The organism is Raoultibacter phocaeensis, from assembly GCF_901411515.1.
Lineage (GTDB): Bacteria > Actinomycetota > Coriobacteriia > Coriobacteriales > Eggerthellaceae > Raoultibacter > Raoultibacter phocaeensis.
The window spans coordinates 1,557,131-1,614,801 of sequence record NZ_CABDUX010000001.1 but is presented as its reverse complement, the minus strand read 5'-3'; the positions used below and the strand labels follow the sequence as shown (position 1 = coordinate 1,614,801).

Below are 57,671 nucleotides of genomic sequence, written 5' to 3'. Positions count from 1 at the left end.
GATGTAGGCGCGGTTGCGGCCTTTGGCCAGCAGCAGGAGCACTTCGCCTTCGCGGGCCGTGAGGCCGTACTGACGGCACACGAGTTCGCAGCCCATCTCGAAATCGCCTGCCGGCTCTTCGGCATCGCCCGGGCGCACCATGCCCCACCCCGTGCGCAGATTCTTGCGGTCGGAAAGAACGAGTGCAAGAGAAAGAATCGCAAACACCATGACGATGGAGAGCACATGCGCACCTTGCCCGCTGAGCGAGAACTGCGCGATCGTAGCCGCACCTACAAGCGAGCCGGTAAGCTGCCCGAGCAGTAAAAAACAGGTGGTAATCGCGAATACCCAGTTCGTCGGCAACCCCCGCTGCTTGATCAGATACACGCACAGCGCCCACATCATGATATCGACGAATCGGTACCCCGTCAGATGCACAAGAAGCGCCGCGATGAAACTAGGCGCGACAAGCGACATCAAAAGGTAGCCGAGCGCCATAACGAGAAAGCCCACTTGATAGATGAGCTGGTTGAAGTCCATGCGGAAGAAAAGCGCGCAGACGAACAGGCCCAATGCCGAAATGGCGAAACTCGATCCCGCGAGCAGCTCGACGGGAACCTCGTAGTTGCCCGTAAGCAGAATGGTCTGGACGATTCCGAACGAAAGGCCCTGCGTGAATGAGGTGGCGAGAAAACGCCGCGGCACGTTAAGACGCACATCTTCGATTTTAGGGTACAGCCCTGGTATCGATGTCGACTCGTCGACGAGAAGCCGCATGCCGAGAATCGGGATGAAGAACGCTATGATCCACAGAAACGTTGCCGAGAACGAGGTGATGAGCACGAGGATGGCGGCGGCGAGCACCGTGCCGACGATCCCGTGCAGGATGGTTTTTCTCGGGCCGAGCGCACCGAGCACACGCCCCCATTCCACATGGAAACACGAGGTTGCCGCACCCATGAGCAACGCGCCGAAACAGATGACGACGGCATTGACGAACGGATCCTGCAAGGGAGAGAACGTAAGCACTCCGCAGATAAGCACGCCGAGCGACATGACTGCGGGAATCAAGCGCAGGTACGCATTTCCCTTTGGGACAATGCCTTTGAACTTGAGCAGACCGCCGAGCACGAGAAACGTTACTGCGTACGCCGCAAGCGGAACGATCCAGCCGGGAAGCAGCAGATCGGCCTCGACAAGAAACGACGGACTGAAAAACGTCGTCTGAAACACAAGCCACACCCATGTCCAAAACAGCCCGAAACCGATCGATAACCGCGGATGGTCGATGATCTCGCTCTTGAAATCAGACAGGATGGCGCGGCGCTCCCGCCATCCGGTCACCGCCGTATCGTCCTGTGTCCGCTGAGCATCCCGGCCCTTCGATCCCTCGCCTGCTTTCACGCAGCCCTCCTTGGCATGCCGAGCACCATATGCCGAGGATACTACCATATACCGCTCGAAAATCCCATCTACCCCCGCAGGGGTAGAAGCGTGCCCCTGGAAAGTTACCCGTACTCGGGGGATGCGTTTCCCCTCGTCAGAGGCTAGGGTGGTCGTACGGAATGCGCTTCGCACCGAAAGGTCAGCCACCGGCGAGCCGAGTCGGGACCAAACGCGAACCGCTGAGCTCGGCATCACGCAGATAAAATCTCAGAGGAAGGGAACGGCATGAAAAAGAACGCAACGGGAGTATCGCGCAGGCAGTTTCTCATCGGAGCAGGACTCGCAGGCATAGGGGCGGCAGGCGCCGGCCTCGTCGGCTGCTCGCCCAACGGCAGCTCCCCCGACAAGGCGGACGCTGCGGCGGGAAGCGGTGCCGTGGGGGACGCGTCGGCGCTCACCGGCAACCCGCTCGGAGCAAACGCGGCCGTCGAATGGTCGTTCATGACGCCGCCGGCAGACATTCCCGCCGATCAGATCAAAGCGACCGAAGACGTCGACGTACTCGTGGTGGGCTGCGGGTTCGCGGGTGCCATCGCCTCGACGACGGCTGCCGAATACGGCGCGAAGACGCTCTGCATCGACAAAGCGTCCACTTGGTCGGGACGCGGCGGGCACATCACCGCCTACGGATCGCGCATGGTGAAGCAGTACGTCGACGAAGGCTGGTTCGAAGAAGCCGACTACGCGCACATCGTCCGCCGCCTCACCGAATGGGCGACTGGTCGCGTCAAGGAACCGCTTTTGTGGGAGTTCGCCAAGAAATCAGGGGCGTGCATGGACTGGCTCGAGGATCTCGTAGCAGATTCGGGCCTCCAGCCGACGCTCTGGGCGGGCTACTACAAAGGCCCCGATTACACCGAAGAGCCGATCACGCACTTCTTCTACGATGATACGACCGACTTCGTGTACCTCGACGGCGTGTCCACCGGCCTCGGCATGGCCGTGCTCATACCCGCCGTCATCGAGAAGGGCGAAGCGCTCGGCGTCGAGTACCGCTACGACACGCCCTGCGTGCGCTTGCTGCGCGACGGCGACGGTCCGGTGACCGGCGCGATCGTTGGCGAGGAGGGCAACTACACCCAAATCAACGCCAAAGCTGTTATCGTCGCTTCGGGCGACTACCTCGACGACGACGAGATGCGCACGCGCTACCAGCCGTTTACCTGGAATGCCGACAGCCGCCTGTACATCCCCTTCGGCATCTCCACGGGCGACCTGCACAAGCAGGCGATGTGGATCGGCGGTGCCATGCAAGAATCCGAGCCTCACTGCTCGACGATCCATCTCGAATCGGGCGCGCAAAGTTACAACTTCCTCCATGTGAACGCCGAGGGCAACCGCTTCATGAACGAGGACGTGAACACGCAGTCGAAATCGTGCGTGAAATCGTTCCAGCCCGAAGGCAAAGCGTTTACCATCTACGATGCGAACTCCCTCGAATCGTTCGCGGAATCGTGCAACGACGGACGCTCGGGCGGCATCTCGTCCGATCAGCAGTACCGCCGTTTCGGCGTCCCGTTCGACATGGAAGTCGAACTGAAGCTGCGCGAGGCGAAAATCGAACAGGGCCTTTTGTTCCAGGCCGACACGCTTGAAGACCTTGCGTCCCAGATCGGCGTACCGGCCGACAACCTCAAGGCCACGGTGGATCGGTACAACGAACTCGTCGCCAAGGGCAACGACGACGATTTCGGAAAGCGCCCCGAGATCATGTGGCCCATCGACACCCCGCCGTACTTCGCCGGCCAGCTCGTATCCACGCTGCTTGCCGCGTCGGGCGGTCTGCGTCAGGATACCGCATGCCACATCCTCGACGAGAACAACCAGCCGATCGAAAACCTCTATGTGGCCGGTGCCGCAGGCGGACAGTACTTCTCCAACGACTACCCCACCATCTGCCCTGGCACCAACCACGGCCGCTGTCTCACGTTCGGCCGTATCGCCGGCATCAACGCAGCGGGCGGCGATGCCGACAAGGAGATTGCCGATCTCGAGATAATCGCTGCGCCCATGCCCGAAGCCGACCGCGTGAACACGGTTACGCCCTCCAGGTAACCAATATCCGCGCAAGGCATCTGTGCGATGCCAGCCGAAGCGAACTGCATGCCAGCCCCTACCGGAAAGCCGCCCTTGGCGGCTTTCCGTGCTGCAACGATACCGTCACCGAATGGAACCTCCCGCGCCTTTCGCTTATCGTACAATTTATGTAATGCCTAATATTGTTGGAAGCTGTCGGCATCCGCCGCCAGCACGGACACACGATTACACGTTTGAGGAGACAGATGATACACGATCGCTACCCTATGACCCCCAGACGAGAGCTTCTGAGAAAGCTCGCGAGCTTCAGCAACAGGATGAAGCGTCTCAAACGCATGAGAAGCGGTGAACTATCAGGTAACCAAATGCTGCTCTTGCCGGTCATCGATTCGTTCGAAGAACCGCCCACCCTTGGCGAGCTCGCCGACGCGAACGAGAGCTCGTACCAAAACACTCGGCAGATCCTCGACAAGCTCGCAAGTACAGGCTACGTCGCTATCAGCGCCGATCCGAACGACAGCCGCGCGATCCGCGCACTGCTCACCGACAAAGGAACGGAAGCGGTTGCATGGTATTACAAAACCATGTACGAACCTGTGCTCGCCCTGTTCGAGGGACTTGACGATACGGAAGTAGAAGCCGCCCTCAAGGTAGTATCTGTATTGTACGACCGCATCGACACCCTGCACCGCCCCGAGGAATGGCCGCAGTAAGTGCCTGTTCGACATTCATGCTGCACACCGCAGCATTCGGTGTCGTTACAGCTCCCAAAGTTCGCTCTACGCAAAGGAACCCACCAGACGGCGGGTTCCTTTCGCATTCGATATAGGTATCGGTTTAGCGCTTGCTGAACTGCGGGCGCTTGCGGGCCTTCTTGAGGCCGTACTTCTTACGTTCGACCATACGGGAGTCGCGCGTGAGGTATCCGGCGCGCTTGAGCTCACCGCGGTAATCGCCTGCCTCGAGCAGGGCACGGGCGATGCCGTGACGCAGAGCGCCAGCCTGACCCGAGATGCCGCCGCCGTTGAGCGTTGCGATCACGTCGAAGTGCTCCAGCGTGTCGGTGACCTTGAACGGTGCTTTCGCGTAGTTCACGAGCGCCTCGCGACCGAAGTAGTCGAGGCCCTCACGGCCGTTAACCGTAACCTTACCGGTACCGGGAACGAGGCGAACGCGAGCGATGGCGTTCTTCCTGCGGCCGGTGCCGTAATACAAAGCTTCGCCTGCCATTAGTTATCCTCCATCTTGATCTCGCGGGGCTTTTGAGCCATGTGCGGATGCTCCGCACCGGCGTAGACCTTGAGCTTCTTGCCCATTGCACGGCCGAGCGTGTTCTTCGGAAGCATACCCTTGACGGCATGCTCCACAACGCGCTCAGGATGCTTGGCCATAGCCTCTTCGTAGGTCTCGACTTTCAGCCCACCCGGATAACCGCTGTGACGGTAGTACTCTTTGGCGCTTGCCTTGTTGCCCGTCAGGCGAATCTTGTCAGCGTTGATGACGATGACGAAATCACCCGTATCGACGTGCGGGGTGTATTGCGGCTTGTGCTTGCCCTTCAAGATATGAGCGGCTTTGGTAGCGACGCGGCCGAGAACCTGATCAGCAGCATCGATCACGACCCATTCGCGCTCAACTTCGTTGGGCTTTGCGTAATACGTCTTCACAACATTCCTCCAAATTGCTTGCTTCCGCAGCCTGAGAAGCTTGCACCGGCTTGCGGGTTTGTTTGTTTTCAAAAGTTGCAGACGCATACGGATGCCGGGTTCCTACGCCGACGCGCCGGGCATGGTCTGGACTCCAGCCGATAGCGCTTCCGCATCGATTCTGCCACACGGGGCTTTTGAAAGCGAACCTTTGCATTGTAAGATGAGGAAATGGGCACGTCAATACGAATGAGGGGCTTTTCGGGCACCTCGGGCGGAATTCTCCACAAGTAGGTAAGTCGCGATCTTCAGCGATCCTTCCCGCCGAAGAGGCCGCCGAGCTTGCCAAGCAGATCGCCGCCGTTGTCGCCGAGAAAGTCGCCGACGGTTTCCATGACGGAGTTCATGTCGAGTTCCTTACCCTCGATGAGCGGTCCCACGATGCCGACAACATCGCCGACCTCCTCGTCGGTCAGCTCGAGGCCCGTTGCCCCCTTGATGGCCTCAGCCGGATCGACGCCGAATTGCTCGAGGCATTGCGGGTCTTTCGAAACCGATTCGAGCACGCTTGCGACAATCTGTTGTATGTCCATGGTTCTCCTTCAACAATAAGTTGCATCATCAGGGGTTTTCCGTTTCTCCCTTCCTGCCGAATTATAATTTGCTCGCTCGGATATCGAGAAGAAACCTCCGTGCCACCACCATTGGTTGAACCTAGGAGCGCAGCAATCCATGACTACGAAGAAGAAAACCGAAGCCAAGTCCGCGGATACGGTAGGCAAAGGCAAAGTGTCCGCAGTCGAAAAAGGCGAAGAGGGCGCGAAAGCGATAGCCGAAGAGCAGGCCGCATCCAAAGAAGCAGCGACCGAAGAGCAATCCGAAACGAGCGATTCTTCCGCACCCAAAAAGAAAGAACCTAAAGAGCGCACGTTCGTCGACGCGAAGACAGGCAAGAAGATCGCTCATCCCCATCAGGGGGGATCGGGCGCCGCAGCCACCGAGGCCGTGCGCGAACAGATGCACGAAGAGCGCAAGGGAAACGCTCTGCCTTTCCGCATCGGAGCGATCGTGCTTTGGGTGCTCGGTATCGCGTGCGAGGTCATGGCCATCCTCGTGGCGAACGGAACGTTGTTTTTGCCGGGCCTCTCGCAGATGGCTTGGATCATCGTCTGGATCGTAGCCGATCTCGTTTTCGTAGTTGTAGGTTCCCAGCTGTGGAAGCGCGCGAACCACCTCTCCCCCGCATCGAAGGAAAACAAGCTCGCATACTGGATGCAGACCGACCTCGGCGTCATCATAGCCGCTGTGGCGTTTGCCCCCATCGTTATCGTACTGCTCTCGAACAAGAACCTCGATAAGAAGACCAAGCAGCTCGGCTCGATCGTCGCCGTTATCGCGCTCATTGCCGCGCTCGCAAGCGGTGTCGACTATCATCCCGTCACCCAAGAAGACCTCGATCAGGCCGAAGCGGGTGCCGCAGTGCTCTCCGACGACGGGCTTGCCTATTGGACGCCGTTCGGCGAGGTGTACCACTTCAATCCTGACTGCCAATACATCAAGAACTCTTCCACCATCTATTCGGGATCTGTACAAGATGCGCTCGACGCGCACCGCTCGCGCGGATGCTCGGGCTGTACCGTCGAGGACGGCACCGACGTGCTGTCGAAGTCCGATCCCGCAGCGATAGCCGAAGCGGCGGCGAGGGCCATTGGAATCGGCGAAGGCGGGCAGGAAGGCTCGTCGTCTGACGATGCGGCCGGACAGGCGACCGGCGACACGGACGAGAACCTGGAAGAAGATTTGCCCCAAGCCGCATAACTCCTGCATCTGCGGGCACGCGCCCCTCAGGAGTTTGTTATTATATACGGCTAACAAGACATCGGCGCCCGGCACCTGTCGGGCGCTTTTTGACGCAGGGGAGCCATGGATCCGTTTTTGTTCATCACCATCGTCACGCTGCTAGCAGGCATGGGAGGCACAGGGCTCGGCGGCATCGTCGGGGCGCTGTTCCGCACCGATTCGAGCCGTACGGTCAGCCTGCTTTTGAGCTTCGCGGGCGGCGTGATGCTTTCCATCGTGTGCTTCGACCTCTTGAGCGAATCGATTGAATCGGCGCAGCTCGTGTCAGATCATGCGGTGTTCATCGTGTGCGGCGCCGTTATCGCCGGCGTCGCGGTCGTATATCTGCTGAACCTCTTGATCGACCGCAAAACGAACCCCGAAGTTCCGCACGTTTCCCGCAGAGACCACCCGAAAACCCACGACGATCTCGATGAGCTCATCCATGCAGACCATTTCGCAGAGCACCGCAAGCACAACGATTCTAAATCGTCGCTGTTCGTTGCAGGCATCGTGATGGCATGCGCGATCGCGCTTCACAACGTGCCCGAGGGAATGACCATCGGCGCGGGCTTCGCTACGCAAAACGAGCTCGCCGCAGGGGCGGGCATCGTGCTCGCTGTGCTCATCGGCCTGCACAACATCCCCGAAGGCATGGCTGTGGCGGTGCCGCTCATCAACGGCGGTATGGGACGCGTGCGAGCCGTGCTCGTAACAGCAGCAAGCGGCATCCCCACGGTCGTCGGCGCTTGGTTCGGTTTCTGGGTCGGAGACATCGGGCCCATGGGCCTTACCTTGAGCCTCGGGTTCGCAAGCGGGGCGATGCTCTACGTGGTGTTCGGCGAGATCATCCCCCAAGCCATCCTCATGTACCGCTCGAAGCTGCCCGCATTCTTCGTCATCATCGGCATACTGCTGGGATTGCTGATCATTTTCGGGTAGACGGCTCGCGCTGCCGAAACAGGCGATTCTCGCATCGCTTTAGTACGAAATCACGTTTGCGAATGATCTTTCTAAAGAATATTAGGCATAGTCTATTTTATGATTAGGCAAGTTCTGTATCTTCCCTTATTGAACAAGCCTCGCTGTGCTTAAAAAACCGTTCGCAAACGTGATTTTGTACTAAAACTGAAGACGATTTCCGCTTTTTCTTATGGCCTATTACGCAGAATAGAAGCCCAGAGCGCTTTTACACCGTCCCGAACAGCAGATCAATAAGCGCAACGGAATCAGCGCCGCCGCGCTGGAGGCCGCCGTCACACGCGAAACAATAGCTGACCACGCGCGGGGTCGTTATCTTCGAAACCTGTTCCTGCATAAGACGCATCTGCTCTTCCAAAGGACGCGGCTCGAACAGACCGGGTTCAAGCGAACCGTAATGATTCGGGGCAAGCTCCGCCATCTGGGCAGGCAGCTTGTTGAGCAGCGTCAAGCCGCAAAAACGGCTCTTGTCGCGATTCTCTTCGAGCTCGACGGGCTCCATGTTCATCTTCCGCAGAAGCGCGCGCACCGCATCGTGGATATCGTGGTGGCCTTTCGCCCGCCAGCAGTCCTGTACGGTAACAGCCTCGCCGCCGTAATCGGGGAACGGAAACGTCGGGTCGTTCAGGATGATATCGAATACGGAAGTGACCGTTGCCACCGGCTCGTGCTCCTCGACGATGGCCTGGCAAGTATGGCACAGCACGATCGCATCGGTATCCGGCTCGAGATCATGATGTTGGGGACCTCCCGGCTTGCAGCATCCCGCATACTCATCGATGTATCCGCCGTCGGTGAGGTAGTCCTTCAGCTTTGCGCTCGCTTCCGGATAGAATGCCTTGTTCTTGCAGCTCGACATGAATACCCGTGCCATAGGTGCACCCCTTTGCTCTCGGCAGCTCCGCGTATCTTGGCGCCGTGCAGTGCCAACGGTATGGAAAAAGGATACTCCCTGAAGCCCGTGGAGCATCATTGCCATTTTCTATGCCGCCATAAAGGAGTGAGCCCTACGCGAAGCGGGATCGAAAGCCAACGAGGCGCAACGATCGATGCGGTCTCGGTAACTCGAGCGCCCCTTGCTTGACCGCAACATCTCGGTGTCTCGAGCACCTCTTGCTCAACCGCGACGCTCTTAGGGGTTCGGGCGCCCTTGCTCGAACGCAACGCTCTCGTGGGTTCGCGCAAGAGGCGCTCGACCGCGTCGCTCACGTGAGTTTGAGAGTGCGTTCCGACTACGCCGTGATCACCATCTCGGGAATCGCACGGCTCACGACCGCCCGCTCTTCGATGGTTGCCCCGAAATAGCGCTCCATGAGTCCGGCGAATTCATCAAGCGCCTCGTTCAGCGCCTCAACGCGAGCAGGATCGACGCACTCGATCACGAGGATCGCGTTCTTCGAATCGTCGGTAAGCGCCGACCGCTGGCCGTCTCTCCAGTTCCAGCAACGGCAAATCGCCCCCGCATCGTCACGGTAGCAGAGCTCGCCTGGAAGCGTCGGCTCTTCTTCATCCTCCCCGATCGGCAGAAACGCATCTCCGCCCTGCGTGATCCCAAGCCGGAAATCGCCCTCGATCGTATCGAGGTCCTCGCCGCCGACAGGCAATGCGTACTTAAGCGATATCGCATTGTAGATATCGACCGACGGTGTGATCGAGCCGACTGGGTTGCCTTTGAGCACGCGCTTGAGAAGATTCTCGATCGAGCAGCGCGCACCCTTCTTCGTCTTGAACTTGCTGTACGCCTCGCGCCAAACCCTCACCATCTCGTTTTCCGAGATGACGTTGCTCGTGAGGTACTTATTCGCCTGCTCGTTTGCCTCGGCAAGCAGCTTCGCAATCTCCTCGGCATCGGCGTGCGGCACCTCGTCGGCGCTCTTGAGCCCGCGTGCGACGATGATACCGATGGCGGCATCGGGAACCAGCTCCCAAAACGAGTCTTCGGCTATAAATTTCTGCATGGCGTTCTCCTTGTCTCGCGTGCTCGACGCGCACTGCTGCGGAACCCGCTCAGCATGCCGCCGAACGAGAAAAGCGCTCACACGCTTCCACCTTCAAAGCCCTACGGTGTTAGCATACAAACGCTTTCGCGGTTTCCATCCGGGGAAGGAAACTTCTCTTCTTCTGTTGTGACCCCATTGTAGACCGCTGAGGCTTGTCCGCAAAACGATAAGCCCGTCTCAACGGTATCTTCATACATACACCTGCGTGAGCCGAGAACGGGTGCCGTGCGGCCGAGTGCGAACGCAGCGGATGCCGATAGGGCATTCGCGAAAGACTGGTTGCATCTCGCAGAGGGCTTTTCTGGCCAATCGTCTCGTCTGTCCCACAAAACAGCGCTATAAACCGTGCTGTCGCAATGGCGTCTCGCAAGAATTGGCTCAAAAGCGCTGGTCAATGACGCAACCGCATAGGCCCTCTTTCAGGATGAACGTACCTTTCGTGGGACAGACGAGACGATTGGCCAGAAACAGGTGCGTTTTCCTGCACGAAGACTCAATACCGCGCACGCATCCCATGATGGTGGCAGGAATGCGCCCCGCACCGCGAAAGGCGAGCTCCCGTAAGACGCCGACCCGCAAGCGATCCTTGGCGGTATGCAGAAAACACAAGCGGGGCGACGCATCCTCGCGCATCGCCCCTCTTTCAGAAACCAGCTTTGTGCATGCAGTTGCACCGCAGCAACCAGCTTTTCGCTCGCCGCTAGACCGCAGCAAGCGCCTGCTCGACGTCTGCGATGAGGTCTTCGGTGCCCTCGATGCCGCACGAAAGGCGGATGAGGTCGGGCGAGATGCCCGCCGCCGCGAGCTCGGCATCGTTCATCTGACGATGCGTGGCGTTCGCCGGATGGAGCACGCAGGTGCGCGCATCGGCCACGTGCGTGGCAATCTGAGCGAGCTTCAGGCTCTTCATGAACGTTTCGGCAGCAGCACGCCCACCGACTACGCCGAAGCTCACTACGCCGCACGATCCGTTGGGCAGGTACTTCTGCGCGCGCTCGAAGTACGCGTCGCCCTCAAGCGAGGGGTAGCGCACCCAGGCGATCTTCGGATGAGCCGCCAAGTACTCGGCCATCGCCTGGCCGTTCTTGCAGTGCTGCGCCATACGCAGGTGCAGGCTTTCGAGGCCGAGGTTCAAATAGAATGCGTTCTGCGGTGACTGAATCGCACCGAAATCGCGCATGAGCTGGGCAGTCGCCTTCGTAATATACGCTCCCCCAAGCCCGAACCGCTCGGTATAGGTGACGCCGTGGTAGCTATCGTCGGGGGTGGTGAGACCAGGGAACTTTTCGGCGTGTGCCGTCCAATCGAACTTACCAGAATCGACGATGCAGCCGCCCACGGCCACGCCGTGGCCGTCCATGTACTTAGTCGTGGAATGCGTGACGATATCGGCCCCCCACTCGAAGGGGCGGCAGTTCACCGGTGTGGGAAACGTGTTGTCCACGATGAGCGGCACGCCGTGCGCATGCGCCGCGCTCGCAAAGCGCTCGATGTCGAGCACCGAAAGTGCGGGGTTGGCGATCGTCTCGCCGAACACGGCCTTGGTGTTTGGTTGGAAGGCAGCCTCAAGCTCGTCGTCCGTGCAATCGGGCGAGACGAACGTAAACTCGATGCCCATGCGTTTCATGGTTACGGCGAACAGGTTGTACGTACCACCGTAGATCGAGGATGAGGACACCACGTGATCGCCCGCCGAAGCGATGTTGAACACGGCGAAGAAGTTCGCCGCTTGGCCCGACGAGGTGAGCATAGCCGCCGTGCCGCCCTCGAGCTCGCAGATTTTAGCAGCCACATGGTCGTTCGTGGGATTCTGCAGCCGTGTGTAGAAGTAGCCCGACTCCTCGAGATCGAAGAGCTTGCCCATATGCTCGGACGTATCGTACTTGAACGTAGTGGACTGGATGATGGGGACTTGGCGCGGTTCCCCGTTGCCCGGCGTATACCCGCCCTGTACGCAGACCGTGCTGATCGTTTCGCTCACGTGTTGCTCCTTGCTTTCGGTAGCCTTGGTTGCAGCATTATATACCGCGCCGCGTTACGCACGTGTTTCGCAAGAGGGAATCCCGAAAACCACAGGGACGAAAGAGACACAAGCAACCTGAGACCCGCGAAGCCGAAACCATACGCAAAAGACCGCATCACGCAGGCTCAAGGTATCTCACTCTGCATATCGATTGCGAACTGTCGGCAGTAGAACGTAATGTCACCTTGGAATGCCTCCCGCCGTCTTCCCAACAAAAGAAAAGAACGTAAGAGCCAAATTCAAGAACCTTAGGCATATGTCTTTGTCGCTTCTCTTGAAAGGCGAAAGATCAAGGGCGCATTGTTTTCGAGAAGCTCGGTAATTTCCTCTATGTCTTCCTGGGAAAACCCTTCGACCTTCGTCCACCTATATGACGGCAGAAAACAAAGTACGGCATCGAATCCCCCATCCACAGGACGTTCGCCAGCTCTGTACGGTATTGTCTTCCTGGATATTCGAGTCGGCAATCTGCGCGTCATCGGCAAACTAGATAGAGGCGTACATCATCGAGATCACCTCAGAGGGAAATGATTCCGTATCGATCTCCCACGGTATTCCACCATAGGTGCTACAGAGCAGCGTCGCCGGAAACCGTGTCGTATGGCCAATCGACGATTCCGCCCATGTCGTAGACGTTTCGGTAGCCCATTTCGACAAGCTTATCGGCCGCCTGCTTGCTGCGCACCCCTGTGCGACAGTATACGATCAGCGTTTCTTCAGGGTCGTCGAGTTCGGCAGGTTGCTGCGAGCCGATATCTTCGTTGGGAATGTTGACGGCTCCGGGAATGTGCTTCTCCGCGTATTCGGCGGGAGTCCGCACATCGACAACGGTCACACCGCCTGCGTCGATCATCCTCTTTCCCTCTTCGGCATCGATCTTGCGGTACGCGCCTTCCGAAGAACCGGAATCGGCCGCATTCGACGCATCGCCTGCCGTAGAATCGGAAGAGCTGCCGCCAACCGAACAGGCCGTGAAAACAAGAACTGCTGCGGCGCAAGCGACAAACGCTGCCATAATCAACTTTTTCGAAACCATATGAACCCCTATCCGCATATTCTACAGGTGCAGGTCCGCCGTTAAGCCAGCATCGACATACGCCCGTTCGAAGCACCAATGCCCCTGATCACCATCAGGTGCCATGCTGAGCCGCGTCAATGCCAGTCTGTCAGCGGTTAGCGAGGCCGATGTCCGTCAACCTTCGAAAAACGACATTTTTCGGGACTTTTCTTTCAACTTAAAATTCGTGAACTGGATTTATTCGGTTTCTGCATAGTTACATTGTCGTTTTTCAGGCCTTGGCGGACAAACCGATCGCGCGTCGTTGTTGCTAATTGATACTATATTGATTATATATAAGGGTGTCAAACAACACCCCGTCGACCGGCTGAGGGTTTTCTGCGCGTGGTGAGATTCTTACCTATTCTGGTATATTGGTTCTTCACTCCCGGAGGGAAAGCGACGGGTGCCACCCGGCACAGCATCGCAGCTTTGCGCGTTAAGGGAGAGCCAACGGAGGAGCCATGAAAAGCACGAACTCGCAGATCGATACCAAGCAGCTTGCAACAGGCAAGCGCTACCTCGCTGCCGTCGTCGGGTTCACCTGCCTGTACGCCGTATGCGTCTCCTTCTTCTACTCGAGCTGGCTGATGGATCGGCCCGACTTCTCGCCCGCAGCGTTCGACAACGTGCTGAATCCGTCGATTTTCGCAACGTCGGTGCTGCTGTCGCTGCTGGTGAGCCTGAAGCTGTGCCCCAAGCGCGCACCGTTCCTCGTCATTGGATACGCTGGATTCGCCGTGGCGCTCGGGAGCGCGTGGTACGCGGCAACGATGCACCTCGACCCCCTCATCGTGTCCGTTTCCGCAGGCGCAGCAGGTGTCGGCATGGGGCTGGTCATGCCCTTCTACTTCGAGGCGTTCGCCCGTTATTCGCCGCGCCGCATCGCCATCGCGTTCGGCATCATGTCGCTTGGCGGCATGGCTCTCAACATAGCGGTCGGATTCATGCCGGACGCCGTTTCGCTGCCGTTGTACGCGATGCTGCTCATCGCATCGGCAGCGTGCCTCGCTTTCACCAAACCCGCCAACCTCCCCGCGGACGGCGAAGACGACCGCGCACGCCGGGCACCCGCCGCGCGCACGGCGCTTTCGAAGCACGAGTTCCTCGACGTGTTCCTCGTATCGGGCGTGTGCACGTTCGCGCTGTCCATCGTATATGGAATTCTCGACACCGCAGCCACGGGAAGCAGCGCTTCGCCCGCCCACTCGGTTCTCATCTCGCAGTTCGGCGGCATCGCGGCGGCCATCGTGTTTCTGGCCTACTTCGGAACGCGCGCGAAACCGGCGCCGTCGCTGCTCTTCAACGTGGTGTTCGGCATTCTGGCAACCGGCATCCTGTTTCTGCCGTTTCTCTCGAGCGGCTACGCTGTGTCGCTCAACATCCTCGCCGCCGCGGGATGGAAGCTCGTCATGCTCGCGCTGTTCTACCTCGTGGTTACCACCTACGCGCGCAGCCGCACGAAACTGCTCGTAGGCATCTCGCTCGCGTACGCGCTGCCGCGCTTCGGCCTGTTCATCGGGCAGAACGTCGCCCAGCTTCTGGGCGTGGGAAGCACGGCCGACTTCGTGTGCACCACGGCGGTGGCATTCTTCTTGCTGTACCTCATCCTCATGGTCATCTGGATGGTGAATTCGCACGAACGCAAACGGGCAGAATCCCAAGCGCGCGCCGCCGACGAGCTGCTCGGCCGCTTCGCACAGGGGCAGGAGAACGTGCGCAAGCTCCGAAGCAACGCGCTCGCCGAAGAGCACGGGCTGACCAACCGCGAGAGCGACATCCTGTACCTCCTCGCCCAAGGGCGCGATCTCGCCTTCATCTGCGAGACGCTGTTTCTTTCGAAGAACACGGTGAAGAGCTACCAGAAGACCATCTACTCCAAGCTCGGCGTTCACAGCAAGCAGGAGATCATCGACCTCGTGCACGACCAGGCCGATGCCGAAGAACGCTGAGCGCCTTCGCCACCACGCTACCGATCACCGCAGTCCGCCTCTCAGCTCGGGACGAGCCCCTTCCCTTGGGCGGTCGCCGAGCGAATCACATCTTGCCCCTGCGACAGACTTCCGTGCTTCCTTATATAGTATGATGCTCTCGTGGTGGTTGCCGACATTATGTAGGAGGCGTGGTTTGGGGGTCAAGGGAGCGCGCAATGCGTGGGTGGAAAACCCATGGGTGTTCATTTGCGGTTTCGGCGGACTGTGGGCTTGGATCTTTCTCACGGTCGACACGGGCTTATCGCACTTTTCCTTCTTCGGTCAAGATGTTCCCTGGTTGTTGCATTTCGTTGCGCTTCTATCGAGTTGCGTCACCTGCATTGTTTGGCTATGCAAAATCTCGGTGTTTCAGAGAGTTTTCCTCAGTCGCTTGTTTGCGACGCTGATGACGTTAGCAGCGATTGCAGCGACGGTCTTATGGAATTGGCAATGGGGTCGCATCTCCCCTGTTTGGCAGCTTGTCGCAGCGGTAGCCGACGGGGTGGCCATTGTCTGGTATTATTCGTTATGGGGTGCAATCTCAGCTCAATTGAAAGGCGATCGGACGTTGCTCTATACGAGCGTGTCTCTGCTTGCAGGAGCTATCATGTTCTATGTTGGCCGATTCGTTCTTCCTGATCTTGCATCGGTTCTTGCCTCCTGCTGCATTCTCACGTCGACTTTTCTTGCACTTGCCAAAATAGTGCATCGTACGCTCGACCTCGTTGGCGCAACGGATGTTAAGCAAGCGCCTTGCGCGAGCGCTCGGTTCAGTTCGTTTGCCGAACTTATATCTCCAAGGGTCTATATCGGTTTTGCTGGAATCGTTTTCGTGTACGCCCTGAGTCGCACTGCGCTCATCACGACTCCGGAATACTCGTACGACTTGCCGATGCCCATGATTATCACTGCCGCCGCGTTTGGGCTTATCGTACTGTTGCAGAACAAAGCATGCATTAACCTCGCATTCGCCTACAAGATCGCCGTGATCTTGACTGCCTGCGCGTCCATCCTCGCTATTCTGTTCTGCTCGGTCTACATTCAAGCGGTTGCCGGGCTCGTCGGTGCCTCGATAATACTTGTTGAGATAACAAATTGGGTTTTGGCCATCTTTCTTGCAAAGCGAATGCCGGCGCTCACCGTCGCGCTTTTCATTTTCATCAGGCTTATCAATCATGCCGCTCAGGTTGCGGGAAGCGCAGTCGGCGTAATCCTCTTGCCCGATCACGCGTTGCTTCTTCTAGTCGTATCCTCGATTGTGCTCATGCTGGTAGCGAGCTTTTCCTTCCCTGATCGAGAATTGACGATCGTGATCGATAAGGAAATGGAAGACAACGGTATCGGCATCGAAAACGGTGCAGAACGGCTAAATGGCAATGAAGCTGGCATGGATTCCGGCACTGCCGTAACCCTCGACGAAGCTGCCCTTGAAGCCATCGCGCTTCGCTTCGGTTTGACCGATCGGGAGAAAGACATCATGCGATATTGGGTTGTGGGGTACACGCATGTTGCTATCGAATCAATGCTCGTGATTTCAAAATCGACGGTGAAGACGCATATTAAGCATTTGTATGAGAAAACGGGAGTACACAGCAAAATAGAGCTCATAGAGCTTTTCAACAGCGGGCGATGGAGATAGGCGGGAGCGGGCGCCGCCCCCGCCTCTTGTACGGTTCGAACTCAGCTTTCAAGCGCTACGTGCGCCGCTCCCTCTCCGGCGAGGCGCCCTGAGTTCACGGCAGAGCACATGGTCATGCCACAGATGTCGACGTAACCCCCGATACCAAAAACACCGCTCGCGTTCAGTCCGGCGGCAAACAGATTGCCAAACGGATGCCCGCTTTCCTTTATGTACACTTTCAAATCTTTATTTACGCGAACTCCTCCGAGCGCGCCGCCTTCAACGTTGGCGGTTACGCGAAACGCGTAAAACGGAGCTGTCTCCACCGTGTAGCACAGGTACTTCGGATCCTTCAAGAACAGCTTATCGGTGCCCGAGGTGACGGCTTCGTTGTAGACGGCAATCGAATCGGCAAGCGTTTCCGCATCGAGGGAAGCCGCCTCCGCGAGTTCTTCGATACTGCCCGCCTTGGCAATGCAGCCCTCTTCGACAAACTCGTCTATGAGCTTCTGAAGATCGGTGATCGGTCCCGACTTTTGGCCACAGTTATTGATGATGCTTTCGTCGCCGCTACGGAACTCCTCCGCTCCCTGCGTGCTGATGATTTCAACTGGAGTTCCGTGAGTTTCTAGATCGTCGATCGTAGCTTGGTCCAAGACGAGATAGTAACTTCCGCCTTGGGAAAGCGACGTACTCGCCCAGCGAGCGAAGTCACCTGAAACGCTTTCGCTGGCGAATCGTGCGCCCTCTGTATTCACCCACATGAAACACGGCATGCGATTGAGAATGGTAAACTCGGTGAAGCGCATGTCATAGCGTTCGGAGGAATCCAGAGCGCTAAAATAGTTCTGGTGCATGAACGGGCCATTCATCCACGGCTGCGCGCCGATTTCCTCGGCAAGGGCGATGCCCGATCCATCGTTCTGCGACTCTGCAACAGCATTCGGCCAGTCGGTTTTTGAAATCTGCGCTTTGAAGTAAGGGTCATCACCGTTCCATGACCCCGCCGAGAGCACAACCGCCTTTGCGTTGACGAGAAGCTGGCCACCCTCATTTTTCTCGCAAAGAACTCCAGTGACTTTGCCTTGATCGTCCGAAACAAGCTTTATCGCAGGCGTGTTGAGCATGAGCTGGCCGCCCTTGGCCTCGAATGTCTGATAAAGGCCGTCGAAAATGCCCTCGTTTCCCTTCAAAGAATCGAAATTGTTGGGACCCACCATCATGTGGCCTGCTTGCTCTTGTTTCAGCGGGAGGTTCGATTGGACACTCAGGCCTTCGGGAAATGCGAGCAGGCCAAGCCCGTTCTCTTGCAGCCAATCCATAGTTTTCGCGCTGTTATCTAGAATATTCCGCACAAGGGGGAGGTTACAGGTGCCTTTGTAATACTCTCTCATTACAATGAACAACTCATCGGATGATACTTCGATTCCAGCGTCTTTTTGCATGGATGTCTCGGCGCCTGCTATCCAAGTTGAGTAGTTGGAAAGACCGCCGCGCATGCCCGTCTTTTCGACAATGAGCGTTTTTGCCCCCGCAAGAGCCGATGCGAGGCCTGCGCACGTTCCTGAAGTTCCAGCACCTACCACTACGACGTCATAGTCGACCGTTTCCGCATCGGAAGACACCTCTATGCTGGAAGATTCCTCTGATGCGATTTCTTGAGTTTTTTCTGGTGAAGGCTGAGGGGAACAACCTCCAAGCAAACCCATGGCCGCCACGGCCGATCCTGCTGCGACGGCTCCTGAAAGAAACGAGCGACGCGTTATGTGTTGCTTAACCATGATCTTTCCTCCTTGTTAACTTGCGTTTTACCATGACCCGAAGCGCTGAGCCAAGGACATGCTATGAAACCTGTCGGTCGGCCACATCGTCACAGATGGGGGAAGGGTAGTTTTCGTATCGGGTAAAAGGGGGGATTCTCTCGCCCACCTCAATAACGCCTGATCGCGCACCCCACCTGAAGGGGGGTTTTCAAGCTACCCGCGCAAGGTGGGGTGCGCGCGGGCGCAGACGCCCCTATGCTCGTTTCACCGGTTGCGCCTTGCGGCGCGCCGAATCGACAAACCGAGATAGGGAGGTATTCATGGGGAACACCACGACGGTTCAATCAACGGGCGTATCGCGTCGATCGTTCATCACCGGTGCGGCTGCGGCAGGCGTGCTCGCCGGACTGGGCTTGGCGGGCTGCGCGCCGCAGGACAAGCAAACCGCATCGGCCGCCACGAACGGAGCAGATACGAAGTGGGATGAAGAGTGCGACGTGCTGATCGTCGGAAGCGGATACACCGGACTGGCTGCGGCGCTCGAGGCGAAAAGCGCCGGGGCCGACGTCAAGGTCATCGAGAAGACCGCGCGCGTGGGCGGCAATTCGGCGCTTGCGGCCGGCGACTTCGCCGTATGCAACTCCAGCGTGCAGAAGCGCGAGGGCGTCGAGGATTCCGTGGAGCAGTACGTCGACGACATGATGGTGGCGGGTTTGTATCTCAATGACAGGGAGAAATGCCACGTCATCGCCGAGAAGTCCAACGAAACGTGGGAGTGGACCATCGAGATGGGCGCTACGTGGGCGAAAAACGACGACGGCGAGCACTACCTCTACCCCTATGGAGGTCACACCGTCATGCGCTCCATCGCGCAGGGCGAAGGCGGCGGCGCGAACGTAACGGGCCCCTTCGCGGAAAAGCTGAAGGAAATGGGCGTGGAGGTCGAAACGAAGCGCATGCTCACCGAGCTGGTGAAGGATGAAAGCGGACGAGTCATCGGCGCCGTCGTGCACGACAAGCCCAGCGGCAACGATGTCGAAAGCGGCACCCCCACCACCATCAAGGCCAACAAGGCAGTGGTGCTGACAACGGGAGGATTCGGGCGCGACCTCGCATTTCGCCAGGCGCAAGACCCGCGCCTCGACGAGACGGTAGACTGCACGAACCAGGAAGGCGCCACCGCCGAAAGCCTGCGCGCCTCGGTAGAAGCCGGCGCGATGGCGGTTCACACCGACTGGATTCAGTTGTTGCCTTTCATGAGCCCGGACGAGCAGGGTTACGGCGTTGCCGCCTTCTACACCGACGGCCAGGCAAGTTACGCCCCCACACTCAACGTTGCAACCGGCAAGCGTATCGTCAACGAGCTGACGGACCGGAAGCGCTATGCCGACGCCATCCTCGAGACCGGCCAGCCCTGCGTGCAGATCACCTGCAAGAAAGCGCTCTATAACGGGGGAAGCGGCCTCGAGAGCGCCATCAAAGCCGGCATCGCCACCGAGTTCGCCTCCCTCGAAGAGGCAGCCGAGCACTACGGCATGCCCGTCGATGCGGTGCGGGAGGAAATCGCCCGATACAACACGTTCGTGGCCAACAAGGTGGACGAGGATTTCGAGAAGCCCATCCCCGATGATGCCCAGCCCATCGACGAGGCGCCGTTCTACGGTGTGCGCCTCTGGCCGAAAGTGCACCATTGCATGGGCGGCGTAAAGACCGACGTCGATTGCCGCGTGGTCGACATGAACCTGAACGTTATACCCGGCCTGTACGCAGCAGGGGAAGCCGTCGGCGGCATCCACGGAGCGTGTCGCTTGGGCTCGTGCGCTACAGCCGATTGCCTCGTGAACGGCCGCATAGCCGGCCAAAAAGCCGCAGAAGAGCAATCTGCCTGATACCGCTCTGCCGCCGAAAAGCCGTCTCTCGCGCAAAGGCGAACGAAGTCCCCGATTCTCGCGAAACCAGACTCTGTTGGGTTCGGTCATCATGCGAGGTCGGGGCTTCGTTTTTGCGCGCTTCCGTAGCTTCGTCCACGATAGGTACACTACGCCCGTTTCCAGGCAGGGCAAACCGACAGCTCGATGGCCCTGAGACCGAAACGACGATCAAGCCTTGATGAGCGCCAGAAGATCGCTCGGGGAAAGAGCTGCTACGGGCGAGCGCCGAAGGAGAACCTCGTCAGCCGTTACCAGAAAGTCCGCCTTCGAGCGCTCGACGGCAGCCAGCACAAGATCATCTTCAAAATCTGCATGGATGGGTTTGTACTTTGATGCCAACCAGAAATCCGACTGGTCGATGGGTACGACGGTAGCGATTTCCTCCATTGCCGAAAGGCACCCCCAGGAGTACTCGTTGATGGCGTTCGCGATAACGGAGGTAACCTCGATCCCCTCAGCACGCAGCTTCCGCTTCTCGCGTTCGCCGAGGATATAGCCACAGCATTCCCCTTTCTTCCCAACGGGATACGAGCGCATCGTCGCGAAACTCCCCTGCTCGATCCAGCACGAAACCTCGTCCAATATGGCGAAACCTTGATTGCGTGAGCACTTGGTTTCACGCGCTGGTATCATAGTGCGTATTCGTTTTACCGGTACCGCCTTCGGACCTATGGCTCGCATGCCGCGCTCCGACGGGCGAACCTAACAACATTGCCTGCAGAAAGGACCCGCAATGCCTATCAGGATTCCCGATTCGCTGCCCGCAACCGAGATTCTCGAAAGCGAGAACATCTTCGTTATGACCGAACTTCGGGCTATGCATCAGGATATCCGTCCCCTGCGGTTGCTGCTTTTAAACCTTATGCCCACGAAAATCGTCACCGAAACGCAAATCCTGCGCAAGCTTTCGAATACCCCGCTGCAGATCGAGGTGGAGCTGCTCCAGACGATCAGCCACGAGGCCAAGAACACCTCCGAACAGCACCTCGAAACGTTCTACACGAGCTACGACGACATCAAGGACCAGCGGTTCGACGGCATGATCATCACCGGCGCGCCCGTCGAGCGGCTCGACTTCGAAGACGTCGACTATTGGGACGAGCTCACCCGCATCATGGACTGGTCGCGCACCAACGTGCACAGCGTACTGCACATCTGCTGGGGGGCGCAAGCGGGCATCTACCATCACTACGGCGTGCCGAAGTACGAATTGCCCGAAAAGCTGTTCGGCGTATTCGAGCACGAGCTCGTGAAACCCTCCTCACCGCTCGTGCGCGGTTTCGACGACGTGTTCATGGCCCCACATTCGCGCTACACCGAAGTCCGCGCCGAGGACATCGAAGCGAATCCCGCACTTGAATTGATCGCAGTATCGGATGAGGCGGGCGTCTACATCGCAAAGAGCACCGACAGCCACCATTTCTTCGTGTTCGGCCATCCCGAGTACGACACCGAGACGCTCGGCTTCGAATACGAGCGCGACCTCGGAAAAGAACCGAATGTCGCAGTTCCCGCGAACTATTACCCGAACGACGATCCCTCGCAGCAGCCGCGCGCCACCTGGCGCGCCCAAGCCCAACTGCTCTACACGAACTGGCTCAACTACTACGTCTATCAGACGACTCCCTACGACATCGGCTCGATCGGCGAAGACGAGTAGCCATGGCATCCGGACGCGGAGAAGAGCGCCCGCACCGCAGGGTAGAAGCGGGCGGCGATCATCGGGGCGAACACGACAGGGCAAGAGCGGACGCCGAGCATCGAACGGAAGCCGAAGCTCTGGCGGATTCCGATGCGCAGTCTCTCGCGAGGATGAAAGCCGAGGCCCAGAAGCGGGCGGAAGCCGCCCTGCGCGAAAAGAAGGTGCGGACGAATGAGCCCTCCAATCCGTTTCTGCGCGCCGCCAACGAGGACGATGATGGATACGATCCGTATTCGGATCGCGTCGAACAGACGAGCCCGTACGAAGAAGATCCTTGGCGCTAGCCGCAGAGGCGGTATGAGCATCGAAGAAGACCCCGAAATCCGCTTGGATCTCGGGGTCTTTCAACAGGATTGCACTCTGTGCGCATACACGTTTTCGCGAGATGCGCTCCTTAGCAGACCTAGTAATAGATGCCGAAGATGCTCTGGGCCACCTCTTCAAGGGAATCGTCGTCAACAACCCAGGTGCCGCCGACCTTCTTCACGTCGATGTACGCGAAGTTGACGGTGGTTCCCGTTTTGTCCATGGCATCTTTCACCAGTTCGCCGATCTTGGCGTTTGCCGCCGCCTCATCGGTTATGCTCGAAGCCTCGGCGCTCGCCAGGAAGTCGTCGATGCTCGTCTCGAAGATAGTCATGAATTCGTAGTAATTCTTGGTGGTCACATCGGCGTATACCGTGCCAGTACCATCGCTGTACACGAATGCGTCATCAATTTCGTAGCTCAAGTCGGAAAGGAGCCACGTAGCAAACTCCGTAGGATCGACGCCGATCTCGCTCAGGCTCTCAAGGCCCGATTCCGAGGCGAAGCCCTCATCGAGGCCGGCAGCCAGCGCGTTGATGTCGGCTGCGGTGGGATTCTTCAGCTCGTCGAGCACCGCGCTCGCCGCATCGATGGCGGCCTGCTCGTCAGCATCGGTAGGCATCGTTGAGCTCGAATCGCTCGAAGAGCCGGAATCATACGAATACGACGGAGTGGGGGTGCTGCTGTATTCGTTGACGGCATAATTGACCAGCATACCGAAACCGATGTAGCCGATCAGCGCGAAGATCGAGAACACGATGCCGACGATGCCGCACACCTTGCCTCCCGTCGCCTTGCCGTCTTTACTGTACGATTTCACGTACTGCGAGGCGAGCACGATGGCGACGATGCCCAAGATAACGCCGATGATCACAGTCCACGAAAACACAATCGCGCAGATACCGCAGATGAGGGCACCGAGCGCTTTGCCGCTCCCCGGTCCTGTCGGGGCGGCCGTCGGGGGCTGAGGCGCACCGTAGCCCGCCGGATAGCCGTATCCCATCGTTGGCTGCTGACCCGGCTGTGCCTGATAGCCAGGTTGAGACTGATAGCCGTTCGGCATGGCCTGCGTGGGCTGCTGGGCGGCCGTGTACTGGCCAGGCGCAGGCGGCTCGGGCGCAACGCCGGGCTGCTGGGGCGGCATGTACTGAGCCGTTTGCCCCGGCGCGGGCGGCTCGGGCACGCCAACCGGCTGCGTTTCCGCGGCAGCCTGATCGGCCCCAACCGGCTCGAAAGTCGGGGGTTGTTCGGGTACCCCGCTCGGGTTGACGTTGTTCTCTTCGGCCATCGTTCCTCCTTGGTAATTCTAAGACCGTTTATCATGTATTAGCAGGAGTTTTATAAATAATGACACCTGCAAAATAGGATTTATCCAGTATAGCAAACGCCTGCGCAACCGCGTTTCGCAATCATGAACATTTTAGCAAGGCGTACAAGTTCTTATACACCTTTACCGGAAAAGCCTGCTTCCCTGGCGCTCAACGGGCGAATCGACGCACGTCAAGCTCGAAAAACGATCGGACGGTCACGTCTGCGACCTCGGACAACTCCTCGAACGTACCCGCAAGATCCGTGTCGTAAACACCGACTGTTCTGTATCCCGCACGCTTGAGCGTGCGAAGCGCATACAACGAGTCTTCGAAACCCCAGGTTTCGGCAATGCTCGTTCCCATGAGCTTGCACGCCTGATTGAACACTGCAGGTTCGCGTTTCGACGCCCCCACATCATCGACCGACACGATGGCATCGAGGTACGGAGCGAAACCCGCATGCTCAAGTCCTGCCTGCAAGTACGATTGAGGGCTCGACGAGGCTACGCTGCAGCTTACCCCGAGATCGACAAGCGCCCGCACGAATTCGAGAGCACCCGGGCGCGGTTGGGCGCTGGTTCGGTAATACGCGAGCATGCCTTCGTCGATCATGCCCACCACATCGTCGGCATCGATTCCGACGCCGTATTTCGCATGGAGATAGGCACCTGCTTCGGGAATGGTCATCGGGCCCAACTCGACGGTAAGCTCGTCGGTCGATACGATACCCGCGCGCTTCGCCAAATCGCTTTGCACGATATGCCACGCTTCCATCGAATCGAGCAGCGTGCCGTCGCAATCGAATACCGCTCCGGTTGCCATGGGGAACTCCTTCCAGTCATGCCGTTCCCTAAAGAATACCAAACGCCGAGGCGCGGGCCGCACGCTCGCTTACAAAAGTGTAAGGCGCCCATAAGTGGCCTGTAAGGTAGCTGCAAGGACAACGAGGTATGCTGAACGAAGCAGAAACCGAAAAACCGAACGGCAGGTGAGCATCATGGGCAACGGATACAGCACGACGAAAGCGGACGGCAATCGCTTTTACGCTCCGTATCAAACGAGCGCCCGCACACGGCGCGTAATGGTTGCACCGCACACACGCAACCGCTCAGCGGGCTCCATCGCAGCGGGACTCTTGGTCGTGATCGCAATGCTCGCCCTCTGCGTTGTGGCGTTCTACGGTTCGCGCGGCTATTCGATGTATCAGGAGGCGCTCGAGGCCACGCCCATTACCGCAATGATCGAGCAGATCGAAGCGTCTCCGGGCTTCACCCCTATCGAAGAGCTGCCAGAGCGCTATCTTGATGCAGTCGTCGCCGTCGAGGACCATCGTTTCTACCTGCATCCCGGATTCGACATTATAGCCACGGGTCGGGCACTCGTAAACGATCTGAAGGCCGGCTCATTCGTCGAAGGCGGCAGCACCATAACCCAACAGCTTGCGAAAAACCAGTTCTTCAGCCAGGATCGGGAGCTTGAGCGCAAGGTTGCTGAAGTGTTCATGGCGTTTGATCTGGAATCGAAGCTTTCGAAAGAAAAGATCCTCGAACTGTACGTGAACTCGATCTACTTCGGCGACGGCTACTACGGCATCCGCGATGCGAGCATGGGCTACTTCGGCAAAGCGCCTTCCGAGCTTTCGGATTCGGAGGCCACGTTGCTTGCCGGCGTACCGAATGCACCGTCGGCATACGCGCCGTCCGAGAACCCCGAACTTGCACGCGAACGGCAACTGCAGGTGCTTCGTCAGATGGTCGAGTACAAGATGATCACACCCCAGGAATCGCAGGAGATTGCAGAAGCGGCGTAAGGAATCGAGCGGCAGCTCATACGTGTTCAGTGCTTGTTGGTACTTAAAAGCGGCGAATTCCGCGCCCAGATGAAGCGGCTCCTCCCAGACGATCTGTTTGACAGAGCCATCGCCTGGGAGGACTACCGAACGGTGCTCGCTGGGAGCATCCGGAGCTTATACGAAAACGTCTAGTCCTCCACGCGGATGACCGAGGGTTCCTCGCGCAGCACGTCGTCGAGCTTCGCGATGTCGGCGAGCACGGCGCGCACGCTCTTCTCACGCGCGGTGTGCGTGACGTAGGTGAGGTCGACCGTGCCCGAATCCTTCTTGCCGCGCTGGATGACCGAGTGCACGCTCACGTTGTGGTCGGCGAACACGCCCGCCATGGAGGCGAGCACGCCCGAGCGGTCGGCCACGGCGAAGCGGATGTAGTACTTGGTCTTGAGGTTTTCCATCGGCACGATGGGCAGCTCGTCGGTGCAGGTGCAGCCGACGATGGGGTCGATGCCCATCTGGATGTGGCGGGCTACTTCGAGCACATCGCCCATGACGGCGCTCGCCGCCGGGCCCGAACCCGCGCCCTCGCCGAAGAACATCGTCTCGCCCACCGCATCGCCCACAACGAAGATGGCGTTGAACACGCCGTTCACCGTGGAGAGCTGGTGGCCGAGCGGCAGCATGGTGGGGTGCACGCGCACGTCGATTCCCTCGTCGGTGCGGTGCGCATGCGCGAGGAGCTTCACGCAGTAGCCCATGTCCTTCGCGATTTCGAGGTCGAGCGGCGTGATGCTGCGGATGCCCTCGGTATGCACGTCGTCGATGGTCACGCGCGAGTTGAACGCAATGGAAGCGAGGATGGCGATCTTGGCCGCCGCGTCGAGGCCGTCGACGTCGGCCGTCGGATCGGCTTCGGCGAAGCCCTTTGCCTGCGCCTCGGCAAGCACCTCGTCGTAGGGCATGTCGTCTTCGGCCATACGGGTGAGCATGTAGTTCGTCGTGCCGTTCACGATGCCCATCACGGCGTCGATGCGGTTTGCGATGAGCGAATGTTTGAGCGGATCGATGATGGGGATGCCGCCGCCCACGCTCGCCTCGAAGGCGATCTCCTTGCCTGCCTCCGCAGCGGCCGCCATGACCTCTTCGCCGTAGGTCGCCATGAGCGCCTTGTTGGCCGTGACCACGTTCTTGCCCGCGCGAAGCGACTCCAAAACCACGTTGCGCGCAATGGTGGTTCCGCCGATGAGCTCGATGACGATATCGATGTCGGGGTCGTTCACGATGTCCGTGTAATCCTGCGTGAAGATATCCTCTACGCCGTGCTCGAGCGCCTGTTCGGGATTGCGCGAGCACACGCGGGTGAGCTCGACGTCGATGCCGTAGTGGCGATTGAACGCGCTTTTGTGGTTCTTGAGTATCTCGATGCAGCCGCCGCCGACGGTGCCGGTGCCGACCAATCCGAGTTTTACAGCCATGGTATTCTCCCTTAATCCAGATCGCACGCCAGCAAGTCCTCGTAGGTTTGGCGGCGCGTCGTCACCCTCGCTTCGCCGTCTTTCACAAACACGATCGCGGGGCGCGGTTGCCCGTTGTAGTTGTTCGACATAGTGTAGCAGTACGCGCCCGTTCCGAACACGCACACGATGTCGCCGAGATCGGGATGCTGGATCGACATGTCGACGACCACGGCATCGCCGCTTTCGCAATGCTTGCCTGCAAGCGTGACGATTTCGGTGCGGGGTTGACCGGCCTTGTTCGCGATGACCGGCTCGTATTCGGCATGGTAGAGCGCCGTGCGGATGTTGTCGGACATGCCGCCGTCCACCGCGACGTACTTGCGGATGCCCGGCAGCGTTTTCAAGATGCCCACGGTGTAGAGCGTCACGCCCGCATTCGCCACGAGGCTGCGGCCCGGTTCGGTGAGCAGGCGCGGCAGATTCACGTCGAACTCGGCGCAGTACTCCTTGACGGCCGAAGTCACGCACTCGGCGAAGTCTTCGATGGTCGAAGGCTTATCCTCGGTTGTGTACGCGATGCCCAAACCGCCGCCCACATCGAGTTCTTCGATCTCGTAGTCGTATTCGGCCTTGATGCGCGCCATAAGCTCGACCATCACCTTGATGGCCTCCCTGAACGAGTGGAGCGCGAAAATCTGCGAACCGATGTGCATGTGGATGCCCGCCAAGCGCACGTTCGGGGCCGCAAGCACGTCTTTCACGCAGTTGAACGCCCAATCCTCACGCATGGTGAAACCGAACTTCGAATCTTCGCACCCGGTGCGGATGTACTCGTGGGTATCGGCCTCCACACCCGGCGTGATGCGCATGTAGATATCCTGGACTGTGCCGTGTTCGCCAGCGATCTTGGACACGCGGTCGAGCTCGATGCGCGAATCGATAACGATGCCCCCCCCCCCCGCCTCGATCGCCTCGGTAAGCTCGAGCGGCGTCTTGTTGTTGCCGTGCACGAACACCCGGTCCATCGGAAAGCCCGCCGCGCGTGCCACCGCGAGCTCGCCGCCACCCGACACGTCGAGGCACAGGCCCTCTCCGGCGACGATCTTAGCTGCCGCCTTGTTAAGAAACGCCTTGCTCGCGAACACTACATCCGAATTCTCGTAGCGGCTGCGAAACGCGCTGAGGTAGGTTTCCATGCGGTAGCGCATATCGGCTTCGTCCATCACGTAGAGCGCCGTGCCCTGCTCGCGGGCGAGTTCGACCATGTCGACGCCTCCGATGAACAGGTGATCGTTTTTGACTTCGGCGGTCAGGGGCAGCACGGCTCCCAACTCCATCGTCGTTTTGTTGTCGGCCTTTTTGGTCAGGTCGGCTGCAGGTAACGCCATCGGTTCCTCTTTCCACTCGATCCGCGCACGCGGCGCTCCGGGTGCGATGCCGACCGTCTCCCGCCTAATCCCCGATGCCGAACAGCGCCAGAAGGCGATCCCAGAACGTGTCTTCAGCCGGCTGGCTTTCGGGCTCGCTCTGCTCGGGTGCAACGATGGGCTCGGTGGCCATCACGAACTGCACCAGCGTAACATCGGTGTTTTTCGAACTGGTAAAACTTGTCGGCTCGAAATCGCTTTTGCTGTATTCAGCGATCATAGTATCAATTTCTTCGCTCACCGTATCGGGCATCGCCTGAATCTCCGTATAAAGGCTACCGGTTCCGTCGGCGAGCTGCCCTGCCCCGCCTGCGAGCTCGCCCGCACCTGACGAAAGAGAGTTCGCACCCGCCGCCGCACTCGACGCGCCGCCAGAAAGCTCCTCGGCACCTGCCGCCAAAGAAGACGCACCCGCCGCAAGCGCTTTGATGCCGCCTATGAGGCTCTGTCCGTCGCTTTCCGCATCGAGACCCGCTGCAGCCGATGAGAGCGTCTGGGCCACCGCGCCGTAGGCTGCATTCGCAGCCTCCACGGTTACGAGCGCTTGAAGCGCCGTCTGCACCTCTGCCGCTTGGGCCGCCGTAGCCTGCTGGGCCTGTGCCATAGCGACTTCGGGTCCGACGGTTTCGGGATCCGCAGCATGATAAGCCATGGCGAATGCACCCACATACGTTTGCATAGCAGCCTGATACGCTTGGCTCTGCGCGCTCGTATCGATGATCGAAGATTGGGATTGCTGCGCCTGGGCGTTGAGGCCCTGCTGGTAGGCCTCGAGACCGCTCGCGATACCGTTTGCGCCCGCGGCAATGTCTCCCGCGCCCGACGAAACGCCCGCCGCGCCGTCGGCGATGCCGGATATACCCGAAGCCATCTCGCCGGCACCCGCCGAGAGGTCCTGCGCGCCGCTTGCGATCTGGTCGGCACCGTCTTTGAGCTCGCCCACGCCGTCGGCAAGCTGCACGAATCCCGAAAGCAGCCCTTCTTTGTCAGGCGATTCGATCACCATGGAAAACGGCACGGCCGCAAGGCTCGCCCCGTCCATCTCGAAGTCGGTCACGTCGGCCGTCGCGGTGAACGAGCCGTCTTTGCCGGGCATTCCCGTAAAGGTAACTTGCGTGTTCGATCCCGCAAGCGCGATCTGCCCGTCGGGCGTGGCCACATTCGTCGCCTTCCCTTCCGCAAACGCGAGCGTGACCTGCAGCAGGTAGTTATCGAAGAACGTCGGATCGACTGCATCGTTTCGCTTCGTATCGATCGTGATTTCGAGCGCACCGCTTGCACCACCGAGATCAGACGCGCTCATCGGCTTACCGTCGAGCGTATAGGTTACGGAAACGTTCCAGGGAAGGTTGGTGTCCGCAAGATCGCCTTGGTAGCGAAACGACTCGCCCGTCACGTCGACGGTGAGCGCGTCGCCGTCCTGCTCGATGGCGCTCGTGTCGGTGAGATTGGTGACCGAGGCGTAGTCGCCGTAGTCGGTCACCGCGCCCGGTTTTTCGGGGGAAAGCACGTTTACCACGTATACGCTGTTCACCGCGCCGTCGCCCGCAAGCCGTGCGTACACGACCTCGTCTTTCGGCGTTGTGTTCACGCTAGAGGCGGCGCTCTTTGAACCTTCGTCACCCGCTTCGCCCGACGAAGCCGAGCCGCCCGCCGTTGCGTCCGACGACGAGGTCGCGTTGTCGGCCGAGCCGCTTGCTGCGTCCGCAGACGCAGCGGCCGAGGCATCCGAGCCAGCCCCCGCCCCCCCTTCCTCAGCCTGGGCATTTTGCAGCGAAACCGTGCCAAACGTCCCAAGCGCCACCACGCCCGCAAGCGAGACGGACAGGGCGGTGCGCAGTATACGGTTCGTCATTCGGGTATCGTTCATGACGATTCCTCCTTACGAGATGAAAGCGTGTCGCTTATTAGGCGGGAATCAGGTGATACATTCGGGCTGTTCGGCGTACGGAAATCGCCTTCTGCTCCCAGCTCACCCGAGGTGCGGGTTTCGGGAAATGCACTCGAGCCGTTCGGCGTACGGGGGCCGCCTTCTGTTCCCGATCCGTTCGAGGTACGCGGGTCGAAGAAGTTCGCGCGCCACGTGGTTTTGCCGATGAGCTTGTCGAAAACGAGCAGCGCTCCCGGCAAAAAGGTGACCACAAGCAGAAACGAAAGCAGCGTTCCACGGCACAGAAGCAACCCGAGGATCGATACGATGTTGTTGCTCGAGGTGAGCCAAAGCACAGCTCCGGTGAGCGAAAGGATGCTCGCCGATACGAGGATGCTGAAGAACGTATCCCCGAGCGTTTTCGCAAGCGCGGGGCGCACGGCCATGACTTGGCGGTTTTTCCGGTAGTTGTCGGTGAACAGGATGGCGTAGTCCACCGTAGCGCCGAGCTGCACCGTATTGATGACGAGGAAGCCGAGGTAGTTGAGCGAATCGCCCGCCAGATACGGCACGGCAAGGTTGATGAAAATGGCCGATTCGATGGTAGCGATGAGGATGACCGGCAGCGTGGCCGATTTGAACGTAAGCAGGAGCACGAGGATGATCGCGCAGATGGCGATGAGATTCGTCGTCTGGTTGTCCACCGTGACCACATCGCGCATATCGTAGAGACTCGTCGCGTAGCCCGCCGACATGCTCTCGTTGCCGTAGAGCGCACTCGCCTTCTCGCGAATCTGCTCGACGACGCGAAATGCCGTGTCGCCTTCGTTCTCCGTATCAGCGTACACGACGATACGCGCGTAATCATCCGAATAGAACTGGCTTGTGATCCCATCATCGAGAAATTCCACGGGAATAGTCAGCCCAACGGTGTTCGTATAGGAAAGCACCGACGTCACATGCGGAATCTGCTCGAGTTCGCCCACAAGCTCCGCTTCGCGCGCCCTATCGGTGTTCGGCACGAGCACGACAGTCGTCTCGGCCTGCCCGAACGTTTTCTCAATGGCCTCCGCATCGAGCGAAGCGCGCGTCTGACTGCCTTCGACCGAGCCCATCCCATAGGTGAACTGGGTGTTCGATTGGGCGAGGAAACACGGCACCGCAAGTACGATCACGATGACAAACATCGGAATACGGAAAGGCGCGAGGTACTTGCCCGCCCCCCGAAACGTCGGCAAGAATCGGCGATGGCGCGTCTTGTCGATGAGCTTGTAAGCCATGAGCGTAAACGCGGGAAGGAAGATGACCACGCACAGAAACGAGAGCACGATGCCCTTCACGAGCGCAAGGCCTAGATCCATACCGATCTGGAACTGCATGAAGCACAGCGCGGCAAATCCGAAGAACGTCGTTGCCGCCGAAGCAGCAATCGAGGAGAAGCTCTTCTTCATCGCGGCGCGCATGGCCGACACGGCATCGGGTTCGGTTTCCCTAAACCGCTGGAACGCATGGAGGAGGAAGATCGCGTAGTCGAGCGACACCGCAAGCTGCAACACGGGCGCCACCATGAACGCGATGAACGACACCTCTCCCATGAACAGGTTCGTTCCCATATTCATAAGCACCGATACGCCGATGGCGAGCAGAAAGAGGATGGGCTCTATCCACGAGGTAGTCGAAAGCACGAGGATGAGCAGGATGAGCGGCACGAGAATGAGAATGCCGTTCATAACCTCGGTGACAGTCATGGACTTCATCTCGGCAGTACTAACCGCCTGGCCCGATGCGTGGCCGCCCTCGCCGATGATAGGATAGATGGCATCCATCGCTTCCGACTCTTTGCCCGAGGCGATGGTCACATCGAAGATGGCATGGCCGTCTTTGTAGTATTGCTCGACGGTAGCCTGGTCGAGCATTTCGATCGGAGTACCCAAGTCCACCACGTCGTCGAGCCACATGACGTCGTCGACGCCCGCTGCCGCGCCAAGCTTTTCCTTGTACTCGAGCGCTTCGGTGATGCTCACGTTGTCGAGCATGACCCGCGCGTTGGGCACCGCTGCACCGAATTCGTCTTGCATCGTATCGACCGCACGCATCGATTCGGTTGACTCGGGCAGGTAATCGGAGAGGTTGTAGTTGATGGGGACCAGAAACGTCATCACCGCACCCACGATGGCGAGCGCGAGCGTAAGCCACACGACGGGCTTCTTATGATCGATGACGAACGTAGCGAATCGGTCCACGGTAGCTCAATCCTTTGCCATTGCAAGCAGCGTTTCCGATCCTTCGCCCAAAACTCAGCCTGGCGGATGCGCATCCTTGACAACACGGTGTTGATTATCTTTCGCGTTTATAGTTATATTGCATCATGATCATTCTTCAACCGATAAATGCTTCAGAAGTGTCAGCAAATCGACATCCGGACTCAATCTGTTGTCTTGCGAACGGAAAACGCACAACCCGAGCGAGCGCGCAAAGGAGGCGATATGAAACAGGACCATCGCGTACGTCTTACCAAAATGATGCTGCGCGACAGCTTCTTCGATCTCATGCAAGAGAAGCCGGTAAGCAAAATCACTGTCAAGGAGCTCTGCGACCGAGCAGGGGTTAACCGTGCGACCTTCTATTCGCACTATGCTGACATCTACGCGCTGTACGAAGAGATCGAACGCGAACTTGCACAAACCATCATGCATTCGCTTAAAAACACGATCGAAGGCGGTTCGCTCGAAGCATTCAGCAAAGACATCTGCACAACCATCGCTCGCAACGAAAAACTTTGCATGGCGTTTTTCGGCGAATACAGCGACCCCGAACTGCTGCTGCGCATCGTAGACACGTTCAGGGAGAGAAGCATCGCGATGTGGCGACGCGTGAAACCGGATCTGGCCGCCGACGAACTCGACCGCTTCTACACGTTCATGGCCAACGGATGCCTCGCCGTCATCCGCTCATGGGTCCAGACGGGCATGCGCGAGAGCACCGACGATATCGCTCGTTTCATCGAGAAGATGGCTGACAGCGGTTTGGCTGCGTTGTAGGAGTGTATGCAGGTCGATGCGAGTTGCAGGTCGATACGGGCCGCAGGTCGGCACGAGCCGCGAGTTGTTGCGAGCCGCGAGTCAATACGAGTTGCGGGTCGATTAGATCACAGTAGCTAACGTAATCCACCTAACCTCAACGGGTTTAACGCTTGGGATGAGGGACCGGATGCGCGCTTGTGTTCCCGACTGGCCCGATCTTGGCACAAAATTGGAGGTTGGGGGTGCGGCAGGATTCTTGGACTGCTCAGGCCGCCAGCCCGAGCCTCCTGCGGCGGCCCTCGATGGTCTCGCAGGTGGCCTTCTTCCCGTTCTCCCTGAACGTCTTGAGGCGGCCGTCATTGTACCACGTGATGTAGCGCGCGACGGCCTCGAATATCTCGGCGACGGGCGCCCCCGCGCGCACGAGCGAATGGAACGCCTCGACCTTCGCCCGGCCGAAGAAGCCCTCGCACGCCGCGTTGTCGGGGCTGTGCCCCTTGCGCGACATCGAGCGCACGAGGCCGGCCCCCTCGCACAGCGCGATCCACCCCTTCCAGCGGTAGTGCCCGCCGCGGTCGGAGTGGATGACGGGACGCTGGCCCTCCCGAAGCGTCGCTATCGCGTCGGCGAGCGTGGAGTTCGCGAGCTCGGCGTTGGGGCTCTCCGAGGCGCGCCAGGCGACGACCTTGCCGTCGAAGCAGTCGACGACGGCGGACAGGTAGCACTTGCCGTCGCGCCCCCGCATCTCGGTGATGTCGGTGAGCCACAGCTCGTTGGGCGCGTCCGCCGAGAAGTCGTGCCTCCCGTGCTCGCCGAGCAGCAGGTTCCCGGGCGCGTCCGACACCTCGCCCGCGTACGAGCTCCATCTCTTCTCCGACCTGGAGCACCGGGCGACGAGCCCCTGGCGCGCCATCGACTCGCGCACCCTGCGCTCGGGCGCGCGGACGCCGCCGGCCTCCAGCGCCGCTCTGAGGCGGCGGTAGCCGTAGATCCCGCCGTTCTCCGCGAAGGCCGCGGCCACGGCCCCGTCGAAGCCCCCGTCCGTCATGCCGGACGGGCTATCGAGCCTCGCCCGGTGGTAGAGGTAGGTGCTCTTCGAGATTCCCAAGAACGTCGAGATCCGGGCCAGGGAGCACCCGCAGTCCCGCCTCAGCCTCTCGCCTAACCCGACGAGCCGCCTCTTCGACAGGCTCGCCGGGCTTGCGGCTTTTGGGTCGCGCATCAGCTCCTTGTAGACGCTCACCTCGAAGAGCGCCTCCTCGAGCTCGGCCCGGAGGGCCTCGATCCGCCTGTCGTCCGATCCCGCCGCCTGCCCCATGCCCGGCTTCGCCCCCTCGTCCTCGCGCGGCGCGCCCTCCGCGCCGGTCTCGGACATGATAGCGCTTTTGCGGGCCTTCCTGCTCCAGACCGATATTATGCTCGCTTCGGCGATGCCGAGGCGGCGGGCGATGTGCGCGGGCTTCTCCCCGAGGCCGTAGAGGCGGACGGCCTCCGCCTTGGTGGCCTCGGGGTAGCGGGAGTGGGGCGCGTGCTCGGCGCGCCCCTTCACCCTGGGCATCTCCGCCGGCAGGGAGCCCTCCTCGGCCTGCTCCAGCCACCGCCTCAGCGACTCCCTGGACGGGGTCCCCCATTTCCGCTCGGCGGCGCGGGGCGTGAGCCCCTCGGCCCACATCGTCTCGACGTAGCGGACCTTCTCCCTTTCCGTGTACATGCGGCTCCCTCCTCGCGGCCCCCGCGGGGGCCGCTCGATCGGTCGTGGACCGCCTGCCGGCGGTCCAACTTCCTGCCGCACCTCCGGTTTGACAATTATGGAATACAATACATTTATTATATGAGGGTATGATAATTTGCCATCAGGCATTTTGTCTGCCATTACCTTCGATTTCAATAGGTATCTGGTTATACAATTGTCAAACCTCCAATTTTGTGCCAGAATCCGAGAACTCGGGAACACGATTGGGTACGTCATATACGAGTTCTGCATAAGGCGATACCACTCAACCACATCTTTCACCCAAGCTTCTACGTCCAGCAAGAGGCATGCCGCATGTTCGATTGCATGTCGATGCAAATATCTTCCTTGTTTGAGAATATACGCACCGATGCGGTATACTTAACCCCATTGATACGCTAGGATTACCGAGCAATCGGATGGGAAAACGAAACGAGGGGTACCATGGCAAAACCGGAACCGTCAATCGATCAGTGGCTTAAAGAAGCGAAGGAAGACCCGAAGGCTGCGCAGTGCGGCATGTTCCTCACCCACAACGGCACCGTGCGCGTGACTCCGAAAGCGCAGGTCCGAGAAGGCGTCGAGGGCCTCGGCGATGTGGCTCAGGTGGAGTTCTCCTACGACGCGGCGGGCGTCGACGCTGCTGTCGCCGAAGCGCTCACATGGCCCGGCGTATATTACGTGCGCGTGTGGCTCAACGAAGGCGCGCTCGGCGTAGGCGATTCGATCATGTACGTGCTGATCGGAGCTGACATCCGCCCGAACTGCATCGATGCCCTGCAAAAGCTTGTCGGCAAGATCAAAAACGACCTCGTGGTTGAGAAGGAAATCTACGCATAAGGCGGCGCGACAAACAGCACAAACAGGCGGATCGTTCCTGCTACCGTTCCCTATGCCGATGCCCCGTCTCTTTGATGAGCGCCATGCAGCACTCGATACTCTTTCCCTCGTACGGAATCGGGCGGATGAGCACATCGACGCCGTAGGTCTCGGCAAGCACCTCTTCGGTGAGCACGTCGCGGTAGTACCCGCAGCGGCAGGCATGGCCGCGCTGCATGAGCACTACGTCCGATTTGAGCGAGAACGCCTGCTCGGGATCGTGCGTGGTCATGAGCACGCCCATGCCGCTTTCCGTAAGTTCGATGATGCGTTCGAGCACGTGAATCTGGTTTCCGAAATCAAGGCTCGCAGTGGGCTCGTCCATCACGAGATAGCGCGGCTGCTGCGCGAGCGCTCGAGCGATCGCCACCATCTGCAGCTCGCCGCCCGACACCTCGACGCATGTCTTTTTCGCAAGATGCGCGATCCCCATGGTCTCAAGCGTTTCGCGGGCGATCCGATGATCGTCGGGTCCGGGCTGCTGCAAGAGCTTCAGATGCGGTGCCCTTCCCATAAGCACCGCTTCCTCAACCGTGTAGGCGAACGGGATGTTCTGGATCTGGGGCACATACGCGATCGCACGAGCCACTTCCGCTCGGCTCATCTTCGCACAATCCGCCCCGTCGATCGACACACATCCCCCGCTCAAGGGCAAAAACCCGAGCGCAGCTTTGAAGAGCGTCGTCTTTCCCACACCGTTCGGACCGAGGATCGCCGTCACGCTACTGGGTTCGAGGGCGAAGCTCACGTGCTCGACGACAGGCTTACCCCCGTATCCGCACGTCACATCATCGATCACGAGCGCCATCACTTCCACCCCCCTTTGAATTTCACCAAAAGCGCCACGAACACGGGTGCGCCGACGAGCGCGGTCAGAATGCCGATGGGTATCTCCATGGGAAACATTCCGCGGGCGATGTCGTCCATAAGCACGAGGTAGAGCGCGCCGCCCAGAAACGATGCGGGAAGGAGCCTGCGGCAATCGGGGCCGAACAGCATCCGCATGAAATGCGGGATGACGAGCCCCACCCAGCCGATGATGCCCGTAACCGCTACGCTCACCGCGGTCATGAGCGTAGCGCACACGATGACGACCACGCGGATGCGCCCCGACTCCATGCCGAGCGCGCGGGACTCGTCATCGTCGAGCGAAAGGATGTTGATGCGCCACCGAAGCCCGTAGAGCACGATTCCGCATACGAGCACCGGCACGCTCAGCATGCCGATATCCGACCACGTCAGGCTCGAAAGGCCTCCCATGAGGAAGAACGTGATTCCCGGCAGCTGGCTGTACGGGTCGGCCACGTACTTGGTAACCGAGATGAGCGCCTCGAACATCGCCTTGATGACCACGCCCGCCAGCACGAGCACGATGACGTTCGAGGTGCCCTTGCCCACCGTCACGCTGATAAGGTACGTGAGGAACACCGCGATGAGGCCGCCGACGAAGGCCGACCCCGAGATCACGGCGACCGGTGCGGCAACGAGCATCGAACATGCCGCGCCGAACGCCGCACCCGACGAAGCGCCGAGCAGATCGGGTGAAACCATGGGGTTGCGAAACATTCCCTGAAACGCCGCCCCCGCCATGCCGAGCGCTCCGCCCACCAAGAGCGCTCCGACGATGCGAGGCAAGCGCATCTTGAACACCACGAGCTCTTCGCTCGTGAGATCACCGCCGCCTACAAGCGCCATAACCGCATCGGGCGCGTGGGCAAGCGTCGATGCGAGCAGTGGCAGATCGATGCTGAACCGCCCCACTGCAAGCGAAATCGTCGCAGCAAGCAGCGTTGCCGCGCCTAAGGCGATCAGCCCTATGCGCCCAAGCGGAGCGCTTCCCTGTCGTTCGATGCGCTTGCCCACGACCAAACCTTACGCGGGATCCTGATGGTTGAGGATGCGCTCGGCTTCCTCGTCGGTTAGGCTGTAATCGAAGAACTGCTGGTAGAAATCGACAAGCAGCTCTTTCATGTCGACGTCCTCGAACAGATCGGGGTGGATGGTCTTGGCGATGTAGACGAGGTAGAGGATCTTCTGGATGCCGGAATCCCAGAAGAACACGCCGGTCGGCGTGGCGACAACCTGGTTCTCCGCAACGGCGGCGATGGAATTGAAGTCGCCTGTAGCGAGCGCCTCGTTGATGGCATCCTCCGCCGTCGCGTTGCCCGACGAGCCGGCATGGTCGAGGAAGATGTAGTCGGGGTTCCATTCGAGCAGCTGCTCGGCGGTGACTTCGATGTTGGACGATCCCTCGAGGGTCTTGCTCGCAAGCTCGCCGCCCGCAAGCTCGATGACCTCTACCATATCGGACTTGGCACCGTAGCCGTGGAGCATGTCGGTGTAGGCAAGGTACACACTCGGACGCTCGGTCACGTTCGCCGTACGCTCCTTGACCATGGCCACCTTCTCGTCGAAGTACTTCGCGTACGCTTTGGCCTGCGAAGCGGCCTTCTCATCGCCCATCACGTCGGCGTAGAGCGTGAGTGTGTCGGCCACATCCTTAAACGCGCCAGTCGAGGTCATAGGCACGGCAACCATGCCTGCGTTGTTGATGGCTTCGGCCTGGGCGGGGTTCGGGAAGCAGAATACGACCTGCACGCCCTGCGCAACGAGATCCTCGACGTTGAGGTCGGAATGGGCGTTCGGAATGCCCGGCACATCGTTGACGCGCTTGTAGATGACGTTCGACCACGGCCATCCGCTGATATGGAAATCGCCGTCGCACGTGATGCGGCCTTCGGCGCCGACGGCTACGAGCTTTTCATACGAGGGCCCGAAGATAGCCGCAACGCTCGTCACCTCCGCAGGAACGACGATCTCGCTACCGTCGAGGTTCTTCACCGTGCGGTCGCCGGCAGGTTTCTGCTCGGTCGGTTCGGCAGCCGACTCGGATGTGGCAGGCTCTTCTTTCGCTTGCTCAGACGAGCACCCCGCCAACAACCCGCCCCCGGCAAGGGCCGTGAACACCACGCACCCCGACAGACCGATAAACGATCGGCGCGACAAAAAGCGGGCGGGTCGTTCGAGATTCTCGATAGTCTGACGATCTTGTTCGTTCATTGTTTCCTCCCTCAAGGTATGCGAGCTTCTATGGTTACGATCGGGTGTGCGGTGCAACACCCGTTTCGTAGGACCCGTTGATGCCGATCCGATCTGCGTACAACCGATCGAACTCGTGGTCGTGGTCGGAAAAGAAATACGGCGTGCGCGCGAGCCGTATGCGCGCGACGGCATTCACGCGGGCAAGCCACAGCGGATCGGCCGCCGGATAGTCAGCCATCGGCGTATCGGGAAAGGGTACGAAGGGTAAGATGGAGATTGATTCAGGCTCGAATTGCGCGATCGTTTCGATGCCCCAGGCCACATCGTCTTCGGTCTCCCCGAGCCCTACGAGAAACCCGGTCCATACGGATAGCCCCGCTTCGCAGGTGTATTCGAGCGCCCGGATCCGATTCTCGAGCGAATCTCCGCCCGGCCTGAACGCACGGTACACCTCGTTACTCGGCGACTCGAGGCTCGTGAGCATGCCGGTGAGCCCTGCAGATGCCAAGTCGAAGTGGCTTTGGCGGTCGAGTGCACCGAACAAGCCGTACAGCGCAAGCCGAGGCTCGGCGTCGTGAATGGCCTCGACGGCATCGATATACGTACGCGGAAGCCGGTACCCCATCCACCCCGTCGCCGTGAAAGCGCGCTCGATCCCGAGATCGGCAAGATGGTGCGCATGGTCGATAATGTCCGAGAGAGGTCGATCGAGTGCGAACGCCTGATACGATTCCGCTTTGAAATGCTCCCATTTGCAGTGATTGCAGACGGGCCGTGTTTTGCAGTCGCCCGTAAGGATGAGCGGCGAAGCCTTTATGGATGCAGGGCCTTCGCCGATGCGCATCGCCCGCTCGCTCGCAGCGTGCGCGGCAGCGAACAGCTCGCTGTCTGCTTGATCGAACAGCGCCGCTACCTCAGCCCCGATTCTTTCTGTTGTATCCCGCATGTCACCCCATCCGAAACGGTCACCACGGTTCGCACAGTTTCGTACCATGGTGTCGCCAGTTATTATACTTAATTGTATATATATTGAAAGAAGTATATTCCTATTTGAAGATATTTACGGACGCGTGACCGCTCACGGGCGGCAACAGGCGAAGCTTCGGACTGCCTTGGCTCGAGACTAGGCTACGGTTTCGGGCTGCCTAGGCACAAGGCAAAGCTACGGCTTCGGCCGGCTTCGCCCAAGGCGAGCGTACGGCATCGGGCTGCCTAGGCTCAAAGCGAACGTAGGGCTTCAGTCGTCTTCACGCAAGGCGAGCGTACGGCTTCGGGCCGTCTTCACGCAAGGCGAGCGTACGGCGAATTACTGCGGATCGGCCGAAAGCAGCTCCCGTAGCTCTTCGCGGCTGTGCACGCCGAGCTTTTGGTAGATGCGACGGGTATGCGATTTGAGCGTTCCGTTGGCGATGCACAGCTCACGTTCGATGACTGCCGAGTTCTTTCCGATCGCGATAAGATCGAGTACTTCGGCCTCGCGGGGACTCAATCCGAACGCCTCGGACACGTCGGCGCAGCGGGCATGCAGTTTAGCACGCGCATCTTCTTCGGCAATCTCGCCCGCGCCGAAAAACGCGACGCCCCATGAACTGAAATGCCCCTTCTCAGAAATCAACGCAACGGTTGCGATAACCACGAGGATCGTAAGCACCGCGGTCACGAGCGTCGGATCGGCGGCTACGATCGGCTGCTCCCCCATGAACAACCGCGACACCATGTGCCCAGTCGGAATGGCGATGAGCGTGACTTCCTGGATGCCGCAGAGCACGAGCACCGACACCCCGTAGGTGTGCGAGATGTCGCATAGCAGAATGGTAAGTACGAGAAACATGAGCGAGTACCCGGCGGCAATGAAGAACCCGGCCACGAGGTTGGTGCCCGAAAGCGACAGAAACGTCATGACGAGCCCGCACATCATGAGCACGAACGGCGTGCGATACAAAAGCGTGAAGTCGAATCGCTTCGACATGAGCAGCGATACGGCGAGCACGATAATCGACACGGCGATGGTGCCCAACAAGAACAGCTCGCCCGATGGCACGCTCGCTTCGCTCTTCGCGCCGTAGACGAACTGGTAGATGCCCAGCACCACCAAAAGCTTCCAGGGAAAATGGAGCTTTCCCCACGTCTTCTTCGGCAGATCCGCACGCGGAACAAGGCTGAACGAAGCATGCAGCGTCACCTGGGATAAAAGCGGAAGCACCATGAGCACGATTGTCAGCCGCACGATATCGAGATCCATGAGCACCCACGCCATGAACGATCCCAGCAAAAACGCACCCGCTATATAGAGAACGACGCGCAACGGCTCGAAACAGCTATGGAGCTCAGCCCAAAGCAGGATCGAAAGGGCCGATCCGATACCGCCGCCGATGATGGCGACGATGCTCAAAGGCAAAACGATTCCCGGAAACAAACTCGCCGCCATGAACGCGAGCCCCGATGCGATCATGGACCCCGTGCAAAGCCACACCATACACCGCTTCACATACAACGGAGCGAGCTTGCGGGCGAACAGCGCGAAGGGAACGAACGCCACGACCATCGCAACCGTGAACAGATCCTCGCCGAACCACACATCGTGCGGAAAGAGCAGCGCCGTGCGGTACGTGACGATCTCGAGCCACGCACGAGCGAACGCGAATCCGAAGAAACAGAACGACCAAGCGCCGAGGCCGAGCGAAGCCGTGCGCGCGACGCCCGCATGGGCAGCTCCCGCACCATCCTGCAAGCCCCTGTATGTACCCCTTCCAGCCATCGACTTATTATAGCAACTGATTCCGCCGTTTCGACAGAAGCCCAATGAGCTGCTCTGTGCGTTTGATCTGGTGAATTATGGCGGGTTACAAAACGGGTTACAAAGTTACCCCCGAACTTGGCCGCCTGGGAGATTCGCGCAGCGCGCTTGCGGGGCATACTCGATCCATCCAAGGCCACCAGGGAAAGGATCAAACCATGAGGGAAGAGAAAACGACCGCAAGCGCACCGTCGACGGCTGCTCGTTTGACGGGAGAGGGAAACGCTCTGCCCAAAGCGGACATATCGCGCCGTAGCTTTTTGGCAGGAGCCGCCATCGCGGGCGTGAACATCGCGCTGTTCGGCTTGGCGGGCTGCGCGCCGAAAGCGTCGGCAGGTAGCGAGAACGGCCAGTTCAAGGCGGGTACGTACACGGGCGTGGGTCAGGGCAAGTTCGCCCCCATCACCGTTGAAGTCGCGTTTTCCGAAACGAGCATCGAGAGCGTCACGGTCGTCGACCACGAGGAAACCAAGTACATATCCGATACCGCGCTCGAAACGGTGCCCGCCGCCATCGTGGAGCATCAATCGCTCGGCGTCGACGCCATCGCGGGAGCCACGCTCACGAGCACGGCCATCGTCGCGGCGTGCGAGGAGTGCGTCAAGCAAGCCGGCGGCAGCGCGAGCAAGCTCAAAGGCAACTACGAGAAACCCGCCCCCTCGACCGAAGTAATCGAGCTCGAAGCCGACGTGGTCATCGTCGGAGCGGGCGCAAGCGGAACCGTCGCCGCAGTGAATGCCGCACGCCTCGGCGCGAGCAAAGTCATCGTACTCGAGAAAAGCTGCAACGTCGGCGGTAACGCGCTCGTCAGCGGCGGCTACCTCGAATACGTGTTCGCACCCGACGACCTGCGGGAAGACATGACCGACAACTTCACGGCAGAGCTGGAAGCGAACCTCGCAGCGGCACCCGAGATCATGCCCGCCGCCGACCTCGCCAAGCTCACGGCCGATGTTGAAGCATGGAGGGCAACGGGCAGCACGAAGGTGTTCGACTCGGTCGAGCTCCATGCGCTCCAGTACGCGCTGCAGGGCGAAGGCGCCTACGCCGACATGATCATCTCCTGCCAGCACATCGCCGAACTCGACGAGTGGCTCGAAACGAGCGGCTTCGACTTCAAACCGCTCGTAGGCATCGTGGGATACTCGTGGCCGCGCTGGACCTCGTCGGTCAACGGCACGTGCGGACAGGGCTACTTCGAGTTCTACACCGATATGATCGAGCAGAACGACTACCCCGTCGAAATCTACCTGAACACACCCGCTCACGAACTCATCAGCGAGGGCGCACAGGTTACGGGAGTCGTTGCGCAGGGAGCCGACGGCACCACGTACCGCGTAACCGGAGCAAAGGGCGTCATCCTCGCAACGGGCGGATTCTCGGGCAATCCCGACATGCTGCGAGAGTACAACACGCAATGGGATTGGGATCCCAAGCAGATCATCCCCACTACCAACGCGTTCGGCCACACGGGCGACGGTATCACGATGGCGCTTTCCGTAGGCGCTGCAACCGCCGCGATGGACACGCAGATGCCCTTCCCCTTCGCCGACTGCAAGAACTCCACCGACGAGACCACGGTAGGCGATGACATCGATTGCCCGATCGTGAACAAAGAAGGCAAGCGGTTCATGAACGAAGTGCTCGACCGCTTCACCATGACTGAGCACATCATGGCGCAACCCGACCAGATGATGTTCATGATCTCGGACAAGGATACCTGCTGGATCGACGGCGAGGTCAACCGCTACGGGCGCAACGTCGAAAACCTCATCAACCAAGGCCAGCTCTACCGCGCCGACACCCTCGAAGAGCTTGCGGGTCTCATGGGCTGCGATCCTACAACCTTCACAGCCGAGATCGAGCGCTACAACGAGATCGCACGCTCGGGCGAAGATCCCGATTTCGGCCGCACGAACTTCACCGAGCACAGCCCCATCGAGAATCCGCCGTTCTACGCGTCGCCCCGCACCTGGGCCATGCACATCACCGTCGGCGGCGTGCTTGTGGACTCAGGATACGATTACACGGTGCTCGATGAGGACGGCAATCGCATCGAAGGTCTTCACGCCATCGGTGAAACCACGCTCGGCAGCTGCGGCATCGGGGTGCAGGGCGAAGGCTACGCGATCGCCCAGGCGTTGTTCGGGTAAAACGAAAAGGCATCTCGCGGCTCGCACTGGGCGAAGCTCATCGGATTTCGAGGGCTTCGTCCACTTCCGAAACGGGATGTTGCATCAACAGCTCTTCGACTGCGTACTACGTCATAGCACGGACCGCAGGCTGGGCAGAAAAAGAGAGTTTCCGTAGCAGATTTTTTCGACTTGTGCACACAAAACCGCAGTCTTGAGCCTATCGTGCAGACAACAGGCACCTAGAAAGAGTATGAGCCATTAGCAAACTAGCGTTTTACCTGATGACATAGTAATGGCACAGCAATAAGAATCGAAGAAGCTGTCCAAAGCATGCACAAGTCGAAAAAATCCGTTAGCGGAGGTCGCTTTTCGTGCCCGACGCTATTCAGCGTGATTCATGTAACCCACCAAGCCGAAACCGACACCTACGCTTCTCATAGGAACGCATATCGCGTATTGGTACGTTTTGGAAAACTGCCGCATTCGATAAGCAGTCCTGCCACCGAATAGCCTATGACGGCGACGATGAATGCACCGCATGCCTTTGCCTACTTATGGTACGGCTCCCCGCGCGAGATCTTGCAGGCGCGGTACACCTGCTCGAGCAGCACGACGCGCGCGAGGTTGTGCGGCAACGTGATGCGGCCGAACGAAAGCTGCTCGTCGGCACGCGCCCGCACGGCGTCGCTCACACCATCCGAGCCGCCGATCACAAACGCGATGTCGCTTCTCCCCGCAAGCGCCAGCTCGTCAAGGCGGCGGGCTAATCCTTCGCTCGTGCGTTCTTTGCCCTCGATGGCAAGCAGGATGACGTGGCTCTGTTCGGGAAGCGACGCGACGATGGCCGTACCCTCTTTGTCGCGGGCGGCGTCGACTCCCCCGGCTTTCGCCGGATCGATATCGGCGATCTCCTTGACTTCGACCTTAGCGTAGGCTTTCAGGCGCTTGAGGTACTCGGCGCAGGCTTCGACCCAGAACCGTTCCTTAAGCTTGCCCACCGCAACAACCGTGATGCGCATCATGGCCGGCACCCCTCATGCACCAAAACGCGCAAGACGTTGCGGGCGACGGTGCCGCAGCGAACGCGCATCACGGGCGGTTCACCAACTCAATGAGCTCGGATCGCACATGGATGCCGAGCTTCTGGTAGATGCTCTTCACGTGGGACTTCACGGTATTCTCCGACACGAACAGCTTCTCGGATATCACAGGCATGGTATAGCCCTGCGCGAGCAGCTTGAATATCTCGGTCTCACGCGGCGTAAACTGATGAGCCGCCGCTATATCGTTGCAGCGCGAAGAAAGCACCTCTTCGGGCGTGGGCTGCGGTGCAGCGGGCCCCGTTTCCTCGGTTGTGGTAAGCCTCTTGTCCTTGAACAGCAAAAGCGCTGCCATGAGCAGCAAATACACCGATACGAGCGCAACGGTGGTAAGCACTAGATCGCCCTGCTTGAGCGTTTCGGCATTAACGAAGCCGATAATGGTACCAGCGAGCTGCGCCGCATTCGTACAGGCAAGTGCGAGCGAGAACAAAAGCGCTGAGGGCAGCTTGGTATCGTGGGCCGAATCGGCGATCATGCACCAGAGGATGATACCCGCCACCATGGCGCCCAGCTGCGCGAACGAATTGACGATGCCTCCCGCTGCGTTCCAGATGAGCGGCAGCAAAAGAAAACCCGCCGCCGAGAGCGGAAGCGCCACCGCGTAAATCTTCCCCACATTGAGCGGTTTTTTGATGAGCAGTGCCGGCAAGAGCAAACAAAGCACCGCGATAGCGCTCGTAAAGAGCGACGTCTGCTGAAACGACGAGAGCGGAATCTCGTGTTGTCCGGAAATCTGGAGCATGAGTCCGCTCATGAAGCACAGGATGACCGTGCCGAGCACCGGATGCCACAAGCTTTTGACCGCTCCCCCGAATACCGGTTTGGAAAACTCAGACTCGACCGATGGACGCGCGTCGAGCGATTTTTTGGCGAACGCGGCCGACATGACGAACAAAAGCGCTGCGATGGGAAGCGCCGCCGGAGCCGGTACAAGCGTAATGGCGAAGTAGAACACAAGGCTCACCGCATTGCAGAGCACCACAAACAGATAGACCGCGCGCAGCGTGAGCGTCGACGAGAACCGCGCCCACAAAAGCGTAATCAAGGCATCGGCCACCCCGAGAAGGATGCCGCCGAGCAGAAGCCACGGAGCGAACAGATCGGGAGTCGAAACCGGCGCAAACTGAAACACCATGGCGGTCGCGACGAAAGCGACGATGGCAACGCCGATCGTCATGAGCGCAGCTGCGGCACCTGAGATAGGCTTCAGCCGGTAGGCAACAAGCGCGCACACGAGGTACACGACGATGCGCGCGCCCATCGCCCCCATCGAGAACATGACCTCGAAACCGTACCCGAGCGATCCTGTCGACGAGAGCACCGTCGCGGAATGAAACACCATGTAGCTGAACACGAGGTAGAGAGCGTATCCGCCGAAGAACACCGCATCGCGAGCACGCAGGCTCCTTGCGATATCTCTCAAATACCCCATCGGTTTCCTTTCTCCCATCCGCATAGTATATCGCCTCGTCGGCTGATTCGATGTTGCAACCTGAAAACGGGTTTGCTTTCGTTTGGAATCTGTCGGCATCTTACCTGATCAAAGTGGTCACATTACCCGTCTCACCAGAATCGGGTGGGATGGGTTTCAGCAGGTTTTGCAAAATTCACCAGTTCACTGGTGATGAAAACAGGCGCGCGCTTGCGTACAGTGCGCCCATACCGGAAGCCGGCAAGAGAGCTTCCACGACCATATACAGTTTCTGGAGGGAGACATATGGACAACGCAAGATTAAGCCGACGCGCGTTTATCGGACTCGGGGCCACTGCGGCTGTTGCCGCCGGCGCCGCCGGACTCGTTGGATGCGCCCCAGCATCCAACGCCGCCGACTCGGGCAAGGCAGACGCCGCAGGCGACGCTGCCGCACAGGGCAGTTCCGCCTCGGGCAAGCCCGCCGACTTCACCCCGAACTTCATGACGGCGCCGAGCGTGCCGACTGACATCAAAGAGACGAAGGACTGCGATGTGCTCGTTATCGGCCTCGGCCTCTCGGGCGTCGCGGCCGCCAAAGCCGCCGCCGAAGAAGGCGCGAAGGTCATCGGCGTCGAAAAGGCCGCTCAGCTTACCGCTGTTTCGATGGCGGGCGACTTCGGCGTCGTCGGTTCGCAGATCCAGAAGGATCTCGGCATCGAATGGGCTGGCAAGGACGTCATCGTCAACCAGCTCATGAAAGACATGTGCTACCGCCCGACCCCCGACTTCCTCGGCTATTGGTACGATCATTCCGGCGAGGACTTCGACTGGCTCGTCGAAGGCGCCGATTTCGAGGTGCTCACGAGCACTGCGGCAGATCAGCAGACCGACAAGCCCAACTACATTCGCCCGAAGTGCTTCCCCGCGCTTGAGGGCTACGATTACACCACCGAGTATTACCCGTACTTCCACGGCACCATCACCACGAACCCGAACATGCAGTGGACGCTCGATGCGGCCGCAGCGAAAGCCGAGGAGATGGGCGCTGAGCTCATCTACTCCACCTGGGGCGAGCAGCTCATCGTGGAGGACGGCAAGGTCGCCGGAGCCTACGTGCACGACGCCGATGGCAACTACACGCAGATCAACGCGAAATCCGTCGTGCTCGCCACCGGCGACTTCGGCAACAACCAGGACATGCGCGATTACTTCATCCCGTGGGCGAACGAATTCGTGAGCTTCTACACCACGATGGACGCTGCAGGCAACGTCGGCAACACCGGCGACGGCCACCTCATGGGCCTTTGGGCCGGCAGCCACATGGAGCTCGGCCCCCACGCCCCGATGACCCACCACATGGGCGGCCCCCTCGGCGTCGACGGCTACCTGCAGCTCGACATCAACGGCAACCGCTTCATGAACGAGGACATCCCCGGCCAAAACATCGCCGACCAGCTCTCGCGCGTGCCCGAGGGACCCGAAGGCCTGCGCTCGTGGCAGATCTTCGACAGCAAGTGGCCCGACGAGATCGCCCACATGCCCGACGGCCACGGCTATGTGAACCACTTCATCCCCGAAGATCAGGTCGATCAGTACCAAACCGTGCTCGCAGGTTTCGGCCTGGGCTACACGACCAAGGAAATGGTCGAGGGTTCGCAAGGGCTCCTCAAGGCCGACACGATCGAAGACCTCGCAAGCCAGATGGGCCTCGACGCACAAACGGTGAAAGCCTCCATCGACCGCTACAACGAGATGTGCGCCGCCGGCCACGACAGCGACTTCGGCAAAGACCCGCGCCGTCTGTTCCCCGTATCCGAGCCGCCGTTTTACGCCTATCCCTTCGGAAGCGCCGGCATGCTCGTACTCATGGGCGGCCTCGAGGTCAACAAGAAGCTCCAGCCGCTTAACGAAGCGGGCGAGCCGATCGAGGGCCTCTACGCCACCGGCAACGTCCAGGGCGGCCGCTACCTCGTGGAGTACCCTGTCACCGTTGCGGGCATCTCGCTCGGCACCGCGCTCTCGTTCGGCCGCCTTGCGGGCATGAACGCCGCTGGCAAAGAGATCGAGGCGACCACGCAAGCGTAACGCACCCATTCCGAACCATCCTGAAGCCACTCCCTTCCCTCACAGCTTCAGGATGACATGCACAAGCCCCGAAGCCCTTCTTCTCCCAGGCTTCGGGGCTTTCGTTTTGCCTACGCCAAGCAGGCCGTCACTCCCGCATCGCGAGAACGGCAGCGGTTTCCTGATTGAGCGCCGTGCACGTGGGAATGAACGTGGCAGCGAATACCAGTGCGAAACCCACGAGGGACACCACGAACCCTTCCCCGAAAGCAAGCCCTTCGAAGATCGGCAATCCGATCACGCACGCGACGATGGCGTTGGAAGCAACCACGCTCACCGCACCCACCAGAGTAGCCGTAACCGCATGGATGAGGGCTTCGCATACCGCCGCGGCCATGAGCGTTTCCGCGCGAGCCCCGCTTGCGATGAGGAGCGCAACATCGCGGGTACGTGACCGCGATGTCATCACCACGCTCACCGCCGCCCCGTCCGCGCACAGAAGCACGGGACCGCCCAACATGAGAAGCGCTGCAGCAAAGCTCAGCCCGTTGATATCGATGGTGCCTTGGCTCTGCAGGTAGCTCGTGAACAAACCTAAGGCAGAAAAAACGCCCGCTACCAGCCCGAAGCCCACCATGATGGGGGTCTCGACCGAAGTCGAAGCAGAAAGCCCAAAGCGAGCGGTATGCCGCGCTAAGTACCAGGCGTTCCAGCGCTTCTGCGGAACGAGACGCGTCCACGCATTGAGTACCGCTGAGAAGACCAGGGGAGCGAGGGGCACGAGCGTCGCTACCATGAAAAGGGGCATGAAAAGCGACCAGTTCATGGCGTCGCTCGGCCCCGATTCGATCATAAAGAAGATGAACCAGCACGTGCAGGCAGCCAAACCCGCGAATAAAAACACGCGCATCCACGTCATGCCCTTGCGCTTCGGCTCGAAATCACGCAGGGCGACAAGCGGAGGCGTTCTTCCCGCGCTGCGAGCGCCCTTGAGCCCCCCGAGCAGAAACACGCCCGCAACCACGAACCACACCGCTGGCATCAAGGATGCGTCTACCTGCGGCGCCACGTGCGAAAATCCCTCTTGCGAGGTGATCACCAAGGAGAAGACCAAGGGTACCGTGGCTACAGCAAGCAGCGTGCCGCACACGGCGCCCAACATCGCAACCGCGATCATCTGGGCAAGCACCACCGTGCTCACCAGCCGCGGCCTTACATTCGCCAACTGCCACAGCGCGTAACTGCGCCGCTGCGCAGAAACCGTCAGGTTCGCCGCCGACGCAAGCACCGCCACCGCCGCAACCGACGAGAACGAGATCACGACGGGAACGGTTTGCTGCAGGTTTCTAAATACCAGCGGATCTGCCGCGTAGGCGCTCGCGGTCGCCTGAAACGATGCCGCCCAACCGCCGATGCAGCCACAAGCCACCGCGACGAGAAAGGCACCGATCCACGTTGCCGCATGGTCGCGCAAGTCGGAGAACACGAGCTTGATCATTGCCGGCCTCCCATCGCCTCGAGTATCTCGGCGGCAGTAGAGTGACCCAGCTCACTCACGACCTCCCCGTCTTTCAACACCAGGACACGGTCCGCAAGCGATGCCGCCTCCAAATCGTGCGTCACTACGATCACGGAACGGCGGGCGTCGTCGCCGATCCTGCGCAGCATGCCGAGCACCTCGCGGCCGTTTTCGGAATCGAGCGCACCGGTCGGCTCGTCGGCAAATACCACATCGGGCGTCGCCGCAAGCACGCGGGCGATGGCCACGCGCTGCTGTTCGCCTCCCGACATATCGCCAGGGCGGCTCTTTTCCCGGCCGCCCAAGCCCACGCTTTCCAGCACTGCGCTTACCTGCTTCCCGGTAAGCGGACGACCCGCCAAGCGCGCAGGCAGCGCCACGTTCTCGCCTGCGGTCAGCGAGGGGATGAGATTGTATGATTGGAAGATGAATCCCACATGATCTCGGCGCATCTTGAACAGGGCATTGCGCCGGGCTCCGACAACCTGCGCGCCCATCACCTCGATAGAGCCCGAGTCGGCCGCTTCCAGCCCCGAAAGGCAGTACAAAAGCGTGGATTTGCCCGAACCGCTCGGCCCAACGATGCTGACCATTTCGCCGGCTTCGATAGAAAGGGTTATCCCCCGCAAAACCTCCGTCACCCGTTTTTTGCTTCCCCGTCCCGCAGTGAACGACTTTCGTATAGCGCGTGCAACGATTGTGCTGTTCATGGATATCCTCCTAATATACTGCATCGGGCGGCAGCGTCTCAGGCGAGCGGGACTCGCGCCAGAAGCCACATGGCACGGTGTACGTCACGCTTGCCCAAGGGTCGCACGGACCGAGGCGAGACGCTCGCGCGGAGGTCTATGCGGACCGAGGCGAGGCAACACTCGCGCTGAGATGCCGCCGAAGCCGTATGCATACTGTTAGATTGTTTAAACTAGATTTCTATGCTCGGGCCGAACGCAAACCCGTGCAGGTTTCGCTTATTCGCCGCTACGGATCACGCGAATCGCTTTGACCACGCCGCAGAGGATGACGCCAATCGGCCACGCGAGCCAGAACCACCATTGCGCGTTCAGCGCCGGTACGAACAAAAGCACGAGGCCGACAACCGTGGACAGACCCATGACGACGCCATACATGCCGTACTCGCGTTTCGCTTGGCGGGCGCGCAAAGCGAGTTCCGCATTGCCCAAAGCATCGATCTCAGCCTCGTCCATGCCGCGCAATGATTTCTGGTTGTACTTCTCGATGTTGCAGCGCGACTCCAGCAGGTATCCGCGCACGATGACGAACACACCGAGCGCGCCGAACAGCAAGGGAATCGAACCTGCAAGCCATTGGAACGGCTGCAGCACAATGGTCGAAGCAAGCCCGACCATGATAAGGGCGATACCTGCAACAAGTCCCCTCGAGGCAGCCTTGCGCGCTTGGCTCTTTTGCTCGACTGTGTAAAAATCCTCGACGAAGGGATGGGCTCGACGAAACTCCCTGCGCGCAAACAGTGCGGGCAGAACGATGGCACATCCGGCGGCAGCTCCCACAAGCATCAACGCGCTCGAATAACTCTGATAGGAAGAACCGGGCACGAGCGTAAGGCCCGCAAACAGAACCGACAGCGCGCAGCCAGCAATGAAAACAGCCACCCCGAGAGGAAGCTTCCATGCAAACGCGCGCATCGCCTGATCGTACCCTGTTACATCTTGCGGAGCCGCACAGGTGGGCATGCTCGAAGCCGCATCGGTCGGGCGAGCGGTCAAATCACCCAGCACCAGCTCGTCGAGCGTGCATTCGAACAGGTCGCACAGTCGAAGCAGCTTGTCCATTTCGGGATACGCGCGCTCGGCTTCCCATTTGGAAACCGATTGGCGGCTTACGCCGAGCAGCATGGCAAGCTGCTCTTGCGTCATATTGCGCGTCGCACGCAGATGTTGCAGATTATCGCGAAAACTCATGGGTCGTCCTTTGCATCGCATCCGATTCCCGACCATGTCTGCCGCATTCCGTATCGGGATGCGCAACCTGGAGCTTAGGATCGAGATCGCCAGTAAGAGATTGTACCGCTTGTCGACGCCTCCCATGATGCCGATGCATGCACCTCCGCTCAACCAACTTGCGGCTTCTTTTTTGCAGGGAGTTTGCTACCCTGCGGTTGCGAACCGCAGGTCAGAGTTCAGTATACCGTAGGGAAACAAAACTTCCGTACGTCGTCACGAGCATCTTCAGCGAAACCACCTTCCTAGGCGACATCCCAAGGCGACGTTCACCGCAGCGCGACAGCGATCGTGCCATCAATCTATATTTTTATTCGAGCCCGGGCGGGCGCTGGCCCTGCGCCCCGGCCCCGCAATGGCTCTTTGCGCACGGGGCAGGGCCCCGCTATAATGCGGGGTGCGGCGGACCGGGGCGTCCGGCTGCGGCTAGGCCCCGTCCGGCGGCGGCGCGTAGAGGGCGCCGGCCGTCAGCAGCGCGTAGATGAGGTCTACGCGGCGGCGCGCGAGGGCGCGGAGCGCCTGCTTGTGGCTCTTGCCCTCCGCGCGCTTGCGCGCGTAGTAGGCCTTGGACGGCGGGTCGTGCAGGGCGGCGGCCCGCGCGGACCCGACGAGCGCGTCCTTGAGCCGGCGGTTGCCGCCCCTCCTCTTCCTGCTCCTCCTCGCCCCCGTGCCCGACTCCTCGCGCACGGGGGCGACGCCGCCGTAGGACGCCAGGCGGCCCGCGTCGGGGAAGCGCGCGACGTCGCCGGTCTCGGCGGCGATGGCCGCGGCGTACACGGGCCCGATGCCGGGCACGCTGAGCAGGACGTCGAACCCGGGCAGCAGGCGGGCGCGCTCCCCGATCGCGGCGTCGAGCTCGCGCGCCTCGGCCTCGAGCTCCATGGCGCGGCGCGCGGCCTTCCTGGCGAGGTCCTCGGCGATCTCGGCCCCCGGGAGCGCGACCGTGACGGACGCCGCCGCCGCGAACGCCTCCGCGACCAGGGCAGGCTCGCGGTTCCTCTGGCGCGCGACCCCGGCCGCCCAGCGCTCCGCGCGCGCCCTCCCGGCGCGCCGCAGGCCCCGGGGGCCGCCGTAGCGCGCGAGCAGGAGCAGGGACATCGCGTTGTGCGGCCTCTCGCCCGGGAACAGCGCCTCGAGCGGCGGGCACGCCCGGTGCAGGAGCTCGCGCAGCCGGTTGTAGCAGCGCGTCCGCTCCCCCACGACGGCGCGGCGGTAGGAGCACAGCGCCCGGACCTCCTCGAGCGCCCCGTCCGGCCCGGGGACGAGCCCGACGAGCCTCGGCGCGCTGAGCGACACGTCCGCGATCACGAACGCGTCCCTGGCGTCGGACTTGCCCTCGCCGTAGGTCGCGGACGCCCGCCCGAAGCCCTTGGGCTCCAGGCAGGCGACGTCCATCCCCATGTCCCGGGCGACCGCCACGGCGAGCGCCCCGAAGCCCCCGCGCTGGTCCACCGTGACGAGGACCCTTCCGTAGCCGGCCGCCTCCCCGAGCGGCTCCCTGATGTCGGGCTCGCGCTGGGCCACGGGCCCGCCCAGCAGGCGGGTCCCGTCCCGGCCCAGCGCCACCGCGTAGTGCGACGCCTTCCCGACGTCGACGCCGCAGTAGGCGCCGTAGTCCATGTCGGACCCGTCCATGCCTCTCCTCTCTCCCGGCGGAGCCGCCCGCGGACCGCGGGCTGGCGCCCTCTGCAGTATTCTACGGAGCGCAGGGCATCAATCTGATGAGCGACGGGCGGGCGCCGCCGGACCCGGTGGCATGATGGCACGAGCCCTCTCGGGGCAATATGGACAAGCCGGTGCCGGGTCCGGAGACGGCCGGCGGGGGGCGATGCGCCGTCCCCCAAGCGCCATTATAGGAAAATTAACACGTAGAATATGGCACGATTTTGGTCCAACGAGATGCGCTCGACCCCGCCGTATCGAGGACATGAATGCATCGTGCCTGATCGAAGGTACGTACACTGCGGGCCTTCAATTTGTCCTTGTAAAAGATAATGCCATATGGCACGATTGTTGTCCCGCACGGCGGGCGGAGAGGACCTCGCCATCACGCACGGCGGGTGGACGGGCCTTGCCGTCGCGGAAAGCGGTCGGGCGGTCGGGCGGTCGGGCGGTCGGGCGGTCGGGCGGTCGAGATTACTCCCAGTCGGCTCCCAGCACGACGAGGAAATCACCCTCGAACGCGTAGGTGCCGTCGTTGAGCTGAGCCTTGCCGACGCCGATCGTCGTTGCGATCTCCTTGGCCTCGTTTGCCTGATTCGCGTAGTTGTAGATGACGATGGTCTGCGAGTAGTCGAACCCTTCGGCATTGCCGGTATCTACCGTGTAGCCGACCTCTTCGAGCTTGGCGGCCGCCTCCGATGCGGCACCTGCGATGCCGTTGCCGTTCCTGATGGCAACATTGCCGGTCTTGGGTTCGGTTATGGTCTGGCCGCCCGACGTATCGCTTCCACTACTCGTCGCGCCGCTGCCCGTCGAAGCCAGCACCGTACCCGACATTTCGTCCACGACATCTTCTGCAGTCGGCGGCAAACCCTGATCGACGCGGCTCATCATTTCTTTCCACGCGGTCATGTTCGTATACTCGTACCAACCGCCATTAACGTACGCCGACGTGGTGGGCTCCATCGCGGAATACAGATCGGTCGCAGGATCGAGCCCCTGCATTGCCTGCGCGAGCCCGATGATGTCGAACACGCTCAAATCCGTCGTCACGTAGTTGGAAAGGGCTTCCACCGTACCTGCCATCGTACCGATGTCCGAGGCGAGTATCTTCTTGGCGATTGCACCGAGCACAAGGCGCTGGTTGGCCGCACGGTAGGAATCGCCGTCGCCGTAATCGTCGTACGCATGGCGGGCCCGGCACAAAATAAGCGCTTGGTAGCCATCGAGCGTTTGGAGTCCTGCATCGAGATGGCCGCCGGCATCGTCGTCGTTGATCTCCATTGGCACGTCGACCTCGACGCCGCCGAGCGCATTCACGATGTCCTTGAAGCCGTCGAAGTTGATTTCCGCATAATGTGAGATAGGAACGCCCGCAAGCTTCGAAACGGTCTCGACCGCCATGGCAGGTCCGCCGATCGCGTATGCGGCGTTGAGCTTGTTCTGCCCGTATTCGCCCATGTCGATGAGCGTATCGCGATGAAGGGATACCAGCGTGACCTTGTGGTTGGGCGCATCGATACGCGCGAGGATAATGCTGTCGGAACGCGTGGGATCACCCGCGTACTCTGCCGATTCGGCACGTTCAGCCGAACCGTCGGTACCCATGAGCAGCATGTAGAACGGCTCGTTCGCAAGATCGGTTTTCACAAGCTGTGCGCGCAATTCGCCATCGATGCCGTCGTTCAGGTTCGAACCGAGGTTATGGAGGTAGGCAAACGCCACACCCGCACCGCCAAGGCACACCACGAGAATCGCCGCCACGACAACGGCAACCACTTTGCGCCGTTTGCGCTTCTTGCGCTGCCGGGTGTATTCGGCCTGCGAAACCCGGCGGCTGTAGCCGCTTTGGGCACCGCTCGGATCGCCGTCGGCATCGGGTGTGCGGGAATACTCGCTGTAGGAAGGTTGCCTTCCGTAAGCAGAGGGGTCGAAACTATCGTAACGGGACGAACCGCGCGCGCTGCTGCGGCCGCTCCTCTGACGATCAGCATCAACGGGGGCGTTTCTGCGCCGTGCGTTGCTTTTCCTATCCATCATGTACGACATTGTGCCCGAGCAAGCGCTTCAAGTGCAAGGTGAATCAGCCGTTTTTAGGAAAACGCCATACGGATTGTCCTCGCAAAACCATGGCGCTCAGCTCTATTAACAACGTATTCATCAGGTGAAACGATTGCCATTCTAGCCCCTGTTCTCCGCTATATGATACGCTATTGATGACACTTCCAGTCCACGAAATGTGCACAACGTATCAACGCACGCCGAGCCGCTTTACCATGTATTCGTTGGCGGCTTCCTCCACGCTGTCATCGAGCGGCGAAAGCGAGGCCACCTTCTCACCCGAACGTGCAGCCCTCGTCTCGAGCGCACGGGCAAGCAGATGATCGGCCACCTCGGGATTCTTTCCCAAAAGCGGTCCGTGCAGGTAGGTGCCCACAACATTTCGGTACAGCACGCCGTCCGCCTTGTCAACATCGTTGTTGCCATGGCCCGTTGCCGAGACAACCGTGCCAAACGCCTGCAAGCCCTTGCCGAGATACGTGCGTCCGGCATGGTTTTCGTAGCCGACCACCGGCCGTTTGGCGAGCGGGGACGAAAGCACGATGTCGCCGATGAGCCGATCGGCCGATCCTTCAGCACGCTTGGTTGCCATATCGACTATACCGAGGCCCTCGACCCCCTCGTTGCCCAAAAGCCACTCGGTTCCGAGTATCTGGAAGCCGCCGCATATGGCGAGCAGCACGCCATCGGCCTCTACGTACGCGGCTAGATCGCTCTTCATGCGAAGCAGCTCTTCAGATGCAAGGCGCTGCTCGCGATCGGGGCCTCCCCCGAGAAACACGATATCGATTCCTGAAAGATCGATCGTGTCACCATGGTTGACGGCTACGACCTCCACGGGAATCGCGCGCCATGCGGCTCGTTTCGCGAGGCACTTGACGTTGCCGCCATCGCCGTAAAGGTTCAAGAGATCGGGAAACAGATGCGCGATTCTCAAAGCCTCCATTACAGGCCCCCTTCCGCCGACTCGCCACGCTCAAAAGCTGCATCGCCGCGAGCAGCCGAAGACTCACGGCGCTCTGCATCGTGCTCGCCTGCCCCGCCTCGATTACCTAGGGGGGCCGCGCCGCCGATCGAAGCCGCAGATCCACCCTGCTCGACGAGGCGCACAAGCTCTGCACGAACCCCGGGAAGCGCCGTATAGTTCGCTATCAGGTAAAACCGGTACTCAGGCGGCAGATCGGCCGTTTGCTCGAGCATATCCGCGGCCCCCCCGATGAGCGCGGCATCGACGCCTGCGTACTTCAACCGCACCTGCACATCGTTTTTTCTGATGCCACCTGCGAATACGACTATGTTCTCCGCTTCGGCAAGCTCTTCGAAATCGACGTCCCATATCCACGAGACATCGCGCCCGTCGCCCTCTTTATCGTTCACGAAGAAAGCAACGGCCCGCGGGCCTGCGTCCTGCGTAATGATCTTAAGATTCTGGTTGAAGCCTGTCGGGTTCTTCGCAAGGTTCAAAAGAACGGGCCTGCCTTCGACCACGAGATGCTCAAGCCGGCCGTTTTGCGGGTCGAACGCATCGAGCGCCCCTTGGAACGCGTCGGGGGGGCATCCGAGCAGGCGGGCATTAGCAAACGTGGCAAGCAGGTTGTACACCATGTACGCCCCGGTAGCCGTCGAGTGGATATCGACCGTCGTGTTCGCATCGGTACCTGCGGAAAACGCGATGCCGTCCACCTCGAAGCGCACGCGACAAGCCGCAAAGTCGAGCGTCGGCCGCGCGAACCCGCACTGCGGGCAACGGTACTCGCCAAGCTGGCCGTACTGGCGGTATTCGTATGCGAGCATGCCCGAACACATCTGGCACATCTGCGCATCGGCCACGGTGTTCTGCGGCAAGCCCATATCCTCCCCCACGCCGAACGCGATGTGCTTGTTAGGTACGCGCCGGGCGATCGCCTCGCACAGCGGATCGTCGGCATTGTAGAGAAGCACCGTATCGGGCGACGAGGAAAGCGCGCCTGCAATGCTCTCCTGGATACGGTCGATTTCACCTACGCGATCGAGCTGATCGCGAAATAGGTTCAAAAGAATGAGGTAATCCGATTTGAGCTGGGGAAGCACCTTTGCAAGCCACAGCTCGTCGCTCTCGAAC

Annotated in this window: 45 protein-coding genes (2 of these 45 running past the window's edge); 14 read left to right on the top strand and 31 right to left on the bottom strand. The window is 60.2% G+C overall.

What is annotated here, in order from left to right; genetic code table 11:
• A protein-coding gene (locus FJE54_RS06395) for a helix-turn-helix domain-containing protein (protein ID WP_255467254.1) crosses the window boundary here: on the bottom strand, positions 1-1,386 show its 5' portion. It extends 162 nt beyond the left edge of the window; 1,386 of the gene's 1,548 nt are visible here — the first part of the coding sequence; the start codon lies at positions 1,384-1,386; its stop codon lies beyond the left edge, outside the window.
• Between the two features lie 267 nt (positions 1,387-1,653).
• On the opposite strand from FJE54_RS06395, the gene FJE54_RS06390 reads away from it, so the two are divergent.
• A complete protein-coding gene (locus FJE54_RS06390; RefSeq protein ID WP_139651868.1) occupies positions 1,654-3,483 on the top strand; it encodes an FAD-dependent oxidoreductase in 1,830 nt (609 codons plus the stop codon).
• 227 nt (positions 3,484-3,710) lie between these two features.
• Positions 3,711-4,178, top strand: a complete 468-nt coding sequence (locus FJE54_RS06385; protein ID WP_139651867.1) for a MarR family winged helix-turn-helix transcriptional regulator — start codon at positions 3,711-3,713, stop codon at positions 4,176-4,178.
• Positions 4,179-4,302: 124 nt separating this feature from the next.
• Here the strand turns inward: FJE54_RS06385 and rpsI are convergent, their stop codons facing one another.
• The 3 genes from rpsI to FJE54_RS06370 all read right to left on the bottom strand — a co-directional run bounded on the left by rpsI (position 4,303) and on the right by FJE54_RS06370 (position 5,704).
• Positions 4,303-4,695, bottom strand: a complete 393-nt coding sequence (rpsI, locus tag FJE54_RS06380) for a 30S ribosomal protein S9 (protein WP_139651866.1) — start codon at positions 4,693-4,695, stop codon at positions 4,303-4,305.
• Positions 4,695-5,132 (bottom strand): 50S ribosomal protein L13, encoded by a 438-nt coding sequence (rplM, locus tag FJE54_RS06375; protein ID WP_139651865.1) that lies wholly within the window; start codon positions 5,130-5,132, stop codon positions 4,695-4,697. The genes rpsI and rplM overlap by 1 nt, the downstream gene beginning before the upstream one ends.
• A gap of 287 nt (positions 5,133-5,419) precedes the next feature.
• Positions 5,420-5,704, bottom strand: coding sequence for a homocitrate synthase (locus FJE54_RS06370; protein WP_139651864.1), 285 nt, complete (start codon positions 5,702-5,704; stop codon positions 5,420-5,422).
• Between the two features lie 139 nt (positions 5,705-5,843).
• Here FJE54_RS06370 and FJE54_RS06365 point away from each other — a divergent pair, with 139 nt between their 5' ends.
• Together FJE54_RS06365 and FJE54_RS06360 are read left to right on the top strand one after the other, a co-directional pair.
• Positions 5,844-6,929, top strand: coding sequence for a hypothetical protein (locus FJE54_RS06365; protein ID WP_139651863.1), 1,086 nt, complete (start codon positions 5,844-5,846; stop codon positions 6,927-6,929).
• A gap of 105 nt (positions 6,930-7,034) precedes the next feature.
• Entirely contained in the window at positions 7,035-7,892 is an 858-nt protein-coding gene (locus FJE54_RS06360) for a ZIP family metal transporter (protein ID WP_139651862.1), read from the top strand.
• A gap of 247 nt (positions 7,893-8,139) precedes the next feature.
• Here FJE54_RS06360 and FJE54_RS06355 read toward each other — a convergent pair whose 3' ends face one another.
• From FJE54_RS06355 to FJE54_RS06340, 4 genes are all read right to left on the bottom strand, one after another.
• Positions 8,140-8,805, bottom strand: coding sequence for a hypothetical protein (locus FJE54_RS06355; protein WP_139651861.1), 666 nt, complete (start codon positions 8,803-8,805; stop codon positions 8,140-8,142).
• Positions 8,806-9,163: 358 nt separating this feature from the next.
• A complete protein-coding gene (locus tag FJE54_RS06350; protein ID WP_139651860.1) occupies positions 9,164-9,889 on the bottom strand; it encodes a B3/B4 domain-containing protein in 726 nt (241 codons plus the stop codon).
• Positions 9,890-10,631: 742 nt separating this feature from the next.
• Positions 10,632-11,912: an O-acetylhomoserine aminocarboxypropyltransferase/cysteine synthase family protein gene (locus FJE54_RS06345; protein WP_139651859.1), complete on the bottom strand. Its 1,281-nt coding sequence runs from the start codon at positions 11,910-11,912 to the stop codon at positions 10,632-10,634.
• A 610-nt stretch (positions 11,913-12,522) separates the two neighbouring features.
• Positions 12,523-12,990: a rhodanese-like domain-containing protein gene (locus FJE54_RS06340; protein WP_139651858.1), complete on the bottom strand. Its 468-nt coding sequence runs from the start codon at positions 12,988-12,990 to the stop codon at positions 12,523-12,525.
• 485 nt (positions 12,991-13,475) lie between these two features.
• Here FJE54_RS06340 and FJE54_RS06335 point away from each other — a divergent pair, with 485 nt between their 5' ends.
• Both FJE54_RS06335 and FJE54_RS06330 read left to right on the top strand, forming a co-directional pair.
• The gene (locus FJE54_RS06335; RefSeq protein ID WP_139651857.1) at positions 13,476-14,963 is read left to right on the top strand and encodes a LuxR C-terminal-related transcriptional regulator; all 1,488 of its coding nucleotides are present in this window, start codon (positions 13,476-13,478) and stop codon (positions 14,961-14,963) included.
• A 205-nt stretch (positions 14,964-15,168) separates the two neighbouring features.
• A complete protein-coding gene (locus FJE54_RS06330) occupies positions 15,169-16,623 on the top strand; it encodes a response regulator transcription factor (protein WP_180326599.1) in 1,455 nt (484 codons plus the stop codon).
• Between the two features lie 41 nt (positions 16,624-16,664).
• On the opposite strand, the gene FJE54_RS06325 is transcribed toward FJE54_RS06330, so the two are convergent.
• A complete protein-coding gene (locus tag FJE54_RS06325) occupies positions 16,665-18,386 on the bottom strand; it encodes an FAD-dependent oxidoreductase (protein WP_139652246.1) in 1,722 nt (573 codons plus the stop codon).
• 302 nt (positions 18,387-18,688) lie between these two features.
• Between FJE54_RS06325 and FJE54_RS06320 the strand changes: the two genes are divergently transcribed.
• Positions 18,689-20,257, top strand: coding sequence for a flavocytochrome c (locus FJE54_RS06320; RefSeq protein WP_139651855.1), 1,569 nt, complete (start codon positions 18,689-18,691; stop codon positions 20,255-20,257).
• Positions 20,258-20,467: 210 nt separating this feature from the next.
• Here FJE54_RS06320 and FJE54_RS06315 read toward each other — a convergent pair whose 3' ends face one another.
• Positions 20,468-20,881: a hypothetical protein gene (locus FJE54_RS06315; RefSeq protein WP_139651854.1), complete on the bottom strand. Its 414-nt coding sequence runs from the start codon at positions 20,879-20,881 to the stop codon at positions 20,468-20,470.
• Between the two features lie 151 nt (positions 20,882-21,032).
• Between FJE54_RS06315 and metA the strand changes: the two genes are divergently transcribed.
• Together metA and FJE54_RS06305 are read left to right on the top strand one after the other, a co-directional pair.
• Positions 21,033-21,959: a homoserine O-acetyltransferase MetA gene (metA, locus tag FJE54_RS06310; RefSeq protein ID WP_139651853.1), complete on the top strand. Its 927-nt coding sequence runs from the start codon at positions 21,033-21,035 to the stop codon at positions 21,957-21,959.
• 2 nt (positions 21,960-21,961) lie between these two features.
• The gene (locus FJE54_RS06305; RefSeq protein ID WP_139651852.1) at positions 21,962-22,285 is read left to right on the top strand and encodes a hypothetical protein; all 324 of its coding nucleotides are present in this window, start codon (positions 21,962-21,964) and stop codon (positions 22,283-22,285) included.
• A gap of 119 nt (positions 22,286-22,404) precedes the next feature.
• Here FJE54_RS06305 and FJE54_RS06300 read toward each other — a convergent pair whose 3' ends face one another.
• Positions 22,405-23,595: a DUF4190 domain-containing protein gene (locus FJE54_RS06300; protein WP_139651851.1), complete on the bottom strand. Its 1,191-nt coding sequence runs from the start codon at positions 23,593-23,595 to the stop codon at positions 22,405-22,407.
• A 190-nt stretch (positions 23,596-23,785) separates the two neighbouring features.
• Positions 23,786-24,439: an HAD family hydrolase gene (locus FJE54_RS06295; protein ID WP_139651850.1), complete on the bottom strand. Its 654-nt coding sequence runs from the start codon at positions 24,437-24,439 to the stop codon at positions 23,786-23,788.
• A gap of 175 nt (positions 24,440-24,614) precedes the next feature.
• Between FJE54_RS06295 and FJE54_RS06290 the strand changes: the two genes are divergently transcribed.
• Complete coding sequence (locus tag FJE54_RS06290) at positions 24,615-25,427, top strand: transglycosylase domain-containing protein (protein WP_255467253.1); 813 nt, start codon at positions 24,615-24,617, stop codon at positions 25,425-25,427.
• A 170-nt stretch (positions 25,428-25,597) separates the two neighbouring features.
• Here FJE54_RS06290 and FJE54_RS06285 read toward each other — a convergent pair whose 3' ends face one another.
• From FJE54_RS06285 to FJE54_RS06270, 4 genes are all read right to left on the bottom strand, one after another.
• Positions 25,598-26,881: a homoserine dehydrogenase gene (locus FJE54_RS06285; protein ID WP_139651849.1), complete on the bottom strand. Its 1,284-nt coding sequence runs from the start codon at positions 26,879-26,881 to the stop codon at positions 25,598-25,600.
• 11 nt (positions 26,882-26,892) lie between these two features.
• Positions 26,893-28,251, bottom strand: coding sequence for a diaminopimelate decarboxylase (gene lysA, locus FJE54_RS06280; RefSeq protein ID WP_139651848.1), 1,359 nt, complete (start codon positions 28,249-28,251; stop codon positions 26,893-26,895).
• 64 nt (positions 28,252-28,315) lie between these two features.
• The gene (locus tag FJE54_RS06275) at positions 28,316-30,160 is read right to left on the bottom strand and encodes a hypothetical protein (RefSeq protein ID WP_139651847.1); all 1,845 of its coding nucleotides are present in this window, start codon (positions 30,158-30,160) and stop codon (positions 28,316-28,318) included.
• Positions 30,157-32,403: an efflux RND transporter permease subunit gene (locus FJE54_RS06270; protein ID WP_255467252.1), complete on the bottom strand. Its 2,247-nt coding sequence runs from the start codon at positions 32,401-32,403 to the stop codon at positions 30,157-30,159. Before FJE54_RS06270 ends, FJE54_RS06275 begins: the two co-directional genes overlap by 4 nt.
• A gap of 243 nt (positions 32,404-32,646) precedes the next feature.
• Here FJE54_RS06270 and FJE54_RS06265 point away from each other — a divergent pair, with 243 nt between their 5' ends.
• Positions 32,647-33,201, top strand: a complete 555-nt coding sequence (locus FJE54_RS06265) for a TetR/AcrR family transcriptional regulator (RefSeq protein ID WP_180326598.1) — start codon at positions 32,647-32,649, stop codon at positions 33,199-33,201.
• A gap of 247 nt (positions 33,202-33,448) precedes the next feature.
• On the opposite strand, the gene FJE54_RS06260 is transcribed toward FJE54_RS06265, so the two are convergent.
• Complete coding sequence (locus FJE54_RS06260; protein WP_139651282.1) at positions 33,449-34,894, bottom strand: IS3 family transposase; 1,446 nt, start codon at positions 34,892-34,894, stop codon at positions 33,449-33,451.
• A 465-nt stretch (positions 34,895-35,359) separates the two neighbouring features.
• Here FJE54_RS06260 and FJE54_RS06255 point away from each other — a divergent pair, with 465 nt between their 5' ends.
• Positions 35,360-35,755 (top strand): molybdenum cofactor biosynthesis protein MoaE, encoded by a 396-nt coding sequence (locus FJE54_RS06255; protein ID WP_139651844.1) that lies wholly within the window; start codon positions 35,360-35,362, stop codon positions 35,753-35,755.
• 40 nt (positions 35,756-35,795) lie between these two features.
• Here FJE54_RS06255 and FJE54_RS06250 read toward each other — a convergent pair whose 3' ends face one another.
• The 5 genes from FJE54_RS06250 to FJE54_RS06235 form a co-directional block, all read right to left on the bottom strand.
• Complete coding sequence (locus tag FJE54_RS06250; RefSeq protein ID WP_139651843.1) at positions 35,796-36,602, bottom strand: ABC transporter ATP-binding protein; 807 nt, start codon at positions 36,600-36,602, stop codon at positions 35,796-35,798.
• Complete coding sequence (locus FJE54_RS06245; protein ID WP_180326597.1) at positions 36,602-37,657, bottom strand: FecCD family ABC transporter permease; 1,056 nt, start codon at positions 37,655-37,657, stop codon at positions 36,602-36,604. Before FJE54_RS06245 ends, FJE54_RS06250 begins: the two co-directional genes overlap by 1 nt.
• Positions 37,658-37,666: 9 nt before the next feature.
• Positions 37,667-38,854 carry an ABC transporter substrate-binding protein gene (locus tag FJE54_RS06240; protein WP_180326596.1) on the bottom strand — a complete coding sequence of 396 codons (1,188 nt, stop codon included), beginning with the start codon at positions 38,852-38,854 and terminating at the stop codon, positions 37,667-37,669.
• Between the two features lie 34 nt (positions 38,855-38,888).
• Positions 38,889-39,782, bottom strand: a complete 894-nt coding sequence (locus tag FJE54_RS15980) for a radical SAM protein (RefSeq protein ID WP_180326595.1) — start codon at positions 39,780-39,782, stop codon at positions 38,889-38,891.
• Positions 39,783-40,142: 360 nt separating this feature from the next.
• Complete coding sequence (locus FJE54_RS06235) at positions 40,143-41,567, bottom strand: response regulator transcription factor (protein WP_180326594.1); 1,425 nt, start codon at positions 41,565-41,567, stop codon at positions 40,143-40,145.
• Between the two features lie 224 nt (positions 41,568-41,791).
• On the opposite strand from FJE54_RS06235, the gene FJE54_RS06230 reads away from it, so the two are divergent.
• Positions 41,792-43,786, top strand: coding sequence for an FAD-dependent oxidoreductase (locus FJE54_RS06230; protein ID WP_180326593.1), 1,995 nt, complete (start codon positions 41,792-41,794; stop codon positions 43,784-43,786).
• A gap of 530 nt (positions 43,787-44,316) precedes the next feature.
• On the opposite strand, the gene rlmH is transcribed toward FJE54_RS06230, so the two are convergent.
• Positions 44,317-44,787: a 23S rRNA (pseudouridine(1915)-N(3))-methyltransferase RlmH gene (gene rlmH / locus FJE54_RS06225; protein ID WP_139652243.1), complete on the bottom strand. Its 471-nt coding sequence runs from the start codon at positions 44,785-44,787 to the stop codon at positions 44,317-44,319.
• 70 nt (positions 44,788-44,857) lie between these two features.
• Positions 44,858-46,303, bottom strand: a complete 1,446-nt coding sequence (locus tag FJE54_RS06220) for a response regulator transcription factor (protein ID WP_139651838.1) — start codon at positions 46,301-46,303, stop codon at positions 44,858-44,860.
• Between the two features lie 285 nt (positions 46,304-46,588).
• Between FJE54_RS06220 and FJE54_RS06215 the strand changes: the two genes are divergently transcribed.
• Entirely contained in the window at positions 46,589-48,370 is a 1,782-nt protein-coding gene (locus FJE54_RS06215) for an FAD-dependent oxidoreductase (RefSeq protein ID WP_139651837.1), read from the top strand.
• 127 nt (positions 48,371-48,497) lie between these two features.
• On the opposite strand, the gene FJE54_RS06210 is transcribed toward FJE54_RS06215, so the two are convergent.
• The 7 genes from FJE54_RS06210 to FJE54_RS06185 form a co-directional block, all read right to left on the bottom strand.
• Positions 48,498-49,847 (bottom strand): ABC transporter permease, encoded by a 1,350-nt coding sequence (locus tag FJE54_RS06210; protein WP_139651836.1) that lies wholly within the window; start codon positions 49,845-49,847, stop codon positions 48,498-48,500.
• Positions 49,844-50,578, bottom strand: a complete 735-nt coding sequence (locus FJE54_RS06205) for an ABC transporter ATP-binding protein (protein ID WP_139651835.1) — start codon at positions 50,576-50,578, stop codon at positions 49,844-49,846. Before FJE54_RS06205 ends, FJE54_RS06210 begins: the two co-directional genes overlap by 4 nt.
• Before the next feature lie 258 nt (positions 50,579-50,836).
• Complete coding sequence (locus FJE54_RS06200; protein ID WP_139651834.1) at positions 50,837-51,808, bottom strand: helix-turn-helix transcriptional regulator; 972 nt, start codon at positions 51,806-51,808, stop codon at positions 50,837-50,839.
• A gap of 465 nt (positions 51,809-52,273) precedes the next feature.
• On the bottom strand, positions 52,274-53,482 hold the full coding sequence (locus FJE54_RS06195; RefSeq protein ID WP_139651833.1) for an IS110 family RNA-guided transposase: 1,209 nt from the start codon (positions 53,480-53,482) through the stop codon (positions 52,274-52,276).
• A gap of 501 nt (positions 53,483-53,983) precedes the next feature.
• Positions 53,984-55,549, bottom strand: a complete 1,566-nt coding sequence (locus FJE54_RS06190) for an LCP family protein (protein WP_139651832.1) — start codon at positions 55,547-55,549, stop codon at positions 53,984-53,986.
• A 211-nt stretch (positions 55,550-55,760) separates the two neighbouring features.
• Positions 55,761-56,516 carry a type 1 glutamine amidotransferase gene (locus FJE54_RS16255; RefSeq protein ID WP_255467251.1) on the bottom strand — a complete coding sequence of 252 codons (756 nt, stop codon included), beginning with the start codon at positions 56,514-56,516 and terminating at the stop codon, positions 55,761-55,763.
• On the bottom strand, positions 56,516-57,671 hold the 3' portion of the coding sequence (locus tag FJE54_RS06185) for a MurT ligase domain-containing protein (RefSeq protein ID WP_255467250.1). Its footprint extends 323 nt past the window's final position; only the last 1,156 of its 1,479 coding nucleotides appear in the window; its start codon lies beyond the right edge, outside the window — the gene reads right to left on this strand; its stop codon occupies positions 56,516-56,518. Before FJE54_RS06185 ends, FJE54_RS16255 begins: the two co-directional genes overlap by 1 nt.

Bases quoted from the DNA above. Each gene is read 5' to 3' on its own strand.
- FJE54_RS06260 (WP_139651282.1), bottom strand. From the start codon at position 34,894: ATGTACACGGAAAGGGAGAAGGTCCGCTACGTCGAGACGATGTGGGCC.
- FJE54_RS06355 (WP_139651861.1), bottom strand. From the start codon at position 8,805: ATGGCACGGGTATTCATGTCGAGCTGCAAGAACAAGGCATTCTATCCG.
- lysA (WP_139651848.1), bottom strand. From the start codon at position 28,251: ATGGCGTTACCTGCAGCCGACCTGACCAAAAAGGCCGACAACAAAACG.
- rlmH (WP_139652243.1), bottom strand. From the start codon at position 44,787: ATGCGCATCACGGTTGTTGCGGTGGGCAAGCTTAAGGAACGGTTCTGG.
- FJE54_RS06350 (WP_139651860.1), bottom strand. From the start codon at position 9,889: ATGCAGAAATTTATAGCCGAAGACTCGTTTTGGGAGCTGGTTCCCGAT.
- FJE54_RS06325 (WP_139652246.1), bottom strand. From the start codon at position 18,386: ATGGTTAAGCAACACATAACGCGTCGCTCGTTTCTTTCAGGAGCCGTC.
- FJE54_RS06265 (WP_180326598.1), top strand. From the start codon at position 32,647: ATGAAACAGGACCATCGCGTACGTCTTACCAAAATGATGCTGCGCGAC.
- FJE54_RS15980 (WP_180326595.1), bottom strand. From the start codon at position 39,782: ATGCGGGATACAACAGAAAGAATCGGGGCTGAGGTAGCGGCGCTGTTC.
- FJE54_RS06390 (WP_139651868.1), top strand. From the start codon at position 1,654: ATGAAAAAGAACGCAACGGGAGTATCGCGCAGGCAGTTTCTCATCGGA.
- FJE54_RS06200 (WP_139651834.1), bottom strand. From the start codon at position 51,808: ATGAGTTTTCGCGATAATCTGCAACATCTGCGTGCGACGCGCAATATG.
- FJE54_RS06190 (WP_139651832.1), bottom strand. From the start codon at position 55,549: ATGATGGATAGGAAAAGCAACGCACGGCGCAGAAACGCCCCCGTTGAT.
- FJE54_RS06300 (WP_139651851.1), bottom strand. From the start codon at position 23,595: ATGGCCGAAGAGAACAACGTCAACCCGAGCGGGGTACCCGAACAACCC.
- FJE54_RS06370 (WP_139651864.1), bottom strand. From the start codon at position 5,704: ATGGACATACAACAGATTGTCGCAAGCGTGCTCGAATCGGTTTCGAAA.
- FJE54_RS06240 (WP_180326596.1), bottom strand. From the start codon at position 38,854: ATGAACGAACAAGATCGTCAGACTATCGAGAATCTCGAACGACCCGCC.
- FJE54_RS06385 (WP_139651867.1), top strand. From the start codon at position 3,711: ATGATACACGATCGCTACCCTATGACCCCCAGACGAGAGCTTCTGAGA.
- FJE54_RS06305 (WP_139651852.1), top strand. From the start codon at position 21,962: ATGGCATCCGGACGCGGAGAAGAGCGCCCGCACCGCAGGGTAGAAGCG.
- FJE54_RS06365 (WP_139651863.1), top strand. From the start codon at position 5,844: ATGACTACGAAGAAGAAAACCGAAGCCAAGTCCGCGGATACGGTAGGC.
- FJE54_RS06195 (WP_139651833.1), bottom strand. From the start codon at position 53,482: ATGGACGGGTCCGACATGGACTACGGCGCCTACTGCGGCGTCGACGTC.
- FJE54_RS06360 (WP_139651862.1), top strand. From the start codon at position 7,035: ATGGATCCGTTTTTGTTCATCACCATCGTCACGCTGCTAGCAGGCATG.
- metA (WP_139651853.1), top strand. From the start codon at position 21,033: ATGCCTATCAGGATTCCCGATTCGCTGCCCGCAACCGAGATTCTCGAA.
- FJE54_RS06275 (WP_139651847.1), bottom strand. From the start codon at position 30,160: ATGAACGATACCCGAATGACGAACCGTATACTGCGCACCGCCCTGTCC.
- FJE54_RS06250 (WP_139651843.1), bottom strand. From the start codon at position 36,602: ATGGCGCTCGTGATCGATGATGTGACGTGCGGATACGGGGGTAAGCCT.
- FJE54_RS06290 (WP_255467253.1), top strand. From the start codon at position 24,615: ATGGGCAACGGATACAGCACGACGAAAGCGGACGGCAATCGCTTTTAC.
- FJE54_RS06295 (WP_139651850.1), bottom strand. From the start codon at position 24,439: ATGGCAACCGGAGCGGTATTCGATTGCGACGGCACGCTGCTCGATTCG.
- FJE54_RS06230 (WP_180326593.1), top strand. From the start codon at position 41,792: ATGAGGGAAGAGAAAACGACCGCAAGCGCACCGTCGACGGCTGCTCGT.
- FJE54_RS06215 (WP_139651837.1), top strand. From the start codon at position 46,589: ATGGACAACGCAAGATTAAGCCGACGCGCGTTTATCGGACTCGGGGCC.
- FJE54_RS06335 (WP_139651857.1), top strand. From the start codon at position 13,476: ATGAAAAGCACGAACTCGCAGATCGATACCAAGCAGCTTGCAACAGGC.
- FJE54_RS06205 (WP_139651835.1), bottom strand. From the start codon at position 50,578: ATGAACAGCACAATCGTTGCACGCGCTATACGAAAGTCGTTCACTGCG.
- FJE54_RS06220 (WP_139651838.1), bottom strand. From the start codon at position 46,303: ATGGGGTATTTGAGAGATATCGCAAGGAGCCTGCGTGCTCGCGATGCG.
- FJE54_RS16255 (WP_255467251.1), bottom strand. From the start codon at position 56,516: ATGGAGGCTTTGAGAATCGCGCATCTGTTTCCCGATCTCTTGAACCTT.
- FJE54_RS06255 (WP_139651844.1), top strand. From the start codon at position 35,360: ATGGCAAAACCGGAACCGTCAATCGATCAGTGGCTTAAAGAAGCGAAG.
- FJE54_RS06320 (WP_139651855.1), top strand. From the start codon at position 18,689: ATGGGGAACACCACGACGGTTCAATCAACGGGCGTATCGCGTCGATCG.
- FJE54_RS06285 (WP_139651849.1), bottom strand. From the start codon at position 26,881: ATGGCTGTAAAACTCGGATTGGTCGGCACCGGCACCGTCGGCGGCGGC.
- rpsI (WP_139651866.1), bottom strand. From the start codon at position 4,695: ATGGCAGGCGAAGCTTTGTATTACGGCACCGGCCGCAGGAAGAACGCC.
- FJE54_RS06210 (WP_139651836.1), bottom strand. From the start codon at position 49,847: ATGATCAAGCTCGTGTTCTCCGACTTGCGCGACCATGCGGCAACGTGG.
- FJE54_RS06340 (WP_139651858.1), bottom strand. From the start codon at position 12,990: ATGGTTTCGAAAAAGTTGATTATGGCAGCGTTTGTCGCTTGCGCCGCA.